The sequence below is a fragment of the Mesorhizobium delmotii genome (assembly GCF_900149755.1).
GTDB classification, from domain to species: Bacteria; Pseudomonadota; Alphaproteobacteria; order Rhizobiales; family Rhizobiaceae; genus Mesorhizobium; species Mesorhizobium delmotii.
In genome coordinates this window covers 57672-108927 of record NZ_FUIG01000029.1, presented here as the reverse complement: position 1 = coordinate 108927, position 51256 = coordinate 57672, and the positions used below count along the sequence as shown (strand labels likewise).

38 protein-coding genes and 4 pseudogenes are annotated in these 51256 nt (G+C 59.2%); 31 read left to right on the top strand and 11 right to left on the bottom strand.

Features of this window, described 5'->3' with window-relative positions; all coding sequences use genetic code 11:
- From BQ8482_RS19300 to BQ8482_RS19280, 5 genes and pseudogenes are all read left to right on the top strand, one after another.
- A pseudogene (locus BQ8482_RS19300) lies at positions 1-903 on the top strand (FAD-dependent oxidoreductase); the annotation flags it as partial.
- A complete protein-coding gene (gene thiS, locus BQ8482_RS19295; RefSeq protein ID WP_077376284.1) occupies positions 872-1069 on the top strand; it encodes a sulfur carrier protein ThiS in 198 nt (65 codons plus the stop codon). The pseudogene BQ8482_RS19300 and the gene thiS, both read left to right, overlap by 32 nt.
- Before the next feature lies 1 nt (position 1070).
- On the top strand, positions 1071-1844 hold the full coding sequence (locus tag BQ8482_RS19290) for a thiazole synthase (protein WP_123149087.1): 774 nt from the start codon (positions 1071-1073) through the stop codon (positions 1842-1844).
- The gene (locus BQ8482_RS19285) at positions 1841-2446 is read left to right on the top strand and encodes a thiamine phosphate synthase (protein WP_123149086.1); all 606 of its coding nucleotides are present in this window, start codon (positions 1841-1843) and stop codon (positions 2444-2446) included. The genes BQ8482_RS19290 and BQ8482_RS19285 overlap by 4 nt, the downstream gene beginning before the upstream one ends.
- Positions 2437-3279: a hydroxymethylpyrimidine/phosphomethylpyrimidine kinase gene (locus BQ8482_RS19280; RefSeq protein WP_244602889.1), complete on the top strand. Its 843-nt coding sequence runs from the start codon at positions 2437-2439 to the stop codon at positions 3277-3279. The genes BQ8482_RS19285 and BQ8482_RS19280 overlap by 10 nt, the downstream gene beginning before the upstream one ends.
- A gap of 308 nt (positions 3280-3587) precedes the next feature.
- Here BQ8482_RS19280 and BQ8482_RS19275 read toward each other — a convergent pair whose 3' ends face one another.
- A complete protein-coding gene (locus BQ8482_RS19275) occupies positions 3588-6539 on the bottom strand; it encodes a Ulp1 family isopeptidase (RefSeq protein ID WP_123149085.1) in 2952 nt (983 codons plus the stop codon).
- Between the two features lie 155 nt (positions 6540-6694).
- On the opposite strand from BQ8482_RS19275, the gene BQ8482_RS19270 reads away from it, so the two are divergent.
- A complete protein-coding gene (locus BQ8482_RS19270) occupies positions 6695-7039 on the top strand; it encodes a hypothetical protein (protein ID WP_123149084.1) in 345 nt (114 codons plus the stop codon).
- Between the two features lie 1544 nt (positions 7040-8583).
- Here the strand turns inward: BQ8482_RS19270 and tnpC are convergent.
- From tnpC to tnpA, 3 genes are all read right to left on the bottom strand, one after another.
- Complete coding sequence (tnpC, locus tag BQ8482_RS19265) at positions 8584-10116, bottom strand: IS66 family transposase (RefSeq protein ID WP_123149083.1); 1533 nt, start codon at positions 10114-10116, stop codon at positions 8584-8586.
- A 70-nt stretch (positions 10117-10186) separates the two neighbouring features.
- Positions 10187-10543, bottom strand: a complete 357-nt coding sequence (gene tnpB, locus BQ8482_RS19260) for an IS66 family insertion sequence element accessory protein TnpB (RefSeq protein ID WP_023800865.1) — start codon at positions 10541-10543, stop codon at positions 10187-10189.
- Positions 10540-10974 (bottom strand): IS66-like element accessory protein TnpA, encoded by a 435-nt coding sequence (gene tnpA, locus BQ8482_RS19255; protein WP_095518983.1) that lies wholly within the window; start codon positions 10972-10974, stop codon positions 10540-10542. The genes tnpB and tnpA overlap by 4 nt, the downstream gene beginning before the upstream one ends.
- Before the next feature lie 737 nt (positions 10975-11711).
- On the opposite strand from tnpA, the gene BQ8482_RS19250 reads away from it, so the two are divergent.
- The 3 genes from BQ8482_RS19250 to BQ8482_RS19240 are packed head-to-tail and all read left to right on the top strand — an operon-like array spanning position 11712 to position 14448.
- Positions 11712-12383 carry a winged helix-turn-helix domain-containing protein gene (locus tag BQ8482_RS19250; protein ID WP_123149082.1) on the top strand — a complete coding sequence of 224 codons (672 nt, stop codon included), beginning with the start codon at positions 11712-11714 and terminating at the stop codon, positions 12381-12383.
- Between the two features lie 44 nt (positions 12384-12427).
- Complete coding sequence (locus BQ8482_RS19245) at positions 12428-13873, top strand: type II and III secretion system protein family protein (protein WP_165848635.1); 1446 nt, start codon at positions 12428-12430, stop codon at positions 13871-13873.
- A gap of 8 nt (positions 13874-13881) precedes the next feature.
- Entirely contained in the window at positions 13882-14448 is a 567-nt protein-coding gene (locus BQ8482_RS19240) for a CpaD family pilus assembly lipoprotein (RefSeq protein ID WP_123149081.1), read from the top strand.
- 1354 nt (positions 14449-15802) lie between these two features.
- On the opposite strand, the gene BQ8482_RS19235 is transcribed toward BQ8482_RS19240, so the two are convergent.
- Both BQ8482_RS19235 and BQ8482_RS19230 read right to left on the bottom strand, forming a co-directional pair.
- Complete coding sequence (locus BQ8482_RS19235) at positions 15803-17740, bottom strand: HrpF/NolX family T3SS translocon protein (RefSeq protein WP_123149080.1); 1938 nt, start codon at positions 17738-17740, stop codon at positions 15803-15805.
- Between the two features lie 277 nt (positions 17741-18017).
- Entirely contained in the window at positions 18018-18719 is a 702-nt protein-coding gene (locus tag BQ8482_RS19230) for a nodulation protein NolW (RefSeq protein WP_123149079.1), read from the bottom strand.
- A gap of 185 nt (positions 18720-18904) precedes the next feature.
- On the opposite strand from BQ8482_RS19230, the gene BQ8482_RS19225 reads away from it, so the two are divergent.
- The 12 genes and pseudogenes from BQ8482_RS19225 to BQ8482_RS40910 form a co-directional block, all read left to right on the top strand.
- Entirely contained in the window at positions 18905-19408 is a 504-nt protein-coding gene (locus BQ8482_RS19225) for a nodulation protein NolB (protein ID WP_123149078.1), read from the top strand.
- A 9-nt stretch (positions 19409-19417) separates the two neighbouring features.
- A complete protein-coding gene (gene sctJ / locus BQ8482_RS19220; RefSeq protein WP_008874778.1) occupies positions 19418-20281 on the top strand; it encodes a type III secretion system inner membrane ring lipoprotein SctJ in 864 nt (287 codons plus the stop codon).
- A gap of 1 nt (position 20282) precedes the next feature.
- Positions 20283-20921, top strand: coding sequence for a nodulation protein NolU (locus BQ8482_RS19215; protein ID WP_123149077.1), 639 nt, complete (start codon positions 20283-20285; stop codon positions 20919-20921).
- Entirely contained in the window at positions 20918-21541 is a 624-nt protein-coding gene (sctL, locus tag BQ8482_RS19210) for a type III secretion system stator protein SctL (RefSeq protein WP_123149076.1), read from the top strand. Before BQ8482_RS19215 ends, sctL begins: the two co-directional genes overlap by 4 nt.
- A complete protein-coding gene (gene sctN, locus BQ8482_RS19205; RefSeq protein ID WP_123149075.1) occupies positions 21538-22896 on the top strand; it encodes a type III secretion system ATPase SctN in 1359 nt (452 codons plus the stop codon). The genes sctL and sctN overlap by 4 nt, the downstream gene beginning before the upstream one ends.
- Entirely contained in the window at positions 22872-23426 is a 555-nt protein-coding gene (locus BQ8482_RS19200) for a hypothetical protein (protein ID WP_123149074.1), read from the top strand. The genes sctN and BQ8482_RS19200 overlap by 25 nt, the downstream gene beginning before the upstream one ends.
- A 7-nt stretch (positions 23427-23433) precedes the next feature.
- A complete protein-coding gene (sctQ, locus tag BQ8482_RS19195; RefSeq protein WP_123149073.1) occupies positions 23434-24498 on the top strand; it encodes a type III secretion system cytoplasmic ring protein SctQ in 1065 nt (354 codons plus the stop codon).
- Positions 24491-25156 carry a type III secretion system export apparatus subunit SctR gene (gene sctR / locus BQ8482_RS19190; RefSeq protein ID WP_008874785.1) on the top strand — a complete coding sequence of 222 codons (666 nt, stop codon included), beginning with the start codon at positions 24491-24493 and terminating at the stop codon, positions 25154-25156. Before sctQ ends, sctR begins: the two co-directional genes overlap by 8 nt.
- 29 nt (positions 25157-25185) lie before the next feature.
- Positions 25186-25434, top strand: coding sequence for an EscS/YscS/HrcS family type III secretion system export apparatus protein (locus BQ8482_RS19185; protein WP_077376427.1), 249 nt, complete (start codon positions 25186-25188; stop codon positions 25432-25434).
- Positions 25435-25442: 8 nt separating this feature from the next.
- Positions 25443-26261: a type III secretion system export apparatus subunit SctT gene (gene sctT, locus BQ8482_RS19180; RefSeq protein WP_123149072.1), complete on the top strand. Its 819-nt coding sequence runs from the start codon at positions 25443-25445 to the stop codon at positions 26259-26261.
- Positions 26258-27295 (top strand): EscU/YscU/HrcU family type III secretion system export apparatus switch protein, encoded by a 1038-nt coding sequence (locus tag BQ8482_RS19175; RefSeq protein WP_123149071.1) that lies wholly within the window; start codon positions 26258-26260, stop codon positions 27293-27295. Before sctT ends, BQ8482_RS19175 begins: the two co-directional genes overlap by 4 nt.
- 86 nt (positions 27296-27381) lie before the next feature.
- A pseudogene (locus BQ8482_RS40910) lies at positions 27382-28080 on the top strand (IS630 family transposase); the annotation flags it as partial.
- A 174-nt stretch (positions 28081-28254) separates the two neighbouring features.
- Here the strand turns inward: BQ8482_RS40910 and BQ8482_RS39385 are convergent.
- A pseudogene (locus tag BQ8482_RS39385) lies at positions 28255-28938 on the bottom strand (nucleotidyl transferase AbiEii/AbiGii toxin family protein); the annotation flags it as partial.
- Positions 28939-29177: 239 nt separating this feature from the next.
- Between BQ8482_RS39385 and BQ8482_RS19155 the strand changes: the two are divergent.
- Positions 29178-30008, top strand: coding sequence for an effector protein NopP (locus tag BQ8482_RS19155; RefSeq protein ID WP_165848632.1), 831 nt, complete (start codon positions 29178-29180; stop codon positions 30006-30008).
- Between the two features lie 704 nt (positions 30009-30712).
- Here BQ8482_RS19155 and BQ8482_RS19150 read toward each other — a convergent pair.
- On the bottom strand, positions 30713-32641 hold the full coding sequence (locus tag BQ8482_RS19150) for a hypothetical protein (protein ID WP_244602878.1): 1929 nt from the start codon (positions 32639-32641) through the stop codon (positions 30713-30715).
- A gap of 1936 nt (positions 32642-34577) precedes the next feature.
- Between BQ8482_RS19150 and BQ8482_RS19145 the strand changes: the two genes are divergently transcribed.
- The 4 genes from BQ8482_RS19145 to BQ8482_RS19125 all read left to right on the top strand — a co-directional run bounded on the left by BQ8482_RS19145 (position 34578) and on the right by BQ8482_RS19125 (position 39058).
- Positions 34578-34922 (top strand): hypothetical protein, encoded by a 345-nt coding sequence (locus BQ8482_RS19145; RefSeq protein WP_077376423.1) that lies wholly within the window; start codon positions 34578-34580, stop codon positions 34920-34922.
- A gap of 402 nt (positions 34923-35324) precedes the next feature.
- Positions 35325-36215 (top strand): SctD/MshK family protein, encoded by an 891-nt coding sequence (locus BQ8482_RS19135; RefSeq protein WP_077376228.1) that lies wholly within the window; start codon positions 35325-35327, stop codon positions 36213-36215.
- Between the two features lie 223 nt (positions 36216-36438).
- Positions 36439-38490 (top strand): type III secretion system export apparatus subunit SctV, encoded by a 2052-nt coding sequence (gene sctV, locus BQ8482_RS19130; RefSeq protein ID WP_123149069.1) that lies wholly within the window; start codon positions 36439-36441, stop codon positions 38488-38490.
- Positions 38491-38548: 58 nt separating this feature from the next.
- Entirely contained in the window at positions 38549-39058 is a 510-nt protein-coding gene (locus BQ8482_RS19125) for a tetratricopeptide repeat protein (protein ID WP_123149068.1), read from the top strand.
- Between the two features lie 459 nt (positions 39059-39517).
- Here BQ8482_RS19125 and BQ8482_RS19120 read toward each other — a convergent pair whose 3' ends face one another.
- Complete coding sequence (locus tag BQ8482_RS19120) at positions 39518-41050, bottom strand: hypothetical protein (RefSeq protein WP_133254793.1); 1533 nt, start codon at positions 41048-41050, stop codon at positions 39518-39520.
- Between the two features lie 2388 nt (positions 41051-43438).
- On the opposite strand from BQ8482_RS19120, the gene BQ8482_RS19110 reads away from it, so the two are divergent.
- The 3 genes from BQ8482_RS19110 (at position 43439) to BQ8482_RS19100 (ending at position 47102) form a co-directional block, all read left to right on the top strand.
- Positions 43439-44776 carry a serine hydroxymethyltransferase gene (locus BQ8482_RS19110; RefSeq protein ID WP_123149066.1) on the top strand — a complete coding sequence of 446 codons (1338 nt, stop codon included), beginning with the start codon at positions 43439-43441 and terminating at the stop codon, positions 44774-44776.
- Positions 44777-44825: 49 nt separating this feature from the next.
- Complete coding sequence (gene metK / locus BQ8482_RS19105; protein WP_123149065.1) at positions 44826-46001, top strand: methionine adenosyltransferase; 1176 nt, start codon at positions 44826-44828, stop codon at positions 45999-46001.
- 108 nt (positions 46002-46109) lie between these two features.
- Positions 46110-47102 (top strand): adenosine kinase, encoded by a 993-nt coding sequence (locus BQ8482_RS19100; protein WP_123149064.1) that lies wholly within the window; start codon positions 46110-46112, stop codon positions 47100-47102.
- Positions 47103-47359: 257 nt separating this feature from the next.
- On the opposite strand, the pseudogene BQ8482_RS40595 reads toward BQ8482_RS19100, so the two are convergent.
- A pseudogene (locus BQ8482_RS40595) lies at positions 47360-47619 on the bottom strand (IS630 family transposase); the annotation flags it as partial.
- Between the two features lie 152 nt (positions 47620-47771).
- On the opposite strand from BQ8482_RS40595, the gene tdh reads away from it, so the two are divergent.
- Positions 47772-48806 (top strand): L-threonine 3-dehydrogenase, encoded by a 1035-nt coding sequence (tdh, locus tag BQ8482_RS19090; protein ID WP_077376197.1) that lies wholly within the window; start codon positions 47772-47774, stop codon positions 48804-48806.
- A gap of 229 nt (positions 48807-49035) precedes the next feature.
- Here tdh and BQ8482_RS19085 read toward each other — a convergent pair whose 3' ends face one another.
- On the bottom strand, positions 49036-50073 hold the full coding sequence (locus tag BQ8482_RS19085) for a cytochrome-c peroxidase (protein ID WP_123149063.1): 1038 nt from the start codon (positions 50071-50073) through the stop codon (positions 49036-49038).
- A 542-nt stretch (positions 50074-50615) separates the two neighbouring features.
- Between BQ8482_RS19085 and BQ8482_RS19075 the strand changes: the two genes are divergently transcribed.
- A complete protein-coding gene (locus tag BQ8482_RS19075) occupies positions 50616-51083 on the top strand; it encodes a Ros/MucR family transcriptional regulator (protein WP_008874817.1) in 468 nt (155 codons plus the stop codon).
- Positions 51084-51256: the final 173 nt, after the last annotated feature.

Here is a 51256-nt window from a genome sequence, read left to right as displayed (position 1 = left end):
GCCTTAGCGGCAACGCATCCTGGATGGCCGGCGGCATGCTGGCGCCCTGGTGCGAGCGTGAAAGCGCGGAGCAGCCGGTGCTGGATCTCGGACGCGACGCTGCCGACTGGTGGGATTCGGTGCTGTCGGGTCGGGTGACGCGCGCCGGAACACTGGTCGTGGCGGCGCCGCGCGATACTGGCGAACTCGACCGGTTCGCCAGCCGTACGTCGGGCCATCGGCGTGTCGATGAAGACGAGATTGCGCTCCTGGAACCCGACCTCGCCGGTCGCTTTCGCCGCGGATTGCTCTTCCCCGATGAGGCTCATCTCGACCCGCGCCAGGCGATGGCGGCACTTCATGACAGACTGGCGGCGACGGGTGTCGAATTCCACTTCGGCACCAACGCCCGGCATGTATCCGGTTTCGATCGCCAGATCGATTGCACGGGAATGGCCGCCGTCGATGACAGGCTGCGCGGCGTTCGCGGAGAAATGCTGATCCTGCGCACGCCCGATGTCTCGCTGTCGCGCGCGGTCAGGCTGCTGCATCCGCGCTTTCCGCTCTACGTGGTGCCGCGTGCCGACACGCAGTTCATGATCGGCGCGACGATGGTTGAAAGCCAGTCCGCCGGACCGGTCACGGCGCGTTCCATGATGGAGCTTCTGGGTGCTGCCTATGCCCTCCATCCGGCCTTTGGCGAGGCCGAGATCGTTGAAACCGGTGTTGGCGTTCGTCCGGCCTTTCCCGACAACCTGCCGCGCGTCGAGGCACGTGGAACTACCGTCACGATCAATGGACTCTATCGCCATGGTTTTCTTCTCGCGCCCGCCATGGCGCGTCAGGCGGCCGAACTCGTCTTCAGTCACGACAAACCCCCTGGAGCCCGCCAATGAAACTGATCGTCAACGGCCAAGCGCTTGAGATTGACGCCTCAACGCTGGCCGAACTACTTGCCGCGCTCGACTATGAAGGCGATTGGCTGGCGACGGCCGTCAACAGCGACCTCGTACACAAAGTTAATCGGGCCGAGTTCCAGTTGAGCGACGGCGACCGGATTGAAATCCTATCACCCATGCAGGGAGGCTAGCATGTTCGAGCTTCTCGGGACGACGCTTCCCTCTCGGCTGTTTCTCGGCACGGCTCAATATCCATCGCCCGCCATCCTTGCCGATGCGGTCCAGGCATCGGGCACCTCGGTGGTGACCGTGTCCCTGCGGCGTGAGATGGCCGGCGGCAGGGACGGCGAAAAGTTCTGGTCATTGATCCGCTCGCTTGGCACAAGAATCCTGCCCAACACGGCCGGCTGCCACTCCGTCAAGGAAGCGGTCACCACCGCGAAAATGGCGCGCGAGGTGTTCGGGACGAGCTGGATCAAGCTCGAAGTGATCGGCAACCATGACACTCTGCAGCCTGATGTGTTCGGCCTGGTCGAAGCTGCGCGCATCCTGTGCGACGACGGCTTTTCGGTATTTCCCTATACCACCGACGACCTTGTCGCCGCCGAGCGGCTGCTGGAGGCGGGCTGCATGGTCCTGATGCCGTGGTGCGCGCCGATTGGTTCGGCGCTCGGGCCGGTCAACATCCCGGCGCTGCGCTCGATGCGCGCACATTTCCCTGGCGTCCCGCTGATCGTGGATGCGGGGCTCGGCCGACCGTCGCACGCGGCCACCGTCATGGAGCTCGGCTTTGACGCCGTGCTCCTGAATACGGCGGTCGCCAGGGCAGCCGATCCAGTCGGCATGGCGCGCGCATTCGGCAAGGCAGTCGATGCCGGCCGTGAAGCCTTCCTGTCCGGGATGCTCGAACCGCGCGACGTCGCGGTGCCATCGACGCCGACCATCGGCAGAGCAGTTTTTTCATGAAGCTCGATCCCTTCTACCTGATCGTCGACAGCGCTGCCTGGATCGAACGATTGGCGCCGCTCGGCGTGAAGCTGGTTCAGCTTCGCATCAAAAGCATGAATGAGACCGGGTTGCGCGCGGAGATCCGCAAGTCGAAGGGCTTGTGTGCCCAACACAAATGCCAGCTCATCGTCAACGATCATTGGCGCCTGGCAATCGAGGAAGGCTGCGATTTCGTGCATCTCGGCCAGGAGGATCTGCAAACCGCCGACCTCTCGAGGATACGGGCAGCCGGCGTGAGGCTTGGATTGAGCACGCATGATCGTGTCGAGCTGGAAACGGCCATCTTTGCCGAGCCCGACTATGTTGCGCTCGGTCCGATCTATCCCACCATCCTGAAGAAGATGAAGTGGATGCCGCAAGGGCTAGAGCGGATCAGCGAGTGGAACCGGCGAGTGGCGCCGATCCCATTGGTCGCTATTGGCGGCCTCAACCCTGACCGCCTCAACGGCGTCTTTGAGGCCGGCGCCAACAGCGCGGCAGTGGTCACGGACATCACGTTGAGCTCCGATCCCGAAACGCGCACGCGAGAGTGGATCGAAAAGACGGACCGATGGCGATGAGACGAGAACCGCATGTGCTTGTCATAGGCGGATCGGATTCCAGCGGGGGTGCTGGAATAGCACGCGACATCGAGACGATCTCTGCCATTGGCGTGCGCACCTGTCTCGCCGTCACAGCGCTGACGGTGCAAACGCACGACATCGTAATGGAAATCCATCATTCGCCACCCAGCTTGGTGGCCGATCAGATGTGTGCCGCGCTGCAGGCCAACGAAGTGGCCACGATCAAGATCGGCATGCTCGGAACAGCCGAGACCATCGTTACCGTTGCGGCGGTGCTGCGTGAAAATCCGCAAGTGCCGGCAGTTCTCGACCCTGTGCTGGCCTCCACTTCAGGCCGCGCACTTCTGGAAGCAGGCGCTATCGCTGCCATGAAGCGCGATCTGATGCCGCTTTGCTGCATTGTCACGCCCAACCTCCCTGAACTGGCGCTCCTTACTGGCTCCGAACTGGCGGTGGATGAGGACGGAGTGCTCCAACAAGGACAAAGATTGCTGGCCGCCGGCCCTCAAGCCCTGCTGATCAAGGGCGGGCATGCGTCGGGACCCCGATCGACCGATATTCTGTTACGCTCCGGTCATGAACCCACCCGCTTCGAAGCACCGCGCGTTGCCACAACGATGCGCGGAACAGGTTGCATGCTGGCCAGCGCGATTGCGGCGCATCTGGCGAAGGCGAAGCCGCTCGAAGACAGCGTGAGCGAAGGCAAGCGGCTTGTTTTCGAGAGGCTGCAAGAAAGCAGCCACGTGACAGCGGCTCACTCCAATGTGCACCAGGATTCGGTTGACCTAGTCAGTATCCCTGGGCGTTACCGAGGTGGGCGTGTGGGGTGATCACCTTCAACCGAGCGCTGTCGATCTCGTTTTCAGATTGACAGGTTTGCCCCCTGCCCCGGCGACCTCGGCGATCGTGGCAAGCCGGCGAAGCATATCTGCTGTATACCAGAACACTTCAACGCCACTGCTCTCCGGTGATCATGGAGGTTACGTGAACTACTATCATTCGGATCTTTCTGGTGGAGGAAGTCCTCGTCGGCGACGGCATGGTCGTCATCCAGCGACGCCATCTTGTCCCACCCACCCTTCCGGGTGGAATGGCACCGACGCCGCAGATTGTTCAGTGCCGCTCCTCCACCTCAAACTTATCTTTTGCGTTCAGGGAGCCACGGCGCCTGGGTTGGCTGATGAACACCGTCCGTTCGCGCATGTGGGGTCGAATTAAATCTCGGCGAAGAGGAGGCAGGCTCATCATCCAACAGTCGCCGGAGTTCCGCTGGGTCGAATGCCGCCATTGGTGGGGAGGCGGGTTCATCATTCAACAGCTGCCGGAATTCCGCTGGGTCGAACGCCATCATTGGTGGGGAGGCAGGCTCATCATTCAACAGTCGCCGGAGTTCCGCTGGGTCGAATGCCGTCATTGGTGGGGAGGCGGGTTCATCATTCAACAGCTGCCGGAATTCCACTGGGTCGAACGCCATCATTGGTGGGGACGCAGGCTCATCATCCAACAGTCGCCGGAGTTCCGCTGGGTCGAATGCCATCATTGGTGGGGAGGCGGGTTCATCATACAACAGCTGCCGGAGTTCCGCTGGGTCGAATGCCATCATTGGTGGGGAAGCGGGTTCGCCATTCAACAGCCGCAGAGACTCCTCCTCGTGCGGCAAGCGCCCGCTCAGCCGGTCTTGCAGCGCCTGCCGATCGGCGACGAGGTTGTCGAGTTGCATCGGCTCGTGGTCCGGCCGCTGCCCATCCACCAATCGTCCAAGCAGAGCCCGCGTGCCGTCCAGCACAAACACGCCGCAATCATTATCGTTCGGCTGTCGGGGCATGCGGGCTGGCGCCAAGGTTGCGTTCAGAAGTGTTGCGAGCCGTTTTGCAGGCACGCTGTTGTATCCCTCTGACTGGCGGGAGTCGTAGTGATAGGCGACCCGCCTTTCTGGGTTGCGGCGATCAACAAGCAGCAGCGACCAATGGGTGCCGGTGATAGTAGGCGTGCCATTGTTCAATGGAACGAACAGGAAGTCGGCTGGGGCGTCATTTCGGCTATAAATGGACTGCAATATGACTCGCGCGTTTTGCGGCTCGGTGTGACGCAGTAGATGCGATACCGACGGGTCCACCAGCCGTGTCCGGGCGGCGAGCGCCGGATCTATCGCCTGCAGCTGCTCCCCCAGCAAATGGTAATCCCTCTGGATATGGGCGTCACTCAGCCACTCGTCGGCCCAGAGCACCGACCCGTTGGGGACATTGGACGAGGCTGTCGGATTCAACGCCCCGATCTGGGCATCGGAGGAGGTGGTGGTTAGCCCAGTCAGATCAACCACTGGAAGACCGCGGTAGGTGACTGCCAGCCTGGCGGTTGATCGCGAGGCAGGTTCGGAAACCGTTGCCGGTGCCGCTGCCGCAGCTTCACTCATCGGCGAAAGCCGACCGCGATTGATGAGACGAACGCCGATCCCGCTAGTCTCCGCTTGCAGGCTTGGGATGTATTCGGACTCTCTCTCCCGCACGACGGGCTGCCCTTCCAATGGCAATGCGCCCACCTGGTAGGTGGAGGGCTGCATCGGCATGCGACCGCCTGAATTGCCGATCTCGCTCAGCTGCTGCTGAATGGCGACGGCTGGCGGCGTATTCAGGGTCCTCTGCCGCTTCGCTGGCCTCAACAGCGCTGTGGAATGTTCATTGTTGATGATGAGCCACTCGGTCGGCAGGAGGTTGCCCCTGTCAACCGCGCCAGGCGAGCGCCGAATCTGCTGTTCGCTGATCGCTAACAACGGCCGGGCGGCAGCCTGAACCCCAGCCTGCCGAGAGCCGGCTGCTCCGAAAGCACCCGCCCCGTTGCTGTTGAGGTTATCCCGTCCCGTGGGCAACTTCCCTGGAGCGATGAAAAATGACGCGGCTGGTTGATTATCCTGCTGTCCCTGAAGCTCCTTTGGCCAACTGCCAGCTTCCTGCGACGCGCTGTGCTGCGCAATCGCCTCGCCGACCCGCCTCGGCTCCATCAGTGCCGCGTCCCCGGAATCAGGAACGGGAGGAATATGGCGCTCGAGCTCCATCGCTTTAGCGCCGGCGTGCGATTTTCGGAGATAGGCCAGCGCGTAACCGATGATCTGATAACCACCGGCGTGCTCCTTATAGCCCTCGACATCTCCATCCAACGCCGCGTCAGAAAGCCGACCAGAAATGCCATTCTTGTTGTTTTGACGCAGGTAGTCACTGAAGCTCCTAAGAGCAGTTGCAGTCCTCCTGCCGGTTTCTGTCGGGACTTCGTTTCTATACTCTTTGATGAGAGCCGCGTCCTGAGGATACGGAGCCAACTTGGCTGCGATCGGCACGACGCCTCCGCCGGCGTGCGATTTTCGGAGACAAGCCAGTGCATAACCAATGATCTGATTACCACCGGCGTTCTTCTTATAGCCCGCGACATCTCTATCCAACGCCGCGTCAGAAAGCCGGCCAGAAATGCCATTCTTGTTGTTTTGACGCAGGTAGTCACTGAAGCTCCTAAGAGCAGTTGCAATCCTCCTGCCGGTTTCTGTCGGGGCTTCGTTTCTATACTCTTCGATGAGAGCCGCGTCCTGGGGATACGGAGTCAACTCAGCGCGGCCTGCGATCGGCACGATTCCGCCCGTCGACTGCGACGTCCGAAGATGACCTATTGCCGTAAGCAGCCTCGAGGGATCACCCTTTCCGATGAACTCGCGCGCATCATCGGTCAGCGATTGCTTGTCGAGCCGACCCTTAATAGGATCTTTGTTGTTTGCGAACAGCCACTGGCCAAAGCTGAGAAGAATACTTACATTGTTCTTGGCAGCGTGCTCGGAGGCGTTGCCCTTAATGAGGGCCTCTTCAAGGCTGAGGATAAAGTCTTCATCCCTGAAATGAAGAGGGCGCTTGCTGAGCCTTCTCAGAAATTTACTTGACTGAGCCGGCTGCGGCCCCGAGCCGGCCGGCATTGCTCCACCACCTCCACCTGAATTGGCCATCTCGCTCAGTTGCCGCTCAAACGCCGCCGCACCTGCGGACGGAGCCGCACGTGAGCTATCTTGCAGGCCGGCCCTGTTCGATTGTCCGTGCACCCGCGTGAAATCCATCCGTTCTCACTTTCAGCAATATAAGCCGTTTGAAGCTGGGCTTGGATCTGACACAGGAGGCTGTCGAGAACCTGACGACAACGTGCTCGCCAAGATCTGTTGCAAAGTTTTCGGGACCAGAGGCATGGCCTTCGGTGTTTCGCCGGAGAGTTCAGATGTTCAAGGGCCGCCGTTTCGACAGTCCGTCATCCTGCTTTGCGTTCGCTGGTGCAATCCGAGGTGGGGCTGGGACGTCTTTCCCCGCTTCTTCTTCTCTGAACGCGCGCTGTTCGGCCTCGGTCGAACGCTGCCCATCCTCGCCTCAGCGCTCGGCTTTCTTCTCGACGCTGCTCGCTTTCGCGCGCGTTTCCGTCTCGCCGCTGCCGTCGCGCGTCTCATACCGGCTGCTGCGCTCCATCGCGCTGATTGTGCATCTGCTCGTCATCAACAATCTCGCCTATCTCTATCCGACTATCGATGTGGGCGTGCCGTCTACCTGTGTCCGCGGGACCTGCTTATAGAACTCGTGCCGAAGCGCTACGCGCACGTTGCGCGGCGACCTGCGGGAGGGCGAGCGGGCGACGAAATTCGCGGGCCATTAACTGCGCGCTGGCCTCGCCTCATCAGCAACGTTCTGGATGGGCGTGCAATGCGCCGGTGCCGATCGGAACCGTGCAGCTTACAAGGGGCACGAGTCGAGGACCTCACCAAAAACCGGCGTCGGCTTGCCTTTTTGAGGTCGTTGCACCGACGGGGTTGGTTCGATCCGACGCTGACCTGTGTGATTGGGGGGCTTGGGTACGAGCCGGTGCCGGACCGAACCGTCTCAGACAACGACGGTTATCTCTCGGCACATTGGGGCATGGGCTCGGGTAAAAGTGCGGCGACAACGTGTCAGAATATCACCAATCCGACGCCCGCTCGCAAACGTGATTGGAGTAGCGCATAATGTGGCGGCGTTGCCAATCGCCCAGGTGTCGCAGGGATGGCCACAAGTAGAAGCGGTCAACGATTGCACTCGATGGGTCAGGCGGACCTGATTTTAGGCTGAAACCAGGGAGGGGTCGTCCGCCTGTTTTGCTGGCACGCTAACCGCGCGCCGATTGACCTGGGGATCGATCGAATCGCCGAGCGCGGCCGCTCGCTGGCGTCAGTGCCGGCCAGCATCCATCTGCTCTGCGCGCCCGGCGCATCATCCGGAAAGGACTGCGGAGAAGGGAGGCTGACATATTGCAGATCACCTGACGCGCCACAGCGTGCGAGCTCCGGGATTCCGGTGAAGTCATGGTCAGCTGTGGCCAAGTCAAGCTCAGTTATGAAGCAGGCACATCGATATTGCGCCACAGCATAGTGGTTGCTTGAGCATCTGCGCCTAGCACGGACAGAACCATCTTTAGGAACGCTACCGGGGCAAGAATGCAGTACGTACCGCGTGCTCTAAAAAAGGTATTCTAAACAGAGTGAATGGGACAGCCCGCTACGGAAATCTTGTCCTAGTCCGTTTGAGCATCGACTCTTCAGATGGACCGGCTGGGTACCCGGCGCGGCCTGCACCCATCGAGGCCGCCAACCGCTGAGCAGAAAACCAGGCCTACGCTTTCCGGGACGGCGGACCTCGTCAGCCTCTCGAAAGCTTGCCTGAGTAGGTCGCTCATCTGATCTGTGAACGTGAGGCTAGCGTGAACCGGCACAAACTTAACATTCATTGTAATAGCCTGGCAGCAGGTACAGCACCCCGTATCGCAAGAGCAAGCGGACGGGCAGGGCAAGACGGCTTTGAGCAGCACTGGGGAGAGCTGGCTGGACGATTCTGGACGGGCAGCGGCCGGACCATGAGCCGCTGCTACTCGACAACCTCTTGCCGATCGGCAGCCGCTGCAAAACCTGCTGAGGGCTGATGTCGGCATCAACCCTAAGCCTCAGGTCGCTAGATTAAGCCTGGATGAGATTATCGCCGTTCGACTTCCAGGGTAGCGGACGCGGGCATTCGGCTGCACATCGGGAAGACGGTCAACGGCCTGGAAGAGTATACTGGGCGTGCGCTGTGTGCTGGTAAGCGCTGTTCTCAGGCCACGGCCCTGAGTTCGGGAGCCGGGATGTAGGCCCAGGGCAGCAGGTCGTCGATCTGGCTGTTCGGGTGGCCATTGACGATCCTGGTGAGGACATCGGCGAGATAGCCGAGGGGCTCGACGCCGTTGAGTTTGCAGGTTTCGATCAGCGAGGCGACGACTGCCCAGTGTTCGGCGCCGCCATCGGAGCCTGCAAAGAGGGCGTTCTTCCGATTGAGCGCGATCGGACGAATGGAGCGCTCGACTGTATTGGAGTCGATCTCGATGCGGCCGTTGTCGAGGAAGCGGGTCAGGCCTTCCCAGCGCGAGAGCGTGTAGCGGATTGCCTCGGCGAGCTTGGTCTTCTGGCTAATCAGGCCGAGCTTTTCGCGCAGCCAAGGTTCGAGATCGGCACTGATAGCGCGGCTATTTTCCTGACGCATCGCGCGGCGTTCGTCAGCCGACCGGCCGCGGATGACGTCTTCGATCTTGTAGAGCTCGGCGATCCGTCTCAGCGCCTCGCTGGCAATCGGCGCGGGACCGGCTGCCGCCAGTTCATAGAAGCGCCGGCGCACGTGTGCCCAGCAGAAGGCGAGCGTCACGCCGCTTTTCTCGGCCAGCACGCGATAGCCGCCATAGCCGTCGACCTGAAGGATTCCGGTGAAGCCTGCGAGATGAGCGATCGGACGCTCGGCCTTTCGGTCCGGCGCATAGACATAGGCGACGCCCGGCGGGTCGCTTCCATTCCATGGGCGGTCATCGCGGGCATAGGCCCACAGCTGCCCAGTCTTCGTCTTGCCGCGGCCCGGATCGAGCACCGGCGCCGTGGTTTCGTCAGCAAAGAGCTTCGGTGAAGTCTTCAGCTTGCCAAGCAGCCGCTCATGCACCGGACGAAGGTGCCAGGCGGCGCGGCCGACCCAGTCGGCGAGCGTGGACCGGTCGAGATTGATGCCCTGCCGGGCATAGATCTGCGCCTGACGATAGAGCGGCAGGTGGTCAGCATATTTGGACACCAGCACCTGAGCGACCGTCGCCTCGGTTGGCAAACCGCTCTCGATCAGCCGGGCGGGCGCCGGAGCCTGAACGACCACATCCTCGCAGGCGCGGCAGGCATATTTGGGCCGGCGCACGACGATCACACGCAGCTGCGCCGGAACGATGTCGAGCCGCTCGCTCACGTCCTCACTGATCCGATGCAAGCCATTGCGGCAGCCCGGACAGGCATGGTCCTCGATGTCGACGACCATTTCCACCCGCGGCAGATGGGGTGGCAACGCGCCGCGGTTCGTCCGGCGCTTCCTGGCGCGCTCCAGACGCTCTGCGGGAGATGCTTGTTCATTCTCTTCCTCGTCGGCGGCCTCGATCTGCTCGGCCTCTTCGAGCCCCAGCAGCAACTGATCCTCGGGAAGCGTCTCAGCTCTTCGGCCGAAGCGGTGACGCTGCAATTCCTTGATGATCTGGATCAGGCGGGCGTTCTCGACGTCGCGCGCCAGGACCATCGCCTTCAGCGCGTCCGGATCGTCGGGAAGCTGGTCAGCCGCCATCGCCATGACCGGATCAGACCATATTCGCCGACATCCCGCGACAGCGGAAATCCAGGCTGATTCACTTCGTCGCGGGTCAGCCCGCCTGAACCGGAACGCGGGTCCTGCGCGCCTCGTGGACCCGCCGCCAGTCGAGACCTTCGAGCAGCGCCGACAACTGCGCGGCCGTCAGCCGCATCATGCCGTCATGCACTTTCGGCCAGCGGAACTCGCCGTCCTCCAGACGTTTGGCGTAAAGGCAGACGCCGGTGCCATCCCAGAAGATCAGCTTGATCCGATCCGTCCGCTTCGCCCGGAAGACATAGACCGCGCCGCTGAACGGATCGGCGCCCATCGTCTCGCGCACAAGCGCCGCGAGGCCCTCCGCACCCTTGCGGAAGTCCACCGGCTTCGTCGCCACCATGACCTTGACCGCACCCGTCGGCCCGATCACGTCGTCGCCTTTAGCGCTCGGATTACAGCGGCCACCGTCCTGGTGTCGGCGCCACGGCCGACCCGCATAGCGACGCCGTCTATCTCCAGCTCGATCACACCGTCTCGGGCGGCTTTCTGCTTCCGCCGCCGCCTTGCCGCCGGTTCAGGCCTCGGCGCTGCAATCACCGCCGGAACAAACAACGATTCCGGTGCCGGCGCTTCCGCCAACGGCTGACGAGCGGCCCGACGCCAGGCGAACAGCTGCTGCGGGGACAAAGCGTATCGCCGCGCCACCGCGCTCACGGTCGCGCCGGCTTCGTAGCTTTCCGCCACGATCCGCGCCTTCTCCTCCGGCAGCCATTCGCGCCGCCGACCGGAGCCCGTGAACACCTCGAACCGGCGCGCGGGCTCGTGATCGCTGGATTTAAGCGTAAGCTCTGAAATCGTCATGTGTCGAAGCCCTCAAAAGCTCCGAACATCGTCCTTCACGCCGATCACCGAAAGGTGCCGTCGGGACATCGCTTACGTGTGCTGCGCAGTCGCCCTACCTCGCGGAAGCCCAGCCGACCCCTCATCGCATGCCGCCCTTGCGTCAACCGATGGTGCTAGGCCTCAAACGCTGCAGACCGGCAGCGCCGACCGACAGCCGCGAGACATCTCGGTGACGGTTCCTGCCGCGCTCAGATTGCGGCAGCCAGATCGGTGTCCAATCCGCTGCGCTCGAGGCTCTGATGACCGAACGCAAGCTCCAAGCCGCGGTACCAAAGCATCAGCCTCACAGTGCGCCCTGGGGGTGAATATGCAGGCCCATCCAGGATGTGGATGCTTATGATCCGAACAATTGATTTGTTCAAGTCACTTGTCGAAAGCTAACCCGTGCCAGCCATGGAATCGTGCGCTCTGGAGGGCGACGCTGGCCTGGCGAATGCAGGGGCCTCACATAGGCAGGATCGATGCGCAGACAAATTGCAGGCACAGTTGGTGGCATTTTGGGCTGGCGAATCGACGTGTCAGCCCATCAACACGTCTTCACATGTTCTATGCCGCCTACTGCAGGCGTGCAGCTCGCATCCTCCTGCGATTAGCCGTCCCAAAGAGGATTACGAATACTGCGAAAAGTTGCTCGGCTTCTGCTGTCGCCGACTCAACAGTCTTGGTGACCAGTCCTACCATTGATAGGAAATGAAATGCGAACGCTATTCGTTGACCACCATGCGGATCTTACGCGAGCGGTGGGAGTTGCACTCGGGGATAGCGGTTTCGCTGTTGATATCGTTCGCACACTGGAACAGGCATCGAGTGCATTTTCTTGCGCCAGCTATGAAGTTCTCCTGCTGGAGCTAGCTCTGCCGGATGGCAATGGCTTGGATTGGCTGAAGCAGCTAAGGAGTGAGGGACATTCAGTTCCTGCTCTCGTTCTGAGTGACGTCGACGATCTTGAGAAGCGAATTGCGATTTTCAACGGTGGCGCGGACGATTTTCTGCTCAAGCCCGTGTGTACCAATGAGCTCATTGCCAGAATGAGAGCCGTTCTGCGGCGGTCGGCGCAGATGACCGACCCCTTCATTGTATTTGGAAATCTCCACTTCGATCCAATCGGCCGACAGGTTTCCGTTGCTGGTCATCCGCTGACGGTCGCACGCCGTGAACTGTGTATTCTAGAGCATCTGCTCAACCGTGCTGGCCGCATCGTGCCGCGTTCGCAGTTGGAAGATCACCTATACTCGTTCAACGATGAAGTATCTGCCAACGCTCTTGAAGTCGGAATCTATCGCTTACGTGGATACCTAAGCAGGTCAGGCGCAACACCACGGATAAAAACCGTGCGCGGCATTGGTTACATTCTTGAATGTGACTAGCGCGACAGCCGTATAGTTGGCCGAATTTGAAAGAAAAGACCACCTTGAAAATCATTCCAACTGATCATCCTCACACCGAGCGGCGGCCCCCGCTCATCGTCGGCCCGAGACCTACTACTGTCTCTCCTTACTTGAGCCGCCTCCTCTACGCGGTCATTCTGTCATATCCAGTTTCTGCGCCGGCCCAAAACATCGAGGATAAAGGCACGCCGCCTGCCGCTTCCAATAGCCTCGATGGCTCGCTGAACCTTTCCTCTTCGCTCGGCAAGACAGTTCATTTGCCCGCGCCAGCCACGACCATCTTTGTTGCTGACCCGACGATCGCGGATTATCAGGCAGCCTCGAACACAACCATCTTCGTCTTTGGGAAGAAATCCGGGCGGACCAGCCTGTTCGCCTTGGACGAAAAGGGCGAGGCTCTCGTCGCGTTGCGTATTGTCGTCACGCAACCGATCGAGGAATTGCGCGCCATGTTGAGTGACCAGGTCGGCGACTCTTCAATCCACGTAAGCTATACGCCGCGCGGCGCAATCCTTAGCGGTACAGCTCCCAATGCGGAGGTCGCCGACACCGCGAAAAGGGTCACTGAGCAGTATCTCGGTGACGGTGGGCAAGTCGTCAATAACATCAAGGTCGCCGGGTCCTTACAAGTTAATCTTAGTGTGCGGGTAGCGGAGGTCTCCCGTAGCGCCATGAAGGCACTCGGCGTTAACCTGTCCGCCTTTGGTCAAATCGACAATTTCAGAGTGGGCGTGTTAAGCGGCAGCGGCGCTGGCTCCGGTGCAGCGCTGGGTGGCGGTACAGCAGGAATCGGATTCGACAACGGTGTCGTCAACATCGGTGCGGTTCTCGACGCGCTCGCCAAGGAGCACATAGCTTCCGTTTTGGCTGAGCCGAATCTCACCGCGATGTCCGGTGAAACTGCCAGTTTTCTGGCCGGCGGCGAATTTCCCATTCCCGTCCTGCAGGAAAACAAGCAAGTGTCGGTTGAATTCCGTCACTTCGGCGTCAGCCTGGAATTCGTGCCGACCGTTCTCAACAACAACCGAATCAACATTCACGTAAAGCCGGAAGTCAGTGAACTGTCGTCCCAAGGTGCCGTTCAAATCAATGGTATTTCCGTGCCGGCAGTTTCCACACGCCGAGCCGACACAGTCGTCGAACTCGCCAGTGGGCAGAGCTTTGCAATTGGCGGTCTGATCAGGCGCAACGTGAACAATAACGTCAGTGCGTTTCCCTGGCTCGGCGAAATGCCGATCCTTGGCGCTCTGTTTCGTTCCTCCTCGTTTCAAAAGGAAGAATCAGAACTGATTATTCTGGTTACGCCTTACATCGTAAAACCAGGCTCCAGCCCCAACCAGATGAGCGCACCCACGGACCGGATGGCGCCGGCTTTAGACGATTCTCCGGCAAATCCGCCGCGAGGCCGCGCTGCTGCCCGCACCGGCGCGCCAGGGGCCAAGCGCGGTCGCGGCTTCATAATCGAATAGGTGATCGAATGACTTTGTGGATCAAAGTTCTCCTGGTCGCCCTGACGGCCAGCGCAAGTGGCTGCACAAGCACTGCGCCGATCTATGTCGAGCCCCCTGCGCCAATCCTGATCCGGCCGGAGACCACCGTCCTGATATTAAAGAGCCTTCGCGCTTCCGAACGGCAGCGTTTGCGTGTTTTCCTTGACAGGACCAGTAGCGGCCGCCGCGATGCTCTTCACCTCCTTATCTGGGGCTCGTCCCGGCTCAGCGCAGAGGTGGTGCATCAGGCCAGGCAGATGGGCATCGACACTGACAACATCCATTTGCTCGACCAACACGATGGCGGCGCAGTCCAAGTAGAAGCAATTGTGTATCATGCCCGCCCACCTGCCTGTCCGTCGTATTCCGGTCCTTTACTCAGTGACAAATCCTTCGAAGAGCCGCTTGGCTGTTCGACACGACGTAACTTAGCTGCAATGGTCAACGATCCGCGCGATTTGCTCGACAACAAGGCTGTCGAGCCGAGCGATGGCGAGCGTGCGGCCATACCAGTTGCCACATACAGGACGTTCGGGGCGGGCAAAGGTCAATGACATGGGTCGTATGGTCTTAGCTCCGTAGAGTACGGCGCCGGCTCCAGTCTGTAAGATTGCCGTTGCTTTGATCTGGTGGTGAGCGCGGCCGTCACAATACACGATCGTGACCTGAACGAGATAGGGTGCCCCTCACCTCTCCAGGGCGCCCGGTGGCGCTGCGCTCATGACGTTACATGAAGGCGGGGTGACTGCCATGCTGATTTGTGATCGCTCGAGAGGCATCCCGCTCCAGCCACCCTCTTTAGACGAGCCAAAGAGCGCTGAGCGGCGTTCTTCATTTGCGGGTTAAAGGCGCGCGTACGTGACGGCGGCGTGGCTCAAGTGGCCAAGCGGGCTTGATCTTGGCCGGTCGTGTCAAATCGGGATAGGGGGAGCCTCGCGGCTCCTCCCCTCCCACACCACCGTACATACGGGTCCGTATTCGGCGGTTCGATGAATTGAGCGACCAAAGCCTCCTGTGAGGTATCGAGCGCCGGGATTTCACGACGTGCGTCGCCGAGCTGGCTTCGGTCCCTGCGTTCGCCGTTCCGTCGGGCTTCACCGTCAGGTCTGGCGGGCAGGCCGGAGAACCGGTTTCTGCCGCATGGCCGTATCGAGACGCGCGGTACTACTTTCCACTTCCACCGTTCGGGCCTTCGCCTCCAGGCAAACCCGGCTGCTACTATGCCCTCTGCTGACTTCTGCGCCGCGATCAGCGCGCCTCACGGCGGGCCCAGTCCGGAATTCCGGACACGGCGCAGATCTCCCGAGGTAAGATCGACCGCCTTCCCCGCACACCCGCCGAATTTACCACCCCGGTCCTTGATGACCATGGACTTCGCGGTCATTGGCCCGCTCGTCCGGCCGGGTACGCCTCATATCCGGTTCTTTGTCCATCGGGTCGCGAGTTTGCTCCACGCTTCCTTCAGACCCCGCCTCGCGACGACGCCCTTGCGCTTCGCTAACCCTTCGCCGCCATCAGGCTGGGTAAAGGACTTACACCTCCAAGCTGTCGATCATGCTCGGCACACCAAAGCTGGCGCGGCCGTGTCGCCGCGCTCCACCGGCCCATGTTGCGGGCCGGTGGCCCCCACGGCCACCGGAGAAGCAGTTGCGGACGGGCGCTGCGCCAACTGGTCAGCATGACCGCTCTTTTCCGGGTTCTTTTCTAGCCGATCTCACCTTCTTCTCTCAGGCTAAGTGTGAAAACGAACTCAAGGCCGAAGGATGAGTGGACTGAGCCCGGGCCTGCTGCGACCTAACCACGATCCTTAAGGCACGCCTGCCAAATCGCCTAGCGGAAAGGCAAAGGTTCCCCACAAGGTGATTGATATGCCAGTGAAGCGTGGCGAAGGAAGTCGCACATTTGTCGTCAGGCCACGTTCTGGAATATTGGCAAGCCCATCGGGCTGGGGAGGCCGGCCGCTTGCATAGGGTCGGCCGGAAGGCGTGCTTGCAGGTTGGACAAATAGTCTTCTGCATAGCTTTGCGCCATGGAAATCGGCAGATCGATCCCGGCCGTGGCGGCCTCTTCGAGCGCCTTCTTCACCAGCCCGTTGCGTATTGCAAGCTTGACCTCGGGGCCTGCGATAAGGCTGAGCGCCTGCGCTCCGATATTGATGCCAGCGTCTATCAGCGCCTGCTTCATATTGCCTCCGGTAATCGCTGTGCGGACAAGATTTGCCGCTTGCGCCTCGAACGCGAGCGTCATCGACACGGCATCGGCCACTTGGCCCACGACCGGAATGAAGCTCAACAGACCCACCGCCGTCGCAGCCCAATCAGCCACTGTCGAGTACACCTTGAGCACGTCGCCGACTGTGTGGATGAAAGCCCCGCCGTTCTTTTTTGCCGATTTGGTATCAGGCTGGTCCACCCGGCCCGCCATCATGTCCGAGACGGCGTCCTGTTCCGCAGCAGTTTCGGGCGCATGGGTCTTTGGCTGCTGAACGGTTCGGTTCGCAGACGACATGCTGCTGTAGAAGTGGCCAAAATCTTTGTTGCTGATATTACCGGAATCGACCGTGTGTCCGCCGCCGAAATCGAAGAAGGAATTGTGGGTCTTATAGCCTGTAATCGAATTGTTTAGAAGACTGAAGATCAGAGGATCCGATAGCAGCTGCGAGGCCGCCTCCTTTACTTTCGGATCCAGGCTATTGTCTTGCGCCATGCTTGCGAGCTTGTCGCGAGTCAGGTCACCGTTCCCAAAGAATCTTTGCTGGTTGCTGTTGATGGTCTTAAGGGTATTCAGCTCGGTTTGCGTGAGGCTCATCGAAGATGAAGCGACTTGGAGAAAATCCTCTTTATGGACTTTGTCTATCGAGCCACCGTACAACTGCTTCCATTCATTCGGGTGACTGACGAAGTACTGAGCCGCCGCAATGACCTGTGGCGGACATTTGCCAGTTTTCGCGTCGCCGTCGACGATCTGCTTGAAATCAGCCAGACTCAGGTTCTTGGGCAGGTTTTCGGAGTACCGGTAAAGCTCCCGCGTCGCATCGTTCAAGGTCATAACCGACGGCTGCGCATTTCCAGTACTGTCGGATGGGATGTAGTTCTGCGCGTAGCTTTGCGCCTGCTGGCCCTGATATGCGGCAACTTGTGAGTGATGGCTAGAGAACTCGGACAAATCCTTGGCCGTGATCTTACCGCCACAGCGGCCATCGCCCTGCGAGCCGATCGCATAAAAAAGCTCTGGATCCTGCTGCAATCCCTCAATCGCCGCTTTCAGATCCGGTGGCGTAGAGGGATCATTGGCTTTATCCGTCAAGGATTGCCAACTAAGCGGGCATAGGTCCTTGTGACGGTTCAGCACTGCCACGATCTGCAACTCGGCTTGGGACAGTGAGCCGCCGTTCCACGTGATTCTCTCGCTTTTTATGGGCGCTTCCGCAATGGGAGGGGGGGCGACCGCAGGCTGCGGGCCTTGATCCACTGATTCGTGCGCAACGGGAGGGGGGGCGACCGCAGGCTGCGGGCCTTGATCCATTGATTCGATGGCTGCCCTCATGCTTGGCGGCAGCAGATCCAATGGGTTCTTGCGCAATTCTTCCAACGAGGATTCGACATCGGGCAACAGCGACTCCGATGTGTTCCGGCACAATTCCTTCATCGACGATTCGAGATCTCGTGGCAGCTGGTCCCGGACTGGGAAGGGACTGGTGCCGTCTTGGTGCAGGTGAAGGGACAGCATCGCATCGAAGGACGATGCGTTTTGCCTCGTCTTTTCCAACGCAGATATCAGATTCAGGCTGCTGTACTGTAGGATATTCTGACTATTGAAAACGTTGCTTGTATCATTGATGGACATTGTGACTCCTCAGACATGAAATTGCAATCCCCCACAAGGGCGACGCCAAACGAGCTTTGACAGTCAGAGCTCGGCGGGCCCAATACCCCTGCTGTTGTTCAAATTGCCTCGTTCTGCGCCAGCTCTATGTGCAATCCCAGCACAATGACCGGAGATATCGCTGAAGCTGGCGGTTGCCACCATGAGCGGTTTAGCTTTCGGCAAACTGACGAATTCAGAGGAATTCACAATTTGGGGTGGCCGCGGTTGTTTTGTCCCGAAGCTGCGACCGCAGATATCATTTTTGGCCTGGCTCTGGCTTCCCGGCAACGCCATCTTGCTGCGGCACGTCGGACGAATAAGCGGCTTCAGGTAATCCGTTGCGGACGACCATGGTGGAGGAGCCCCGAAACAATGTCAGGACCGATTCGCTTGGCGGCGTTTCATGGACGCGCGGCTGCGCCTGTGCCTCCGCGACAAGACCGTTGAAAGTCTGCTCCACGAGCGCGGTGAAGCGCGGTGGACCGGAAACCAAAACGAGGCCATCTCCCGGCGCGGGTCTCACCACGTAGCGGTCATCGGTGATCTCAAGCTTGTCTAGGGCACCCTTAAACGTATCGAAGCGGATCGAAGTCAACACAAGCATGCGGGTTTGTGATTCTTTTGCGGCTGACACGTAGAGAACAAGCCCATCATAATACCATTGGAGACCGTACAAATTGGCCAAACGGTCGAGGAACTCGCGCGGTGGCAAATCCGGCATACTCCCGCGGATCCGCCCCTTCACCTCGGCGCTAATGTTGACTCGGATATTAAGGTTGTTGCCGAATTGCTGCAGCGCGGCAGAGAGATCCTGATCGAGAACCGTATATCTGTACGGCGTCTTGGAGAGGGATAAGGGAACGCCGAGAGTTCCGTTGGTTCCGGCGTAGAGAAAAAAACCGGCACACAGAAGTCTCAAAACGTGTGGGGCGACGGATCGGAAGAGCGCTCTCAACATTTCGCACTGATAAACCAGAGTCTGAAATCTGCACAAGTGACTAAGTCGCCCAGCATGACTTTTAGATGACTAACAAACCTCGGTTAGTCAGCTTGTCGTCAGCTCGGCCGCCTAGACGTTGACCCGATAACGAATGATGAAGGGGCCGGGTTCGCTCGGTCAAGAGGAAGCTATCGAGTCTTTGCATGATGATGCCTATCACGTCGATCACTGCCAGTTTAGCGGACTGTCTCCCCAAGACCGGGTCACCCTCGTTCAGCGAGCAGGCCCAGTTTGAGCGCGCGTTGGCGCACGCGGCCGACTCGCTGAAAAACGATGCCGCCTTGGCATCACCCACGGTGCCAGTTGCTCCAGCGATGGGTGTTCAACGCGCGGCTACGCAGATGAGTCCCCTGGGCGACCGCGTGATGCAGACGATTTCTGCGATCTACCCAGACCGTGCTGTTAGTTCGGCTGCGCTCGACCAGCAGGTAGGCCTTTTGAAGGGCGCTCTACATGGACCGCAGAAGCTTCCTGCCGAAGGTGATGCGAGAACCGGAATGTCCGGCGTTCCGCAGGGAGGGCATGATTTCGAAACGATGATTGCTGGTCTGCGGGATATGTACAATGGCGTCACGCAGGTTGGTCTTCTTTCCAAAGGTGTCAGCGGCATCACCTCATCCGTGAATAAACTTCTAAAGGAAGGCTGAACCGCGCGTATGATTGGCTTAGCCGAGAAAATCATGCGTAGCACGTCTTGCCGGAGATCACTTCGCCTTGTCGTACTGCCACTTCTCGTGGCCCTCAGCGGTTGCAAGGTCGATCTCTACACGCAACTGCAGGAGCGCGAGGCGAATGAAATGCTCGCCCTTCTGATGGACAACGGGGTTGCTGCGGTCCGGGTCGCCGGCAAGGATGGGACCAGCACGATCCAGGTTGACGAAAAGCTGCTCGCTTACTCAATCAACCTCCTGAATGGCAAGGGATTGCCGCGCCAGTCCTTCAAGAACCTCGGCGAGATTTTCCAAGGATCAGGCCTGATTGCCTCGCCAACCGAGGAACGTGCCCGTTACGTCTATGCGCTCAGCGAAGAGTTGTCCCGTACGATCAGCGATATCGATGGGGTTTTGTCTGTACGTGTCCATGTAGTTCTGCCGCATAATGACCTTTTGCGAGCAGGCGCCACGCCGTCCTCGGCCTCGGTTTTTATCAGACACGACGCCAAAGCTGAACTCTCTGTTTTGCTGCCGAAGATAAAGATGCTCGTGGCCGACAGCATAGAAGGATTGTCCTACGATAAGGTCGAAGTGGTTTTGGTGCCGGTGGAGCGTTCCGCGCCTGAGCAACGGTCCGTGCCGGCGACTGTTTTGGCCCAGCCATCCAGGCTCGCTCCAGCGCCCCTTCTGGCGACCGTGATCGGTATTGCCGCAGCTGTATTCGCAGTGGCGTGCTACGTCTTAGCCGGCGCCCTTAGCCGCCGGCACAGGCAATCATCGGGCGAACTTTCCAAGGTCGAGCGGCGGTCGGGTATTTCCGCCCTCGAGGCCATTCGCAAAAAGACCCCGGCGATAGCGCCTAAATGACATGTCGATGCCAGTGCCGGTAAAAACCGCCCAACTCGACGGCTCGTTCCAATTGCATGCCTTGGACCGGAGCGAACTTGCTGCTTCGGTCCATCCGACTCGTCTTGGCGCGCGTCTTGATCCGGCGTTATCGGCTGCTACGTTGGCTCAGTTGCAGAAGTGTTCCAGACTGCAGCGAAGACTAACGGAATTGTTGCTCGACAATGATTCGGAGTCGAATGACGTTGACTGGGGGCCGGACCTTCTGCGCGGTAATGATCCGCATCGCGCTGCCCTCCTTGCAGGTAGTGTATGGCATGCCCGTTCGCTGCTTAAGCTTGTCTCTCAGCCTGACCTCACAGTGCTTATTGAACGTATCGGCGCTGATGCCCATGCGTTTGGAATCCGACATCTGGCGCATGCCATTGCGGACAGATTGATCGCTGATCCGGAAAAACTCGCGCACCAAATCGAACACGATGGACACGCCTGTCTTGGTGCCTGGCTCCATCACAGTCCAGTGATGGAGCGCAACCGCGTGCTTCTACGCTTGCCCGTAGGGACCGCCGCCGACAATCCAGAGCCTAAGCACGGGGACGCCGCAGGCCAGTTGTTTTCGCTTGTAGTAGGCCATTTTGAGGCGGAGAACCCGCTGATATGACGCCGGATATTTCCGTCGCGCCGGCAGCGCCGCAGATGCGCCCATTGGGGCCGCTGATACCGGCGAGCGAGCTCGAAATCTGGGATAATGCCGCAGAAGCGTGTGCCGCCGCAGAACGGCATCAGCAGCGCGTACGCAGTTGGGCACGCGCGGCGTATCAGCGTGAGTTGGCGCGCGGCCATGCCGAGGGCTTGGATGCTGGCGCCGAGGAAATGGCAGAGCTGATTTCGCAGGCGGTCGCCGAAGTCGCACGACGAAAGGCGGTTCTAGAGCAGCAATTACCGCAGCTCGTGATGGAAATACTAAGCGATCTTGTGGGAGCATTCGATCCGGGCGAACTGTTGGTCATGGCTGTTCGTCACGCCATTGAGCGCGAATACAGCGGCGCAGAAGTTTGCCTCCATGTGTGTCCGACGCAAGTGGACATGCTTACGCGAGAGTTTGCTGCATGCGACGGACAGGATGGTCGTCCAAGGGTTCGGATCAAACCGGATCCTACGTTGTCGCCGCAACGGTGCGTGCTGTGGAGCGAGTACGGCAATGTCGATCTGGGCCTTGATGCGCAGATGCGCGCGTTGCGTCTCGGCTTCGGGACGCTCTCTGAAAAAGGCGAACTGTGAGCACGCAGGTAACAGAACATAATCACGACGCTGCGATCTGCCCTGCCGATCCGGCGATCTCGTCTTTGAGAGCTACGGTAAAGCGGATCGACACGCGCGTCGTGCGCGGCAGGATCACGCGGGCTGTTGGCACACTGGTCCATGCCGTCTTGCCAGACACTCGTATTGGAGAACTTTGCCTCCTACAGGACCCGCGGACCGGACTGTCGCTCGAAGCCGAGGTGATCGGCCTGTTGGATGATGGCGTACTGCTGACGCCGATCGGCGACCTGGTCGGCCTCTCCAGCCGCGCGGAAGTCGTCGCCACTGGACGAATGCGTGAAGTACCCGTCGGCAACGATTTACTTGGCCGCGTGATTGACAGTCGTTGCCGTCCACTGGATGGCAAAGGCCAAATCAAAACCGCCGAGACTCGGCCGCTGCACGGCAGAGCTCCGAATCCAATGACAAGGCGCATGATTGAGCGGCCCTTGCCGCTCGGGGTCCGTGCCCTGGATGGTCTCCTGACGTGCGGCGAGGGCCAGCGAATCGGTATTTACGGCGAGCCAGGTTGTGGCAAGTCGACGTTATTGTCACAGATCGTAAAAGGTGCCGCCGCTGACGTTGTCATAGTCGCGCTGATAGGCGAACGAGGACGTGAAGTTCGTGAATTCATCGAGAGGCATCTCGGGGAGGAAGGCCTTCGCCGTGCGGTCGTTGTTGTTGAAACATCCGACCGCTCGGCTGTTGAGCGGGCACAATGTGCTCCGATGGCGACAGCGCTCGCGGAATATTTTCGCGAACAAGGGCTACGCGTTGCTCTCATGCTGGATTCGCTGACACGCTTCTGCCGCGCCATGCGTGAGATAGGCCTTGCTGCGGGTGAGCCGCCGACGCGACGGGGCTTTCCTCCTTCTGTTTTTGGCATGCTGCCAGGCCTGCTAGAGCGCGCTGGCCTGAGTGAGCGTGGCTCAATCACCGCTTTCTATACCGTGCTTGTAGAGGGCGATGGCACAGGTGATCCAATCGCCGAAGAAACGCGCGGCATTCTCGATGGCCATGTCGTCCTCTCGCGCGCTATTGCGGCGCGATCGCATTTCCCTGCTATCGATGTACTGCAGAGTCGCAGCCGCGTAATGGATGCGGTCGTTTCGGGGACACATCGCAACTCAGCATCCTTCTTTCGTGAACTCCTCTCGCGGTATGCCGAGGCCGAGTTCTTGATCAACGTCGGCGAATACAAGGAAGGCGGCGATCCCCTGACGGACCGGGCTGTCGCGTCAATCGACGAACTGAGGGAGTTTTTGCGCCAGAGCGAAGACGAAGCGTCAGGGTTTGAGGAAACGGTAGCATGGATGTCGCGTCTGACCGCGTGAATCACATTCAGTCTTCGAGGTTACGGCTCCTGAAGGAAATGCAAGAGCGTCGTGCCCTTAGTGAGCTGTCCAAAAAGGAAGCCCAGCGCCATATGGCCACCTTAGCAGCACAGAATGCCTCCCGAGAGCTTGCAACGGCACAACAACATTGCTCAACGGCCGAAGCAGCGCTCTATCAGGAGCTGATGACGCTCGATGACTTGTCTAGCGCCACCCTCGACCGGCACCACCTCCATATTGAGTGCCTCGCGGCTGAGATCACTCGCAGGCGGCAGATGCTTGTTAATGCGCGCGCCGCCGAAGAAAAGGCCGAGTTAGCGGCGTCCGTGACGAGGGACCTATGGGTCGCATGTTCGGCGGCAACGCACAAATGGCGCCAAATAGAGGACGACGTCCGGCGCGCCGTTGAGATCCATTCGGAGGCCGCAGGCGAGATCGAGGCCGACGATGAGATATTGGTTCGATTTGGGAGGGGTCCGCTTTCCCAGATCGCGAAAACGGATTCGATAACCCGCAGGTCCTCCGAATGATAGAACGGTGCAGTTTTTGGCAGCCGCTTTGGTGAGACCCCCTCTATTGGAGCCAGCGCTGACACTGTCCCACGAGGTCGCCTCGTGGCTCAATGACACTGCGGCTTCCCGCAGGCCGTTTCAGACCCGGATCAACGACGTGCCGCTGTCGGTGCGTATGGCAGGGCTTGTCTGGCAAGAGAATTTTGCCGCCATTCCAATGCTCGACTGCATTTGTAGGGTCGGAGCTGATGCGGTCGTGCTGTCGATATCGCGGTCGCTTGTAGAGGGGCTCATCGCAACAGTGCAGAATGGGCTGACTTTCCCTTCCGAGCCAACGGCTTCACTCATTGTTGAACTTGCACTTGAGCCACTTATTGCTCGACTGGAGTATAGGACACAGCTGAACGTGCAGCTCGTGCGCGTGTTTGAAGCCGCGACACTGGCTCCTTATCTCGAACTGGATATCGACTTCGGCCCGGTCAGTGGCAAGGGTCGTCTGTTCCTGTTCTCGCCTCTTGATGGCTTGGTGCCGTCTGCGTTTCGCGCCCTGGGCGAACTGTTTGGCCAGTTACCGCGACAGCCGCGCGGATTACTTTCAGACCTCCCGATCGTGGTTGCAGGAGAGATCGGCACGCTGCGCGTTCCTGCGGCGATTCTTCGAAAAGCATGTGCCGGTGATGCTCTGTTGCCGGACATGGCGCCGTTCGGCCGCGGCGAGATCGCCCTATCTTTTGGCCAGTTGTGGGCCGGTGCTGATCTTGAGGGCGACCAGCTAGTCCTGCACGGGCCTTTCCGCCCGCGTTCCTATCCTTTGGAGAATGCGCATATGACACAACTTGGATCGCAACTAGGGCCGACGGAGGATCTCGATGATGTCGAGATCATGCTTGTCTTTGAATGCGGTCGCTGGCCTATTTCTCTAGGGGAATTAAGAAGTGCCGGCGAAGGGCATATTTTCGAACTTGGACGGCCGATTGAGGGTCCGGTCGATATACTTGCCAATGGTCAGTGTATCGGGCGTGGCGACATCGTGCGCATTGGAGATACGCTGGGCATCAGGCTCCGTGGCGGGTTGGGATGCAATGACTGAGCTCCAGCCGCCAATCCTGGCGCTTCTCGCAGTTACCGCCGGACTGGGTCTGCTGGTTTTAGTAGTCGTCACGACCACGGCCTTTGTAAAGGTATCGGTTGTTCTTTTCCTCGTCCGCAATGCGCTCGGGACTCAGACGATACCACCTAACATAGTGCTTTACGCCGTGGCATTGATCCTCACCATGTTCGTTAGCGCGCCCGTTGTTGAACAGACCTATGATCGGATGACCGATCCGAAGCTACATTATCAGACGTTCGACGACTGGGTAAGCGCCGCCAAATCCGGGACCGAGCCCCTGCGTGATCATCTTAAGAAGTTCACAAATGAAGAGCAGCGACAGTTTTTCCTATCGTCGACCGAAAAAGTCTGGCCAGAGGAAATGCGTGCCAAAGCCACAGCTGATGATTTGTCCATTCTGGTCCCATCTTTTCTAATTTCAGAGCTAAAGCGCGCGTTTGAGATCGGATTTCTTCTTTATCTTCCTTTTATCGCTATCGATCTTATTGTGACGACAATTTTGATGGCGATGGGTATGTCTATGGTATCCCCAACGCTTATATCTGTTCCTTTCAAACTCTTCGTGTTCGTCGCTATTGATGGCTGGTCGAAATTGATGCACGGACTTGTGTTGAGTTACACGATACCGGGAGGTTGATCATCGCTGAATCCAGTATTGTCACTCTTATGACCCAATCGTTGGTGGTGTTCATGATCTGGATTCTGCCCCCGCTCATTGCATCGGTGATCGTTGGCTTGGTCATTGGCATCATCCAGGCGGCAACCCAGATCCAGGATGAAAGTTTGCCACTCACCGTGAAGCTTCTGGTTGTTGTCGCGGTTATTGGCTTGTTTGCGCCTGTGCTGAGCGCACCGCTGATAGAGCTAGCCAACCAGATCTTTACCGAGTTTCCCGCCATGACACTTAGCTACTAGTCTCCGCCATGTATGCGTCACCGGCCGAGATTCAAATCCTGATCCATACGGCTATCGAACTCGTCGTAGCAGCCGGTCTTGGCGCAGCGCGCGCGATAGGCATTATGATGATCCTACCTGTATTTACACGTTCTCAGACCGATGGGCTGATCCGCGGCTGCCTGGCTGTTGCCTTCGGATTACCATGCCTGGCACACGTCAGCGACGGGTTGCAGGCGCTGGATCCTGAAACACGTCTGATCCAGGTCACTTTGCTCGGATTAAAGGAAGTTTTTGTCGGCGCACTACTTGGCACCCTCCTTGGCATTCCCTTATGGGGACTTCAGGCGGCCGGTGAGTTTATCGACAACCAACGCGGCGTCACCAACCCGTCCGCCCCGACCGACGCCGCGACGAACAGTCAGGCTTCCGCCATGGGAGTCTTTCTCGGGATCACTGCGATTGCCATCTTCGTCGCATCAGGGGGGCTGGAAACTGTGGTCAGCGCCCTTTATGGCAGCTATTTGATCTGGCCCGTGTATAGGTTCCACCCTACATTGAGCACGCAAGGAGCAATGGAGATATTAGGGCTCCTCGACCACATTATGCGCACGGCTTTATTGGTGTCAGGGCCCGTCGTGTTCTTTATGACGCTGATTGATGTATCCATGATGCTACTGCGTCGCTTTGCGCCGCAATTCAAATTGACCCAACTGTCCCCGACGATCAAGAATCTTGTCTTTCCGATTATCATGGTCACCTACGCTGGCTATCTAGTCGAGGGTATGAAACTGGAGATCACACAAGCGAATGGCGCGCTCGAGTGGTTCGATAGATTGCTAAAATGAGCGACTCGAGTGAAGAGAAGACACACGCCGCCACCCCCAAGAAGCTAGACGATGCACGCAAAAAAGGGCAGCTGCCACGTAGCTCCGATTTCGTTCGCGCGGTCGGCACTTGCGCTGGTCTCGGGTACCTATGGCTAAGAGGCAGCGTGATCGAAGACAAATGCCGCGAAGCGCTACTATCTGTCGACAAGCTGCAGAACCTGCCATTCGACTTCGCGGTCCGGCAGGCGCTGGCTGTGCTTGGCGAACTCACCTTGGCAACTGTTGGCCCGCTGCTTGGAACGCTTGTCGCGGCGGTGCTTTTGGCAAGCTTATTAGCCAATGGTGGATTTGTTTTCTCTCTTGAGCCAATGACGCCCAACTTCGAGAAAATTGATCCTTTTCAAGGGCTGAAGCGCTTGGCGTCTGCGCGTTCGATGGTCGAACTCGGCAAGACGCTGTTTAAGGTATTCGTTCTCGGCGCAACCTTTTCCTTTTGCCTTCTCGGCATGTGGAAGACGATGGTCTATTTGCCGGTCTGCGGCATGGGCTGTGTGGGCCTTGTCGTTACAGGGGCAAAACTGCTGATCGGAATTGGCGCCGGCGCACTTCTGGTCGCCGGCCTGATCGATCTCCTGTTGCAGCGTGCGTTGTTTCTGCGCGAAATGCGGATGACCAAAACTGAAGTCACGCGCGAGCTGAAGGATCAGCAAGGGGCGCCAGAGTTGAAGAGTGAACGACGTCGCATTCGCGACGTGTCAGCTGACGAACCTCCCCTTGGTGTGCATCACGCCACGCTGATCTTCAAAGGAACGGCGATACTGATCGGTCTGCGTTACGTACGCGGTGAAACCGGGGTGCCCGTCCTGGTTTGCCGCGCCGAAGGCGAGCGGGCTTCACACCTGCTTAGCGAGGCGCGGGCGCTACGTCTTGAAATTGTCGACAACGATGTCCTAGCGCATCAGCTCATCAGCAAAACGCAACTGGGCAGCCCCGTTCCCATGCAATATTTCGAGCCCGTGGCGAGAGCACTCTTCGCCGCAGGATTGGCCTAGAGCCGTTCAGTTTTTGACTGAATCGCGGATTCCCATGCGGTGACTTTGTGATTCAAGATGCTGGCTGGAGCGGAGGCCAGCATCTGATGACGCGACCTCTTTCGAATGATCTTCGTGAGCGTGTTGTAAGGGCGATCGAGGCCGGCGACAGCTGCCGGTCGGTGGCGGCCCGGTTCGGCATTGCCGTTTGATCGGCGGTGAAGTGGGCGCAGCGCTACCGTTCGAGCGGATCTGTGGCACCCGGCAAGATGGGTGGCCATCGCAAGCGTGTTCTGGAGCCGCATCGGGCGTTCATGGTGGGGCGGCTCAACCAGACGCCGCATCTGTCGCTGCATGGGCTGTGGCGGAACTGGCGGCGCGCGGGGTGAAGGTGTCGCATGACACGGTGTGGCAGTTCCTGAGGCGCGAGGGCCTGCGGTTCAAAAAAACCCTATTCGCCCTTGAGCAGGCCCGCTCCGACATTGCCCGCCGGCGGCAGCGCTGGCGTTCCTTTCAGGCCGGCCTCAGCGGCTGGTCTTCATCGACGAGACTTGGATCAAGACCAACATGGCCCCCCTGCGCGGCTGGGGTCCCAAGGGCAAGCGCCTGCGCGGCTTCGCTCGCACGACACCTGGCGCACGCTGACCTTCCTCGGCGCGCTGCGCTGCGACCGGCTGGCGGCCCCTTTCGTCTTCGACGGACCGATCAACGGCGAGTGCTTCCGCGCCTATGTCGAGCAGCAGCTCGTACCCGTGCTGGAGCCCGGCGACATCGTCGTCATGGACAATCTCGGCTCCCACAAGTCGGCCTCGAGCCCGAGCTGGCGGTCACGCTCCGACAGTCCAGGGTCGGTTGCGGACCGATTGCAACGCGCGGATGAAGTTGCTCTTGCCGACCTTTTCTCACCTACGATGAGGATGCTCTCGCCCATCTCGACATCGATCTCTGAGAAATGCGCACACTCCTAATGGTTGATCGCTGCGATTGGCTCGCTCGGCGTTGTCGGTGCACCGCGCCATCAACTCCTCAAAAAACATTCGACGCCGTCGAAGAGCAGGCCATCGTCGACCATGCGCGCACAGTAGCCACCAAGCGCTTTCAGCGCTTCGCCGGCCGGCACGAGGCGTAAGCTTCAATTGACTGCAGCCACATAATCGATTGGTTCACAATTGGCCGCCTTCTCAGCGAAGAACATTGCCTTGTGCGCGCGACGGCATCCGCCAGGTCCCGATTGGCGAACGCGGTTTCCGTAAGACCTGGTTCCAATCGCACCAAGCCATGCGAGTGACGGGCGACGCGCTCGCCACGTAGGCGCTCTGCAAGGAGAAGACGTGCATCGACGTAGCTTCTCCCAGAACGTTTGCTCCGCGTGCATCACCGAGGTCGGGCCGTTGGAAAGACGACCTCCTCGACCGGGCCGGAGGCGTCGCAGACGACATCGCGCATGCTCGCAGGCTCGCCGGTCGAGCGGGGGCCTAATTCGCGCATGACGCTGGGCGCGACATAGCCCGAACCGTGGTCGTCGCCTCATAGTCGATGAACAGCATCTCGCCTTCGATGCGAACCGCCGCCGCTAGTTCCTCTCTTGCCAGAGCCTCGGCAATAGTCGGCTGCGCCGTTCCGGCCACCCAGTCAGGACGGCGCTTTCGTACCTCGCTCGACCAATGCGAGATCGGCGCTTCTTGGCGGAGCCACATCAGGGACCGAAAAACCACCGTCGTCGGTGACAACAATTGATGCACTTGCGCTAGATCGGAGCCTGATTTCAACAAACGCTAACGGCAGTTCGGATTTTCGTCCGCATCGGGGAGAACGCCTCGTCAGCTAGTCGTCAAACAAACCAACTACCTAGGGCTGTGGCCAACCAGCCTCAACTTAATGCTAAACACAGGAGTGCGATATTATGTATGGTCGAATTGGTGGCTCGTCGGATAGGCACTACACGCGTGGTGCCAACGGGCAAATGGATGCACAAACCCAACAGTGCGCAGACATGTTTGCCCGCATGGACTTAGCTGGATCGGATTCCAGTGGCGGCTCATCGGCGGCGGCTACGCAAGCGTATTCCCTTCATTCCAGACCTCCGGTGGTAGAGATCGACAAGTTTTCTTTCACAGACGAGCTGATCAAGTTTCATGACAAGAACATCAAACACATTGCCAACAATCCGCAAGAGTATTCGGAATTCGTGTCCGCACGGGCAAGACGCACTGCGGAGGTTGCTAAGGAATACCGCGTTCGTTGCGATACGAAGGACACGCGATATTTCAACTACCAATTGGGAAACCAGAGTGCTGGACTGATGAGAACGCAAGGCGGGTTCAGCATGACTGAGTTCGACTCCGAAAATTGGCGGAAACAATTTCCTGGCCGAACTGAGATCACGTCCGTAGTGGATCTTCAGGTCGCTCATCCACTCGTCGAGAATGCAGGCGATATTCTGCTGGAGCATCAACTTCGGATCGACGGCGAACGGCCTTTGCTGAATTGGCGTGCGGCTAATCCAGAAGCACAAGCCCGCGCAGCGAGTATGGGGTTTGTTGAGGTGGAGGATGGCGGCATGGTCCTTGACCCTACCCAGCATCCCGAAAAGTGGACGAAGAACAGTGCCGGTGAATGGCAGCGTGCAGACAAACCGCCGCGCTATCTTTGCAAAACTGAGGATAGCGAGAGCAGTCATGTCGAGAGCTCACCAAGTTCATCCAGATACTCATACGAGGATGACTTCATGTGATCAGCCGGCGCCGCGGGCCTTGCAACCGTCGCCGCGCGCTCGGTCTCTTAGGATATTGAATCCGAGTACTCTTGCGGATTGTCGGCGGTCGGTTCGATTCGTCGCCGTAAAAAACCCTCCGGTGCGGATGCCTGGTTCCAGCACCCTGCCGCCGCGCCAGGGGAGCTGCAGCAATCCAGCCAGCTCGCCCGGAGGATGAACTGCGGCATGAATGCGCATAGCGGCTGCAGCAGGCGAGCGAATCGTATTCGGGACGGGACACCGCCTCTTCGCGTTCAGAACCGGGCTGGTGTCAGCCCTCCCGAATCCGTCTTCCCGGACAACATACCATTGGCGAGTTTGGATCCGCTGAAGCCGGCCAACCGGATCGGGTGAGCCTGCTCCGCGCTCGTCACCGGACGATCTTCCGGATTGATTTCGGAGGGAGCCGGACGACGCGGAGAGCGCTGTCACGTCTATCCTCAGATAACGTGGCAGCGCCGCTCGGTCTCTTTGCGGTAGTTGAGTTGCGTAGCCGGCAACTCGTGCACCTCGCGGCATTTACCGTTTTTTGCTCAAGACGGAAATGCTTTAATTTACTCCATCTGGCACCCCAACTGATGGGGCACCACAAGCGGCATACTCGAGATGCCTACCTAGCGGCCCTTGCCGAACAGCCTGCGTCGAAGCTGCCGCCTCGGAAACCAGATGGACGTGGATGGCCGCTAAGTCGTCAACAAGGACTTACAGAATGCGGGGGTGAGCTTGCCGCGGTGGATCGCGATGTTTTCGTGACCAATCGCAGCCCGGGCGTCCTGCCACTGCCGATTAAAGCCACGCTGTTGATGGGACTTGACGTGGCAAGCGGCGAACTCAGCGGTGTCCAGCATTGCCAACTGGCGCGCATATACCGGCCGTTTCGTATGGATGTGGACCCACATCGGTTTCGGCGTCGCACGATTGCTCAGCGCCTCGTGCTGGAGCCCGATCTCGAACAGATTGCCCGGCTCGCCTTTCAACGCGCACGGCGGACCCGGTGGTTTCAACTCCCCAGCCGCCCGCAAGTGCTCAAGGTAGTTCTGCGACGGAAAGGGGTAGGTCTTCATGCAATCGGTCGTAATAGTGGTCTTTTGCTCGTTTAAAAACTTCGCCTGTCCCTGGGCCTGGCTCAACATATTGTTTAGCTGTTCTGTGTCGTCGTGCAACTTTGATATTTGCGCAGGCGAGAGTAGGAGGCGCAGACGAGGCTCCTTAAAGGCTGCCACACAGGCCTCCATCTCGGCGGCTTGGGTCTGGAGGCGCTCGACCACAGTGTCGACGACGTGTTCAACATCCTCGGGGCTCATCTGGCGCGCTTGCGAGACGAGCTTTTGCTGACCTGGCAGATCGAACTGCAGGAGTTCGGCCAAGCGTGCCAGTTGTGGCGTCAGCATCTCCTTCGAGGTCGGGGCCTGCCAGGTCGCCAAGCGTGCTGCCGCCGACGACGCACTCTTCTGCGCCTCCTCTGCACTCACCAGCTTCTTCGTACCTAAATCCGTGCGTACGAGCACCTTGGCTACCGGCACCGGGTCTCTGACACCCCCAGCGAGTTGCGGCGACAATCGGCCGGCGGCCGATTTGCTAGCGTCGGCGACCGAAGTGCGAGCGCCAGCGGCCTGCTTGCTCTTGTCTTTCTTCTTCTCTTTCTTAGGCGCTGCGGCCCGTATTCCAGCGCTCGTATCGGCCGGTGGTGCAATGATGGCTGGCGGCTTCGGCTGCAGTGCCAGTAGGCTCACAACCTGGTCCGCATTGATCGACACCTCCTCCACGATCTGGTCCAACAATTCCAATGGGAGGCCGCTAGCTGTTCGGTGATCGCTTAGGTTGGCACGCATGTCCTGTAAGGCCAATCCAAATTCCGAAAGCCGCTTCACGATCCCCTCCAGAACGGAGCAATGATCTGCGTCGAGTGGGCGTCCCGTGCTGTCCCTGACAGCAGGCACTGCCGAGGCGAATGCCGGAGCAACGTCCTCCAAGAAGGTTTTCAGCAGAGGCACCCGCCCCTCCTCAAACATGAGGAGGGGCCTCAAGGATGGCTCAAACGTGCGCACCTGCGACTCAATTTTGACATTCGCGAGATCGACCCGCGCCTCTATCAGCCCGAACTGTGCAAACATTAGCTCGCCCGTGACCCGCCGCAGTGCGATCTGATCGTCCTGCGGCATCTCGGCCGTTTCACCTGGTAAACTGGCATTGGTGGCGCAGGCGAGCCGCTGCCGCTCGCAGCCCCATGTCCTCTTTTCACACCAATCCATGCAAGCCACATGCGCCTTCGCCACGCTGGCGTACATATTGCTCAGCTGGTCCAGGCTAGCCGGGGGGCATTGAGTTTCCCTGACCAGTTTTAGCCGAGCATCCCTGTTCGCTTCCAATTTTTTGTAAGTCGGTAGTGTCAGATTGTAGTACTTGTCCACCGCCGAAATCACGATGTCGCAGCATTGACGCGCCACCCCCCGGTTGGGCATAATGCGCCGCGCCAACGCTGGCGGCAGGCTCGCGTGGTAGGCCAGAACTGCTGAGCCTGCAACGACGACCCGGTCCATCGGTTCTTCCTGCGTGAGGGTTTGCTGGGCGGCATCATGGCAAGCGAGCAGTTCCTTAAGGAGACCGTTCATTCGTTGCTGTGGTGACAAGGAAGTGGGGACTGCCCCAGCCGAAGTTGTCGGCTGGCCGGCCACCGGCGCCAGGGCGGCTTCACCCTCCGACATTGAGTGAACACTGTGCCGCCGCGTACGACCTGGACGTGCCGCGCCAGCTGCATGCCGCGCAGGTTCCAGGGTTCGGTCTACGCCAACCACGGGACCAGACGGCCTGTCGCGCAGGGCATCATCGGCACCGCGAACGGAGGGCGTCCTTCTATCTATATTCACGGAGCGCATCTGCTCCACGACGGCATGGAACGCTTGGCCGCTCTGCCCAGGGGCTAGACTTGATTGCGAGCGCGAACTGCTCGCCTCCCCCGCACTGCTGGCTCCCTTTTCGGTCCGCGATCTTCCAGATCGGCCAATGCCCGTCATATTCCGTCTCCGTTGTTAGGCGAGAATGTGTTGTCTATGCGTTGGGGCCGATGTCGCTAGGCCCTCGTGTAACAAGGCATTGATGAGCGCAATCGCCAGATGGCACGTGGCATGACGTCTCGGAGACAACGGCATCTTTTCGTCAGCCGTCCCGGTCAGCCGGGCCCACGATGGCCAAAGTGCATCTTCACTAGACGCCCAAGATCGGCCAGCCTCGCACGCGATCGCAACCCATGGAGGTCAGTTGGCACGCTCCCGTTTCCCGGCACTGCTCTTCGTCCACTTACGCCGAAGATCGGCTGCCGCCTTGAACCGCTTCGGCAAAACTCATCGGCAACGCGCTCCACAACCTTGACTTCCTGATTGCTTTTGTGTCGCCGGCTCGAACTGATTTGCCTCGTCAGCTTCGCAATGCGTGTCTAGTGCGGATCGGACGGGTACCAATTGCTATGCCAGGATTTGCACTGCTATCTTTCCGTTGGCTTCAGGTCGGTTAGGCACGGCAAGTCTAGATAAACCGCTTGGCTGACGATTAGCTGACGGAGGTTTCTTCTGGACGCCGACATCCGACCTCAAGCGTTTAACCATTGACGACAACACGCTGGGCCTACACCGGCCTGCAAAAGCGCCGTGTCAGGTCGTCGGGGTTGCGGAGACGCTGTCACTTTATCTGGGGTTACGTGAGGGGACAAAACGCTGTAGCACAGGCTCGGTTCCAGCCTGAGACAGCGTCGAGGTGACAGCGACGTATGTGGCATGCAGAGCTTTGGAGCGGACAGACATCGCCCGTGCTGACACGGGCTGCCTCTGCGGCTCTCCAGCTCTGATCGGCTGAATTCACGCACAATCCGCCGTGGAACAACGCCCTTTGATCTCGCTGGATTCGGCGGCGAGCCTGAGCTCCTCGGTGTGACGAGAAGGAGGAGCGCCCGTGCTGTCAAATGGAGGCGAAAGGTCGTTCTTGTTCGTCATGGGCCGGAAAAGCCCGAAGTTGGTGGTGTGACCTGGGTGCGGTGATGCGCCCCCGCGGCCAGCTACTAATGAAATCACTAAGGGGGTTTGCTGCGATCAGATCATCGCTGCCCTCAGCAGCATCTGCCGATGCTGGTGAGATATCGTCCGGAAGTACAGTTGTGCTGTCGACACTGCCGCTTGCTCTGGCGCAGGTCGGTATCCGAAGACGCTCCGGCCAAGCAAGGGCTCGGAGTTCGCCTATCGCGGCCTCAGCCCGCCACCGCGAGAAAGCGGGGAATATCTGCGTTGCGGCCCCATACAATGATATCATAGCAAGGAAGCCTCGGAATTTATCGGAAGAATGTCGGCGGCTGGCAGGCTCCTGTCATGCCCTATTCCTGCTGCAGAGCGCAGTGCCTACCTTTACCGCTTTGCAGGAGCCCGAACCCTGCTCGATCATTATTTTCCGGTAGCCGCTTTTTTGTCCAGACTCGTCAGGTTCTCGAAAGCTCCTGCTCGTAGCTTTATGAGATTATCTTTTGGGCGTCGCCGTCGATTGAAACGGATGCAGGAGTACTTGATGATCGCGGGAATTGGGAGTGGAGTTGGCAACATCGTTTCCTTGGCCAGTAGGGGGCGTGGAGATCCGAACAGCCAACCACAGGACCCGTCCACTGGCCAAACTGGTCACAACAAGCCGGTTGGCGGGAATGATGACCCGAACAAGCCGGTTGGCGGGAAAGACGACGATAGCAAGCCGGTTGGCGGGAAAGATCCGGTGGACGGTCAGACCATCTCTGGGGATGAAGCGCAAGCTCTAGCTGACGCCTTCGAAACAGTTCTCCACTCCGTTGCGCTAACTATTTTGAACGATGCCATGGCTGATGCCGACGAAGCGCTAGCAGACACTGAAGAGGATGCCTGACGCTGGATGGTCCGCGTCAGGAGGTGGGTGCCGTGGTAACGGCACAGTTTCAACAGAAAGGAAAACAATATGAGTAAAGCAGGTACGGCTACCAGTGCGGCTGGTACTGGCACTTCGATGGCTGCAGACGTAGCTACCAAAACCGCTGGGAATGCGGCTTTCCAGGCGCAAATCGCCGAGCTAACGGCGGTTAGCTTGGAGGCTACGGCTAGGAGTATACAGCTGCGCACCGTTACGACCAACCTCAACACAATCAAGAAGGCGGCCGACGAGCGCGTTCAGTAGTGTTGGAAGCGGGGCTCTAGGGTAGCCCTGATCGCGTCGCCAGGTGGCGCGATGTGGAACCGAAATGAGCCGCACGGCAATTGCCGTGCGGCTTCTCTCTTATTCGGGAGGTCATCCTTGAATGACGCCGTTTCTCTTAATTTCGAAGTTCTGTCGGGGCTCTATTGCGGATTGACAGGTAAGACTGCTCTCGAAACGAGCTTAATCGGCAGCGGCTTAGACGCCGATATGATCTTCGTCGAGCAAGGATTGGCACCGCATCATTTTCGTATAACTCTTCTTGGCAACTCGATCGAGGTCGAGGCGCTTGCAGCCGGACTCAGCGTCAAGAGTAAGCGGAATATCGCCGCGGGCGACTGCGTTGTGGTGCCACTTCCTGCCGTCGTTCTCGCAGGCGAGATGTCCATTCTCTGGTCCGTGCAGGATGAAGTGCCAAGTGGTCCGATCGGCATACCACGCCTCTCGATGCGTGTTCTGGCCATGGTAATAGTCAGCTCTCTAGCGGTCGGTACGCTCTCAGCCATTTTCTCCTATAACGGGGACGGTGGTGCATCGAGACCCAATTCACCCAGTGTCAATCATGAGTCGAAGCGAACCAATCACCGCGCCAACGACCAGATTGCGGAGGCAGCGGCCAAAGAGCTGCAGGAGGAAGTCGATAGAGCGGGCCTACTCAATGTTAAAGTCGGCTCGGCAAGGGGTGCTGTGACAGCGGAGGGTACCGTCACGTCTGAAACAGTCATCGGTTGGCGGAAGCTCCAGGAGTGGTTCGATCATCGCACCAAGGGCGCTCTAGCACTGGTCAATGGAGTGCTCATAAAAGACGAAAAGGCGCCATCCGCAATCGCAGTTGAAGCCGTTTGGCATGGTCCCCAACCGTATCTTATCATAGATGGTGAGAAGTATTTTGTTGGCGCCGTTCTGGATGATGGGTGGACGGTCGACAGGATCGAGGACGGTCGTGTGCTGCTGAGCCGTAATGGCCGCCTTGCTGCTCTCCCGTACTAGTCCGCACCTACTAATCAGAATTGTATGGCCAGCAACCATTCTGCCGCGCCCGGTACCGACAAACCTGGACAGACGAAACACCTGCTGACCAGCCAACTTCGCGCATGTCTCTGGTTCTCATGCACAGCCTGCCGCTGGCCAATGTGGACGAGGCTCTCGGACTTCGAATGCTACGCTTCACTGCGTAGCAGAATAATTCTCAAGCGATCGTAAAGGGGCCTCGATGGCCAACGTCCTGCGTAACTTCATCAAGCGTTCGCCGGCCAACCCGGACCTAATGGTCGCGTTGATGCTGCTTCTGGCTATCGCTATGATGGTCATGCCTATCCCGATCGTGGTGGTCGACGCGCTGATAGGATTCAATATGGGATTGGCCATCCTGCTGATGATGGTTGCCCTGTATGTCAGTACTCCACTTGATCTCTCCTCTTTGCCCGGCATCATTTTGCTTTCCACCGTATTCCGCCTGGCCCTCACCGTCGCAACGACGCGCCTGATCCTGGCCGAGGGGGAGGCAGGCGCCATCATCCATACGTTCGGCGATTTCGTGATCTCGGGCAATATCGTGGTGGGTTTCGTCATATTTCTGGTCGTCACCATGGTGCAATTCATGGTCCTGGCGAAGGGCGCCGAACGCGTAGCAGAAGTGGCGGCGCGCTTCACGCTCGACGCTCTGCCGGGAAAGCAAATGGCGGTCGACGCAGAGCTACGCAACGGCCACATCGATGCCAACGAATCTCGCAGGCGGCGCGCCGCATTGGAGAAGGAAAGCCAACTCTACGGCGCGATGGATGGCGCGATGAAATTTGTGAAGGGCGATTCCATCGCCGGACTGGTGGTTATCTTCATCAACATGCTGGGTGGAATATCGATCGGCCTGCTCTCGAAGGGCATGTCCTTCGGCGATGTGCTGCATCACTATACTCTGCTAACGATAGGCGACGCATTGATATCGCAGATTCCGGCCCTGCTGCTCTCAATTACAGCGGCGACCGTCGTCACTCGTGTCACTGGGGCGGCGAGGGTCAACCTTGGTACCGAAATAGTGAATCAGCTCACGGCCAGCAAGCGACCATTGCGGGTGGCAGCTTGCGTCCTGGTTTTAATGGGGTTCGTTCCTGGCTTTCCCCTGCCCGTCTTTTTGATATTGGCCGCAATCTTCGCCGCGATAAGCTTTGTCAAAGGCGATGTTGTCGATACCAGAACTGGAGCTGCAGGCGACACTCAAAAGCAAACCCCGCCCGCGCAGGAATATCCGATCGCTTTCTTCCTTGCGCCAGACCTGATGCAAGCGATCGAACAAGTCGAATTGCAGCAGGAGATTGCGCGCGTTTCGCAACTAGTCTCAGCCGATCTAGGCATTGTCGTTCCCCCCATCCCTATCACCGTCGACCAGCAGTTGCTGGAGGCGCAGTTTCGAATAGACATCGAGGGCGTGCCAGTTGAACAGGATGTGTTAGATCCGAGCCAGCTAGTGCTCAAAGACGATGTGGCGAACATCGAATCGAGCGGTATCCCCTTTCGGCGTGATCCAAAAACGGACAGACTCGTGGCCGACCAAAGCCATGCACCGGCTCTCAAGGGTGCCGGCATCACGCATTACGGTCCTGGCGAATTCCTCGCGTTGCGCATCCATACAGCGTTGACCCGCTTCGCACCGCGGTTGGTCGGTATTCAGGAGACCCGCCAATTGATAGGCCGAATGGAGCAGGACTATTCTGATCTGGTGAAGGAGGTGCTGCGCACCACGCCGATCCCTCGGATTGCGGATGTGCTGCGCCGGCTCCTGGATGAAGGCATCCCGATCCGCCACACGCGGCTTCTCTTGGAAGGGTTGGCGGAGTGGAGTGAACGTGAGCAAAACGTCGCCCTGCTCACGGAATATGTTCGTTCTGGTTTGAAGCGGCAGATCTGTCACCGCTATGCCAATACAGAGGGCATTGTGCACGCCTTGGTCGTCGAACGTGAGAGTGAGGATGTGATGCGTAGTGCAGTTCGGGATTCGGCTGCAGGTCCCTTCCTCGTATTAGAGGATCGGCAAAGCGAAGCGCTGCTGTCACAGATGCGTCAGATCCTTTCGAACGCAGCACCGGGTCAGACCCGCCCTGTCGTTTTAACCTCAATGGATATTCGACGCTTCGTCCGCGGCTTTTTCACCCGAAACGGGATCGATCTTGCCGTGCTGTCTTATCAAGAGCTCGCCTCCGATTTTACAATTAAACCCGCCGGTTCCGTCAAACTCCCGCCTGGACTGATCAGTGGTCTGTCAGATTAAAGCCAATCCGCCTTGCAACGACTGAGTAACATCTCCCCGTTATTATTGAGGATCAAACATGAATTCATACAAGAATACAGCTGTCAGACCATTTAGGTCTTTTCGTCTGAACTCACTTCTCTTTTCTGTACTCGCAATGCTGCCTCTCGGCGGTTGCGTCAGCTTGGACAGGCCTGCTCTTTCACTGAAGGAGACGTCATCCCCAGAGCTGCTCAACGCCAAGCAAATCGATCCGGCTATGCGCGAACGCATCTTGCGGGCAGTCGGCCAGGATGCTCAAGAGCGGGCTTTGCGCGATGAGCTGAAGCAGCACCCGGACAATGTCGATGCGGCGATCCGTCTTACGAATGCGTTGGTGGCCCAGAAGCGCGCGCATGAGGCGCTTCAGGTAGTCGACACGGTCTTGGTTGCGGCCCCAGGAAATTTGCGCGCATTGAACGCGAAGGGAGTGATCTTGGACCTTGATGGGCGGCATGACGCAGCACAGGTGCTGTATCGGCAAGCTCTCGAAACAGAGCCTGGGAATGAGATGGTGCAGCACAATCTCAACCTGTCGCTTACGCTTTGAAGGAAGTCCGGACGGAGTGCGTTGGCGCGGTCCGCCTAGCTGTGCACATGCACCGCATTGCATGCACATATCAGAGCCTCGCAATCCGGCTCTTATTCATCGAGAGGCAACCGCCAGCTACTGCCATTCGCCAAGACTGATGTCGGAGCATCACCAGAAGCTCAGCTCAGCAGCTCGTTTTGTGGGCGTTTGCCGGCACGCAACGCAAGAGGGCCACAAAGGCGCGGGAACGAAAGGTGACGCGGTCGCTCTTGAAGAGAGATACTCGATGCCCTCATTGTGAGGCTGACCCGCAAGCAAGATCGTCGCGGCGCGGCAGCTTTAGCTGTGCGTCCTTCTAGGAGCCGCGCCGAACTGCTGGGCCTTCGAACCTCAAGCACCGCATCGTTTATCGGCATCTGCTTACGGATCATGGCGTCGCGCAGCCGAGCGAGACGCGTCGAGGTCGATCCGCAGGCTTCAACTCCTTGGCCGCCGCCAAGTGTTCAAGCTACTTCTGCGTGGGAAAGGGGTAGTCTTCATGCAATCGATGGAAATAGCGGCTTTTCCGTTACCCAAAGCCTTGGCCAGTCTCTGTGGCTCGGACAACATCACGTTGAGCCGGACAGTTTTGTCGTGTGCGTCTTGCATTTGCGCAGGCGTGAGTAGGACGCGTCGACGAGGGTCATTCAGTGCGGCGAGACAGGCCTGCATCTCGGTGACCTGCGTTTGCAGGAGCTCGACCACGGTGCCCACGGCGTTTTCGGCGTCCTCTGGCTTCATCTGGCGCGCTTCCGGACCAGGCAGATCGAACTGCAAAAGTTTCTCCGCCCGTGTGACTAGTTTCTTCAGGGCCTCCCCCGGCACCGGGGCTTGCCACATCTCCAAATCTGCCGCCCAACTCGCATGCGCTTCATTCGCGCTCACGAGCTTCTTCGTGCCTGGATCCGAGCGCACGAGAATCTTGGCTTCTGGCACAGAGTCATTGACGGTCGCCACGATTCGCGGTTCCGGCTGCCGCGCGGCCGAAGCCCCGGCGCCAGCTGGCGGCTTGATGATGGCTGGCGCGTTCGGCTGCAGCGCGAGGAAGTGCATGACCTCGTGCGCAATGATCCTGGCATCGTCCACGATCTGGCCCAAATGTTCCAATGGGAGGTCGGCACCTGCTTGGTGATCGTCTAGTTTGGTCCGAATGTGCTGCAAGGCCGTCGCAAAATCCGAAAGCCGCCCCATGACTCCTTCCAAAACAGCGCAGTGATGTGCGTCGAGTGGGCGCCCATTGCTGCGCAGAACAGCGTCGCCCGTCGAGAGGAATGCCGGAAAGACGTCGCCCATGAAGGTTCCCAGCAGACGCACTTGCTCGTTCTCACCAATGAGAATTTCCCTGGCGCGTGCTTCGAACGTGCTCGCCTGCGGCTCAATCGTAACCCGCGCGAGAGCGATCCGAGATTGCAGATGCATGAACTTGGTATTCAGCGCCCAGCCGGCGCGCAGCCGCAGCGCGGCCTGCTCGACTTGCCGCATCTCGGCTGTTGCACCTGGTAAGTTGGCAGTGGCGGCGCAGACGGAGCGCATCATTTCACAGCGGCGTGCCTTCTTTTGCCACCACTCCATGCAGGCCGCATAGTGCGTCGCCACGGTGGAAGCGGCTTGGCTCAGCTGGTCGCGTGTGGCGTTGGATTGGAGCAGCGTGAACACTTTAGCCGCACGGTTCCTATGCGCTTCCAGGGAGGAGATAGTACTGGAGCCTTTTGCGTTGCATTTGTCCCCCACGCAAAGGGCATGATCGCGGAGTCGACGGGCCTGATTGTCGGACAGAATGCTACGCGCTACAGACAAGGGCAGGCTCGCTCGGCAGCCCAGAACCGCCGAGGTTGCATCAACGACCCGATCGCGCAGCTCTTGCTTCTTCTCCGAGTCCTGGGCCTGCCCGGCCGCATCACGGCAATCTCGGAGTTCGTCAAGCAGGCCTTGCATTCGTCGCCTTGCTGCGGTGACATCTTCGTCGGTCACGGGAGTGGCACCGACCATACCCGAAGCAGACACCTGCCTTGTGACCGGCGTTGCGGCTCCACGCCCCGACACTGAGCGAAAACGTCGTCGCTGCTCAGTACCTGCGCCTGGCCCCGAGATTGCACGTAGCGCAGTATCCAGGATCCGGGGTGTAGCAGCCGGGCCAGCGAAGACCTTCGTGCATTGGGGACGGATGACGTCGTTCTATCGAGGCACAGAACGCATCCGGTGGGCTCCCCACGGATACCACCTGATTCCAAGCGTGAACTGCTCGATCCGGCCCCAGCATTCCCAATGCGCGATCTCCCAGTTCGGCCAAGGCCCGTCATATTCCATCTCCAGGTCGGCAATAGGCTGTCATGACGTTGAGGGCTGATGTCGCTCAGCCCAGTGCCTCAGGGCTTGCACCCCGAAACTTGATGGGTTGGGTATTGCTCTCAAGTTTGCGGAGATTAGGAGCGGGTTGGTCGCACACCGCCTTTCACAGGCACCGTTGCTCGCCGTGACGCCGATGGGCTGCCACTGGAACCTGCACCGGCTAGGTGCATCCGGCCGAACGAACGGTTCCGCAAATCCCTTCCGGCGTTTTTGCTCGATGGCCAGCAACTGATTTGTTTCGTTAGCTTCACCAATTGGGCCAGTGAAAATAGGAACGAGCCAGCAGTTCGACCATACAGTACGTCCGCACCCCATGTTTCACATTGAGTTCAGCCTGAATAGGCGCGGCAGGTTTGATAGGCCGTGTGGCTGACGTCTAGCTGACGAAGGGGCTTCTCCCGGATGCACTAAAGACGGTGCGACCTAGCCTAAGCATCAGCGGTCAGGATCAGGATGCGGCTCACTGCGGCCCGAGTTGTGTACGTTAAGTTCCGCAATAAGCGGCTTGGCATTCAGCGATTACACTGGCGGCGCCGCACAGCCCCGTCTTAGCGGAGCGGCGGTACAATGCGGCCGCGTTAGGCGGCCCTAATTGAATGACGCGGTCAGCTTGCCTCGGATCCCTGACATCTGCTTTTCGGGGCGTCGCACCCGATTTTTTCAGAAGAGATGCAGGGTGGTTCGATCCGGCACTGACCCTTGAGCGGGGGGCTGGTTTGAGCCGGTGCCAGACCGAACCGTCTCAGGGCAACGCCGGCTATCTCGTGGAAGATTGGGACAACGCCGCGGCTAAACGGTGGCGATAATGTGTCACGGAGTCACCAATTCCAACACGCACTTCGCAAATGTGACTAGACGTTTCGGAAACGGCGCAGCGCAGCTGGCTTTGGCCAGAGCTCTGCAGTTTGGCCGCGAAAACGCGAACCTTGGCTGTGGGACTGACCGATCACTGCGGTCGGATGGAAGAAGGAACACTCCCAATTGATTCCGCAGCTCGACGGGCGACACACACCACCGTGACCAGCAGGTGCGGCTCGACTGGAAATCGACCAGACCCTCAGGAAGGACTCAGACTGGCAGCCACTGAGTGGCGCGATCATCTTGCCGGTTGCCCTAGCCTACCTGAGCGACGCGGATGAACGCCACACTTGGCTGTTCAGGCAAGCGCCGGGCACCATCGCCCCTGTCGCGTCGGACCCAAGTCCTCACAGGCAACGTTCTGGGCGGCCGCCGCAACGAGATGCTCCTCAAGGGTCGACCAGAACTCCTGAATGCTGAGACGATCGCAAGCAATGGGGCCAATGGTGGGGCTGTATTTTATCCTCATCGGACCAGCCGCCAATCTTATCCGATGGCCTGCTTGCAACAGATCCTTCAAAGAAAATCGTAGACTCTTAGCACTCCAAACCGCTGGGAATGGTTATCCTTTCATCTGACGCAAGTGGGTTCGAGACCGTGGCGCCGTGTACCGAGCCAAAAACCTTCAGCTCGGGTTTAAGCAATGCCGGCAAGAGCACCCACGTTGGCCGGGGAAACGAGTGCCATGCGGTCGAGCGGACAAGAAAATTGCCTCTGAAAGGCCTGGAGGACGCCAAATGGACGGAAGCAATAGGACGACTGCCCAACCGATGATGAAACTGGTCAGGAGCCTAAGGGCGGCTGCTCATCTTGATCGGCTTCGGATCCTGGGACTTTGCGCGCATGCGGACCTCACCGTCTGCGAGCTGGCAGAAGTTCTGGCTTTGCCCCGCGAGCACGTTATGGGACATGTCCGACAGCTCGCCAGAGCCGGATTTCTCGGCAACGAACAACGTCCGCGGCCCTCGTACCATCTCGAAGCAGCAGGAAGGGATGGTGGCCTAGTTCAACTGTTGGTCGATCTTCTGCCCCACGGCGATGACTATCACAGACAAGACCTAAAACGCCTGGAAGCGATACAAGGCGCGCGGTCCAAGGGGACCGGCTGCATGTCTTGAAATAGGATTAGTCCAATTGGAGCGCGAAACTGCCATGGACAATTCGGCCGGCGGCGCCATCACGCAGCCCGACACTTACGGGCGGCCTCACCTTGCCGCCGTAGATTGTCGCGTTCACGAACTGCTTCTAAGACAGGAGCGCCAGGAGCGGACAACTCTCAAACTTATCGCCTCCGAGAACTTTGCCTCCTCCGCGGTGTTGGAAGCGACCGGGTCGATTTTCACCAACAAGTATGCCGAGGGATACCCCGGTGCGCGCTATTACGCCGGAAACGAGATCGTCGATGAGCTTGAGAGCCTCGCTATCGAGCGCTTGAAGGCGCTATTCGGCTGTGAACACGCTAACGTCCAGCCATATTCCGGCTCGCCGGCCAATCAGGCTATCTATCGAGCACTGTTGAGTCCGGGGGACAAAATGATGGGCCTGCCCCTTCCCAGTGGCGGCCATCTGACTCACGGTTGGGCAGTCAACTTCTCCGGCACCGATTATCAGCGAGTCCCATACGGGCTGCACGAAAAGACGCAGCAGATTGACCATGACCGCTTGCGCGAGACGGCCAAGCGGGAACGCCCGAAGCTAATTTGGGTCGGCGGAACTGCTTATCCGCGCATTTTTGACTACGCGGCAATGGCCGAAATCGCTTCGGAGGTGAACTCCTACCTGGTGGCCGACATCGCCCACATCAGTGGCCTAATTGTCGCAGGAGTGCATCCGAACCCCGTGCGCCATTGCGATGTGGTCAGCAGCACCTCTCACAAGTCGATCCGGGGCCCCCGCGGTGGCTTCATTTTGTCCAGGAATGAAGACCGTTATCAGGCGCTCTACCATTCGAAAAGCAACCACAATCTTGCCAAACGCATAGACCGTGCCGTGTTCCCTCTCCTGCAGGGCGGACCGCACATGAATACTATCGCCGCGCTAGCTGTCGCTCTGCACGAAGCAGCGAACCCGTCCTTCCGTGTCTACGGTAAGCAGGTTGTTAAGAACGCCAAGGCTCTGGCCCAGGCGCTTCTGGAGCGAGGTTATGACCTGGTCACCGGGGGGACTGACAATCACATGCTGATCCTTGACCTTCGGGACCGGCCGCTGTCCGGCAAAGCCTATGCCGAGCGGTTATCGCAAGCAGGTATCATTACGAATTTCAATATGGTGCCGGGCGACTGGCGGCATCCGGCGCTCACAAGCGGCATCCGCTTAGGCACGCCAGCGGTGACGTCCGTGGGCATGGGCGAGGTGGAAATGGTGCAGATTGCCGCTTTCATCGACCTGGTTTGCCGCCAGCCCGATGATCCGGACGTCCATGCCTGCGTGCGGAGAGACGTTGCCGACTTCTGCGCCGCGTTCGACGTCCCTGGCATGCCCGACAGGTAAGACGGCCAAGTGTCACACCTAACTACAACATCTGAAGCGAGGACATTTCATGACCAGGCAATTCGTGTTCTCTTCCGAATCCGTCGGCGCAGGACATCCCGACAAGATGGCCGACAATATCTCAGATGCCGTCCTCGATGCGATCCTTCGTAAGGATCCTGAGGCTCGCGTCGCTTGTGAAGCGTTGGTGAAGTCAGGATTGGTCGTTCTGGCTGGCGAGATCACCAGCCATGCGCAGATCGATTACAGCCAAGTTGCCCGCGATACCATTTTGGATATTGGATATGACGACGATGCCATCGGCTTTGACGGTCGGCGTTGCGCAGTGGTCCTGGCCCTAACCGAGCAATCGCCCGACATCAGCCAGGGCGTCGACGAGGGACGAGGGCAGGATCTCGAGCAGGGAGCTGGGGATCAAGGCCTCATGTTCGGTTACGCATGCAACGAGACCGAAACATTGATGCCGGTGCCAATCCAACTCGCTCACGATTTGACAAAAAGACAGGCAGAGGTGCGGAAAACGGGACGGCTTAGCTGGCTGCGCCCTGATGTGAAATCTCAAGTCTCCGTCCGCTATGAAGGTCTGCGCCCCGTGGCAATTGATACCATAGTCCTGTCGACGCAGCATGACGGGGAGGTCTCACAAGCCACGGTCCGCGAAGGCGTCATTGAGGAGATCATAAGGCCGGTCTTGCCCCCCGACTTGGATACGACGGGGATAAGGTTCCTGGTCAATCCAACAGGCCGGTTCGTGGTCGGTGGGCCGCGCGGCGACTGCGGGCTCACCGGACGCAAGATCATCGTCGATTCCTACGGTGGGATGGGGCGTCACGGTGGCGGCGCCTTTTCCGGCAAGGACCCGTCCAAGGTTGATCGCTCGGCCGCCTATGCGGCGCGGTACGTCGCAAAAAATGTCGTTGCAAGCGGCCTTGCGGATGTCTGCGAGGTTCAGCTTGCCTACGCGATCGGTGTGGCCGCGCCGGTGTCTATCCTGATCAATACCTTCGGAACCGCAAAGATCGACGAAAAAAGGATCGAGCGCGTCGTTCTTGAGCTTTTCAATCTCCGACCGAAAGGCATCATCAAGATGCTTGATCTCTTACGCCCAATATACCGCAAAACCGCGACATACGGACACTTCGGCCGCGAAGAGCCGGAGTTCACGTGGGAAAGGACGGACAGAGCTGAGGACCTGCTGCGTGAGGCAGGACCGGCAGCAGCGTGATGCGCCGATGTTGGATGCAGCGGCATACGGCAACTCCATTCCACACCTGCAAAAACCCGCCCGCGCCCGGCGCGGCAGAGGGTGGGTTTTTGGCGGAGATATGAATAGATGCTGGACTATGACGTGCTTTGTATCGGTAATGCCATCGTCGACATCATCGCCCAGTGCGACGAGGCATTCCTGGAGACCAATGGCATCATCAAGGGCGCGATGAACCTGATCGACACGAGGCGCGCCGAACTGCTCTACAGCCGCATGGGCCCGGCCATCGAAGCTTCCGGCGGCAGCGCCGGCAACACGGCGGCGGGCGTCGCCAGCTTCGGCGGTCGCGCCGCCTTCTTCGGCAAGGTCTCGAACGACACGCTCGGCGAAATCTACGCGCATGACATGCATGCCCAGGGCGTCGCCTTCGACACCAGGCCGCTCAATGGCGAACCGCCGACGGCGCGCTCGATGATCTTCGTCACGCCCGACGGCGAGCGCTCGATGAACACCTATCTCGGCGCTTGCGTCGAACTCGGGCCGGAGGATGTCGAGGCCGACAAGGCTTCGGGCGCCGCAGTCACCTATTTCGAGGGTTACCTCTGGGACCCGCCGCGCGCCAAGGAAGCGTTCCGGCAGACGGCGAAGCTCGCGCATGCCGCCGGCCGCGAAGTTTCGATGACGCTGTCGGATTCGTTCTGCGTCGACCGCTATCGCGACGAGTTTCTGGACCTGATGCGCTCGGGCACCGTCGACATCGTCTTTGCCAACAGCCACGAGATCAAGTCGCTTTACCAGACCGCCTCCTTCGACGAGGCGCTGGCGCAGATCCGCAAGGACTGCAAGATCGCCGCCGTCACCCGCTCGGAAAAGGGCTCGGTGATCGTGCGCGGCGACCAGACCGTCACGATCGATGCGACCAAAATCCGCGAATTGGTCGACACCACCGGCGCCGGCGACCTCTATGCCGCCGGCTTCCTCTACGGCTACACGCAAGGGCGCAGCCTGAAGCATTGCGGCGATCTCGGCTCGCTGGCGGCCGGGCTGGTGATCCAGCAGATCGGGCCCAGGCCGAGGCAGAATCTGCGCCACGAGGCTGAGCAGGCGGGGTTGTTGTAGCGGCTGGGCACTTCCGCGACGTGCTGGCCTCCTCCCCTTGTGCAGGCGGTCGAGGCAAGCGTGTGTAAATTGAAATGTCGTATGCCCGTCCGTGAAAGATGGCTTTCCTTTGAAGTTTCTGATTATCGAGACTCAGGACCTTGTCGCACCTGCGGGTAGCAGTTCGGGGCGATCTTGATCATCACCATGCCGACGTTTGGCGCAAGTCGTTCAGAGCTCCACCCCAAGTACCCGGACTATGTTCTTTGAAGACAACGATCGTTCAGCGTGACGTCCCTGCCCTCCTCGATCGGCCCGACGATGAAGACTACTGCGTCGAGGCTGGAGGCGGCGGCGGCAGCCTTGCGGGCCTGGCGCCCAGCTCACTGATCTTCGCCCGCACAATCCAGCGGATCGCGCTGGGCCCTCCCACGCTGAACGGCGCCACCGCTTGCGGCGCCAACATGCCCTCGTCCGAAGCCTTCGAGACCCGCGACCGAATGTCCCGCTCAATGCTCTTCCCATCGTCCACCTCCATCCCGGTGGATGTTGAATCAACCCAGAACGCAGCCGTCACATCACAGTCGATTCAACGATCACAGGACGTGCTCTAGGAGCCTAACTTCCGTTGTGCAGGCTAATCCAAGGGATCGCGAAAAGCGCAATCACCATAGGTGTAAGGAGATTCTGATGTCGAACATGATGAAGGCGCTGGTCAAGGCCAAGGCCGAGCCGGGCATCTGGATGGAAGAAGTGCCGGTGCCGGAAATCGGCCCGAACGACGTTCTGATCAAAATCAAGAAGACCGCGATCTGCGGCACCGACGTCCACATCTACAATTGGGACCAGTGGGCGCAGAAGACCGTGCCGGTGCCGATGGTGACCGGCCACGAATTCGTCGGCACGGTCGCCGACTTCGGCGCGGCGGTCACCGAATACAAGATCGGCCAGCGTGTTTCGGGCGAAGGCCACATCGTCTGCGGCCATTGCCGCAACTGCCGGGCGGGCAGGGGGCATCTGTGCCGCAACACGCTCGGCGTCGGCGTCAACCGGCCAGGCGCCTTCGGTGAATATCTGGCGATCCCGCAGCACAACGTCGTGCCGATCCCCGACGACGTGCCCGACGAGATCGCCGCAATCTTCGATCCCCTGGGCAATGCGGTTCACACCGCACTGTCCTTTGATCTCGTCGGCGAGGACGTGCTGGTCACCGGCGCCGGGCCGATCGGCATCATGGGTGCTCTGGTGGCGCAGTGCGTCGGCGCGCGAAAAGTGGTCATCACCGACATCAACCCGGTGCGGCTGGCGCTGGCGAAAAAACTCGGCGTCCAGCATGTGGTCGACGCGTCGAAGGAAAAGCTGCGCGATATCATGCCGGCGCTCGGCATGACCGAAGGTTTTGACGTCGGCCTCGAAATGTCGGGCGCGGCACCCGCCTTCCGCGACATGATCGACGCCATGAACAATGGCGGCAAGATCGCCATTTTGGGCATCGCGCCGACCGGATTCGAGATCGACTGGAACAAGGTCATCTTCAAGATGCTGCATCTCAAGGGCATCTATGGCCGCGAAATGTTCGAGACCTGGTACAAGATGATCGCGCTTGTGCAGGGACCGCTGGATGTCTCAGGGCTTATAACGCACCGCATCGGCATCGATGATTTCCAGACGGGGTTCGATGCGATGCGCAGCGGCAGTTCCGGCAAGGTGGTGATGGACTGGTAGGGCGATGGCCGGCGTGACTTTGCGAAGGTGCTGACGGGACACCACCCTGGCCTGCCGGCGATCTCCCCGCGAGGGGCATCGCTGGTGCAAGGCAGTGGCTCCTCCCCAACGTGCGCCGCTCAATCGTCGGCGCGTATCGCGGCCCAATCGGACGACGCTTGTGGCAATTCGCCCAGATCGGTCAATCAATGCTCACAGGCCCCGACGCGATCGTCTGCTTTCCCAATGCCTAGGATCGAGGCCGAGGTGTTGTGGGCGTTTCAGTCGGCAAGATGGGATATGTGATCTCCGGTCGCTTTCCGGTCAGCGAATGAAGGTAGGCAACGATCCGATCGATTTCGATTTGCGTTAGCTCTTGGCCAAGCTGGGTGGTGCCCATGATAGCGACCGCCTCTCTCAGGTCCCAGACCTTGCCCGAATGAAAGTATGGCGCGGTGATTGCTACGTTGCGCAGCGACGGCACGCGGAAAACATAGGAATCCTCTGGTACATTGGTGACGGCAAATCGTCCCTTGTCGTTCTCCGGCAGAACGTCGGCGGTAGGCTTCTCAACGAGGCCGAATGGATAATAGCCTTCCCCACCAAGGTTGACACCCGAATGGCAGGACGAGCAGCCCTTTTCGATGAAAAGGGCCAGGCCCTGTTTCTCTTCAGGACCGATGGCTGTGTCATCGCCATTGAGGAACGCGTCGAAGGGGGCCGGCGTGACCAGTGTCCCCTCGTAGTCTGCGAGTGCATTGGCTACGTTTTCGAGGGTGATGGGATCGGCTTCCTCCGGGAAAGCTGAATGGAACCACTCCACATATTGCGGCATCGATTTGAACGTCTCGACCACTCGATGCGGTGTGTTGGCCATTTCGACACCGGCCTGTATCGGCCCTTTGGCCTGAGCTTTCAGGTCTTCGGCGCGACCGTCCCAAAACTGTGATTTGTTGAAGACAGAGTTAAACACCGTCGGCGCGTTGCGCTGCCCCTTCTGCCAACCATGGCCAATCGAAGTTTCACGATTGTCGTCGCCCCCGGTGGCCAGGTTGTGGCACGAGTTGCAGGAGAAAACGCCTGAGGACGAGAGGCGTGGATCGAAGAACAGTGCCTTGCCGAGGGCAATCTTCTCCGGCGTGATCGGGTTGTTGGTGAGCGCCGGCGTGAATGGCAAGGGCTCGAAGGTGGCCAGTGCCGTTTCTCTGAGGTCTGGCGGAATGAACTGCGCAGCAAAAGCTGTGGCTGCCACCAGCGCAACAGCCATCGCAGTGAATAGAATTTTCATAAATGGAGTCCTTGCGATGTGCACGGAAACCATTCTCCACATGCGGCTTGCGAACGCCCTGCGCTAGATCAGCGGATCGAGGGAATCGTGCCTGCCGACCAGCCAATCGAGCGGCGGAAACTGTGACTGCGATGTATTCATCGCCCGACGGCGGATTCCAATGGTGGGCGCGCGCAATCGCTGTTTGTTCGCCTGAGGGTTTGGTCGGTTCCGTGGCCTGTCGCCATATGCCGCCGCAACGCCAACCTGTTTCATACGCGCAAGGTTTTCTGCTCCCAGCGAGTGCACGGCTCATGGTGCTTTACAAGCTTTCTGCGTCTTCCTTTTTGCAGATCAAACGGTCGAGATCGGGACTGAACCGCGGATACTGGCGCAGTTATGGAAAGCGGTTACCGCGCAGATCAGTGTCACGACAGCGTGATGTGGCGCTATAGACCTCAATGTTGGACGAGCAACGAACAATCCTGTCGCGAGATTTGTTGCCTTCATCGGAAATCACCACTAGAAGCGACGCTCCGCAGACCAATCCCCCGGAGAGTTTCATGCCAGAAGAAGACTTCAAAAACATCGACAACCTCATCCAGCTTACCGCAGATGTTGTCTCAGCCTATGTTTCCAATAATCCCGTTCCGGTGGGGGACCTATCTGCCCTGATCGGCCAAGTGCACGAAGCTTTGAAAGGCACGGCGGCCGGTCGCGTCTCGGCACAAGAGCCGACGGTGTTGACGCCGGCGGTCCCGATCAGAAAATCGGTGACGCCGGACTACATTATCTCCCTTGAGGACGGCAAGAAATTCAAATCGCTAAAGCGTCATCTGGCGACCCATTACGGGCTGACCCCTAATGAATATCGCGCCAAATGGGGTCTGCCGGCGGACTATCCCATGGTCGCGCCGAACTATGCGGCTGCGCGCTCTGCGTTGGCCAAGACAATGGGACTCGGCCGCAAACCAAAAGAGCCTGAAGTCTCGGCGCCCGAGAAGCGGTCTAGAAAGAAGGTACCAGCGTGAGTTTTTCCATCTAGACTCGTTGTGGGGCTGGCGGCTCAATCGGCATAATGTGAGCGAAACATCGAAAAGGCGGGACCAGGTCCCGCCTTTTCCTTGCAGACGGTGTGATTAGACACCCGCGAAGCGGAACGGAATTGACATAACGCAGAGACACAGGAGATCGCAGGGGTAAA

Coding starts and splice junctions, on each gene's coding strand:
- thiS (WP_077376284.1), top strand. CDS start 872: ATGAAACTGATCGTCAACGGCCAAGCGCTTGAGATTGACGCCTCAACG.
- BQ8482_RS19290 (WP_123149087.1), top strand. CDS start 1,071: ATGTTCGAGCTTCTCGGGACGACGCTTCCCTCTCGGCTGTTTCTCGGC.
- BQ8482_RS19285 (WP_123149086.1), top strand. CDS start 1,841: ATGAAGCTCGATCCCTTCTACCTGATCGTCGACAGCGCTGCCTGGATC.
- BQ8482_RS19280 (WP_244602889.1), top strand. CDS start 2,437: ATGGCGATGAGACGAGAACCGCATGTGCTTGTCATAGGCGGATCGGAT.
- BQ8482_RS19275 (WP_123149085.1), bottom strand. CDS start 6,539: ATGGATTTCACGCGGGTGCACGGACAATCGAACAGGGCCGGCCTGCAA.
- BQ8482_RS19270 (WP_123149084.1), top strand. CDS start 6,695: ATGTTCAAGGGCCGCCGTTTCGACAGTCCGTCATCCTGCTTTGCGTTC.
- tnpC (WP_123149083.1), bottom strand. CDS start 10,116: ATGGCGATGGCGGCTGACCAGCTTCCCGACGATCCGGACGCGCTGAAG.
- tnpA (WP_095518983.1), bottom strand. CDS start 10,974: ATGACGATTTCAGAGCTTACGCTTAAATCCAGCGATCACGAGCCCGCG.
- BQ8482_RS19250 (WP_123149082.1), top strand. CDS start 11,712: ATGCGAACGCTATTCGTTGACCACCATGCGGATCTTACGCGAGCGGTG.
- BQ8482_RS19240 (WP_123149081.1), top strand. CDS start 13,882: ATGACTTTGTGGATCAAAGTTCTCCTGGTCGCCCTGACGGCCAGCGCA.
- BQ8482_RS19235 (WP_123149080.1), bottom strand. CDS start 17,740: ATGTCCATCAATGATACAAGCAACGTTTTCAATAGTCAGAATATCCTA.
- BQ8482_RS19230 (WP_123149079.1), bottom strand. CDS start 18,719: ATGTTGAGAGCGCTCTTCCGATCCGTCGCCCCACACGTTTTGAGACTT.
- BQ8482_RS19225 (WP_123149078.1), top strand. CDS start 18,905: ATGATGATGCCTATCACGTCGATCACTGCCAGTTTAGCGGACTGTCTC.
- sctJ (WP_008874778.1), top strand. CDS start 19,418: ATGATTGGCTTAGCCGAGAAAATCATGCGTAGCACGTCTTGCCGGAGA.
- BQ8482_RS19215 (WP_123149077.1), top strand. CDS start 20,283: ATGTCGATGCCAGTGCCGGTAAAAACCGCCCAACTCGACGGCTCGTTC.
- sctL (WP_123149076.1), top strand. CDS start 20,918: ATGACGCCGGATATTTCCGTCGCGCCGGCAGCGCCGCAGATGCGCCCA.
- BQ8482_RS19200 (WP_123149074.1), top strand. CDS start 22,872: ATGGATGTCGCGTCTGACCGCGTGAATCACATTCAGTCTTCGAGGTTA.
- sctR (WP_008874785.1), top strand. CDS start 24,491: ATGACTGAGCTCCAGCCGCCAATCCTGGCGCTTCTCGCAGTTACCGCC.
- BQ8482_RS19185 (WP_077376427.1), top strand. CDS start 25,186: ATGACCCAATCGTTGGTGGTGTTCATGATCTGGATTCTGCCCCCGCTC.
- sctT (WP_123149072.1), top strand. CDS start 25,443: ATGTATGCGTCACCGGCCGAGATTCAAATCCTGATCCATACGGCTATC.
- BQ8482_RS19175 (WP_123149071.1), top strand. CDS start 26,258: ATGAGCGACTCGAGTGAAGAGAAGACACACGCCGCCACCCCCAAGAAG.
- BQ8482_RS19155 (WP_165848632.1), top strand. CDS start 29,178: ATGTATGGTCGAATTGGTGGCTCGTCGGATAGGCACTACACGCGTGGT.
- BQ8482_RS19150 (WP_244602878.1), bottom strand. CDS start 32,641: ATGAACGGTCTCCTTAAGGAACTGCTCGCTTGCCATGATGCCGCCCAG.
- BQ8482_RS19145 (WP_077376423.1), top strand. CDS start 34,578: ATGATCGCGGGAATTGGGAGTGGAGTTGGCAACATCGTTTCCTTGGCC.
- sctV (WP_123149069.1), top strand. CDS start 36,439: ATGGCCAACGTCCTGCGTAACTTCATCAAGCGTTCGCCGGCCAACCCG.
- BQ8482_RS19125 (WP_123149068.1), top strand. CDS start 38,549: ATGAATTCATACAAGAATACAGCTGTCAGACCATTTAGGTCTTTTCGT.
- BQ8482_RS19110 (WP_123149066.1), top strand. CDS start 43,439: ATGGACAATTCGGCCGGCGGCGCCATCACGCAGCCCGACACTTACGGG.
- metK (WP_123149065.1), top strand. CDS start 44,826: ATGACCAGGCAATTCGTGTTCTCTTCCGAATCCGTCGGCGCAGGACAT.
- BQ8482_RS19100 (WP_123149064.1), top strand. CDS start 46,110: ATGCTGGACTATGACGTGCTTTGTATCGGTAATGCCATCGTCGACATC.
- tdh (WP_077376197.1), top strand. CDS start 47,772: ATGTCGAACATGATGAAGGCGCTGGTCAAGGCCAAGGCCGAGCCGGGC.
- BQ8482_RS19085 (WP_123149063.1), bottom strand. CDS start 50,073: ATGAAAATTCTATTCACTGCGATGGCTGTTGCGCTGGTGGCAGCCACA.
- BQ8482_RS19075 (WP_008874817.1), top strand. CDS start 50,616: ATGCCAGAAGAAGACTTCAAAAACATCGACAACCTCATCCAGCTTACC.